Source organism: Pseudoduganella aquatica, from assembly GCF_009857595.1.
In the GTDB taxonomy this organism is placed as follows: Bacteria; Pseudomonadota; Gammaproteobacteria; order Burkholderiales; family Burkholderiaceae_D; genus Rugamonas; species Rugamonas aquatica_A.
In genome coordinates this window covers 55,924-112,600 of the sequence record NZ_WWCU01000003.1, presented here as the reverse complement: position 1 = coordinate 112,600, position 56,677 = coordinate 55,924, and the positions used below count along the sequence as shown (strand labels likewise).

At 65.4% G+C, this 56,677-nt stretch carries 53 protein-coding genes (2 of these 53 running past the window's edge); 39 read left to right on the top strand and 14 right to left on the bottom strand.

Features of this window, described 5'->3' with window-relative positions; all coding sequences use genetic code 11:
* The 25 genes from GTP77_RS04085 to GTP77_RS03965 all read left to right on the top strand — a co-directional run.
* Positions 1-23, top strand: partial view of a patatin-like phospholipase family protein gene (locus GTP77_RS04085; protein ID WP_161070900.1) — the 3' end only. It extends 1,471 nt beyond the left edge of the window; 23 of the gene's 1,494 nt are visible here — the last part of the coding sequence; the start codon falls outside the window, past its left edge; the stop codon is at positions 21-23.
* A 127-nt stretch (positions 24-150) separates the two neighbouring features.
* On the top strand, positions 151-1,260 hold the full coding sequence (gene hemH / locus GTP77_RS04080) for a ferrochelatase (RefSeq protein WP_161070899.1): 1,110 nt from the start codon (positions 151-153) through the stop codon (positions 1,258-1,260).
* A 398-nt stretch (positions 1,261-1,658) separates the two neighbouring features.
* Positions 1,659-2,204: a nucleotide exchange factor GrpE gene (gene grpE / locus GTP77_RS04075; protein WP_161070898.1), complete on the top strand. Its 546-nt coding sequence runs from the start codon at positions 1,659-1,661 to the stop codon at positions 2,202-2,204.
* Between the two features lie 85 nt (positions 2,205-2,289).
* Complete coding sequence (gene dnaK / locus GTP77_RS04070; RefSeq protein WP_161070897.1) at positions 2,290-4,233, top strand: molecular chaperone DnaK; 1,944 nt, start codon at positions 2,290-2,292, stop codon at positions 4,231-4,233.
* Between the two features lie 111 nt (positions 4,234-4,344).
* The gene (dnaJ, locus tag GTP77_RS04065; protein WP_161070896.1) at positions 4,345-5,475 is read left to right on the top strand and encodes a molecular chaperone DnaJ; all 1,131 of its coding nucleotides are present in this window, start codon (positions 4,345-4,347) and stop codon (positions 5,473-5,475) included.
* 115 nt (positions 5,476-5,590) lie between these two features.
* Complete coding sequence (can, locus tag GTP77_RS04060) at positions 5,591-6,277, top strand: carbonate dehydratase (RefSeq protein ID WP_161070895.1); 687 nt, start codon at positions 5,591-5,593, stop codon at positions 6,275-6,277.
* Positions 6,278-6,434: 157 nt separating this feature from the next.
* Entirely contained in the window at positions 6,435-7,664 is a 1,230-nt protein-coding gene (locus GTP77_RS04055; protein ID WP_161070894.1) for a putative DNA modification/repair radical SAM protein, read from the top strand.
* The gene (locus tag GTP77_RS04050) at positions 7,664-9,124 is read left to right on the top strand and encodes a UdgX family uracil-DNA binding protein (RefSeq protein ID WP_161070893.1); all 1,461 of its coding nucleotides are present in this window, start codon (positions 7,664-7,666) and stop codon (positions 9,122-9,124) included. Before GTP77_RS04055 ends, GTP77_RS04050 begins: the two co-directional genes overlap by 1 nt.
* Positions 9,125-9,311: 187 nt before the next feature.
* Entirely contained in the window at positions 9,312-10,187 is an 876-nt protein-coding gene (locus tag GTP77_RS04045) for a TauD/TfdA dioxygenase family protein (protein ID WP_161070892.1), read from the top strand.
* A gap of 18 nt (positions 10,188-10,205) precedes the next feature.
* Positions 10,206-11,210: an ABC transporter substrate-binding protein gene (locus tag GTP77_RS04040; RefSeq protein WP_161070891.1), complete on the top strand. Its 1,005-nt coding sequence runs from the start codon at positions 10,206-10,208 to the stop codon at positions 11,208-11,210.
* 7 nt (positions 11,211-11,217) lie between these two features.
* Positions 11,218-12,093 (top strand): ABC transporter ATP-binding protein, encoded by an 876-nt coding sequence (locus GTP77_RS04035; RefSeq protein ID WP_161070890.1) that lies wholly within the window; start codon positions 11,218-11,220, stop codon positions 12,091-12,093.
* Positions 12,090-12,962, top strand: coding sequence for an ABC transporter permease (locus GTP77_RS04030; protein WP_161070889.1), 873 nt, complete (start codon positions 12,090-12,092; stop codon positions 12,960-12,962). The genes GTP77_RS04035 and GTP77_RS04030 overlap by 4 nt, the downstream gene beginning before the upstream one ends.
* A gap of 168 nt (positions 12,963-13,130) precedes the next feature.
* On the top strand, positions 13,131-14,057 hold the full coding sequence (locus tag GTP77_RS04025) for a MerR family transcriptional regulator (protein ID WP_161070888.1): 927 nt from the start codon (positions 13,131-13,133) through the stop codon (positions 14,055-14,057).
* 56 nt (positions 14,058-14,113) lie between these two features.
* Positions 14,114-14,527 (top strand): BLUF domain-containing protein, encoded by a 414-nt coding sequence (locus GTP77_RS04020; protein WP_161070887.1) that lies wholly within the window; start codon positions 14,114-14,116, stop codon positions 14,525-14,527.
* A gap of 80 nt (positions 14,528-14,607) precedes the next feature.
* Complete coding sequence (locus GTP77_RS04015) at positions 14,608-16,311, top strand: methyl-accepting chemotaxis protein (RefSeq protein WP_161070886.1); 1,704 nt, start codon at positions 14,608-14,610, stop codon at positions 16,309-16,311.
* Positions 16,312-16,404: 93 nt separating this feature from the next.
* Entirely contained in the window at positions 16,405-17,655 is a 1,251-nt protein-coding gene (locus GTP77_RS04010; RefSeq protein WP_161070885.1) for a dipeptidase, read from the top strand.
* A gap of 62 nt (positions 17,656-17,717) precedes the next feature.
* Positions 17,718-18,335: an ANTAR domain-containing response regulator gene (locus GTP77_RS04005; RefSeq protein WP_161070884.1), complete on the top strand. Its 618-nt coding sequence runs from the start codon at positions 17,718-17,720 to the stop codon at positions 18,333-18,335.
* Positions 18,336-18,382: 47 nt separating this feature from the next.
* The gene (locus tag GTP77_RS04000) at positions 18,383-19,525 is read left to right on the top strand and encodes a CmpA/NrtA family ABC transporter substrate-binding protein (protein ID WP_161070883.1); all 1,143 of its coding nucleotides are present in this window, start codon (positions 18,383-18,385) and stop codon (positions 19,523-19,525) included.
* A 32-nt stretch (positions 19,526-19,557) separates the two neighbouring features.
* On the top strand, positions 19,558-20,238 hold the full coding sequence (locus tag GTP77_RS03995; protein ID WP_161070882.1) for a methyl-accepting chemotaxis protein: 681 nt from the start codon (positions 19,558-19,560) through the stop codon (positions 20,236-20,238).
* A 23-nt stretch (positions 20,239-20,261) separates the two neighbouring features.
* Positions 20,262-21,065 (top strand): uroporphyrinogen-III C-methyltransferase, encoded by an 804-nt coding sequence (gene cobA, locus GTP77_RS03990; protein WP_161070881.1) that lies wholly within the window; start codon positions 20,262-20,264, stop codon positions 21,063-21,065.
* A gap of 213 nt (positions 21,066-21,278) precedes the next feature.
* On the top strand, positions 21,279-22,577 hold the full coding sequence (locus GTP77_RS03985) for an MFS transporter (RefSeq protein ID WP_161070880.1): 1,299 nt from the start codon (positions 21,279-21,281) through the stop codon (positions 22,575-22,577).
* 18 nt (positions 22,578-22,595) lie between these two features.
* Positions 22,596-25,127 carry a nitrite reductase large subunit NirB gene (gene nirB / locus GTP77_RS03980; protein WP_161070879.1) on the top strand — a complete coding sequence of 844 codons (2,532 nt, stop codon included), beginning with the start codon at positions 22,596-22,598 and terminating at the stop codon, positions 25,125-25,127.
* A gap of 11 nt (positions 25,128-25,138) precedes the next feature.
* Entirely contained in the window at positions 25,139-25,486 is a 348-nt protein-coding gene (nirD, locus tag GTP77_RS03975; protein WP_161070878.1) for a nitrite reductase small subunit NirD, read from the top strand.
* A complete protein-coding gene (locus GTP77_RS03970) occupies positions 25,486-26,694 on the top strand; it encodes an NAD(P)/FAD-dependent oxidoreductase (RefSeq protein WP_161070877.1) in 1,209 nt (402 codons plus the stop codon). The genes nirD and GTP77_RS03970 overlap by 1 nt, the downstream gene beginning before the upstream one ends.
* 19 nt (positions 26,695-26,713) lie before the next feature.
* Positions 26,714-29,446 carry a nitrate reductase gene (locus tag GTP77_RS03965; protein ID WP_161070876.1) on the top strand — a complete coding sequence of 911 codons (2,733 nt, stop codon included), beginning with the start codon at positions 26,714-26,716 and terminating at the stop codon, positions 29,444-29,446.
* Positions 29,447-29,622: 176 nt separating this feature from the next.
* On the opposite strand, the gene GTP77_RS03960 is transcribed toward GTP77_RS03965, so the two are convergent.
* Positions 29,623-30,756 (bottom strand): MFS transporter, encoded by a 1,134-nt coding sequence (locus tag GTP77_RS03960; protein WP_161070875.1) that lies wholly within the window; start codon positions 30,754-30,756, stop codon positions 29,623-29,625.
* Positions 30,757-30,858: 102 nt separating this feature from the next.
* On the opposite strand from GTP77_RS03960, the gene GTP77_RS03955 reads away from it, so the two are divergent.
* From GTP77_RS03955 to GTP77_RS03925, 7 genes are all read left to right on the top strand, one after another.
* Positions 30,859-31,614, top strand: a complete 756-nt coding sequence (locus tag GTP77_RS03955) for a gamma-glutamyl-gamma-aminobutyrate hydrolase family protein (protein ID WP_161070874.1) — start codon at positions 30,859-30,861, stop codon at positions 31,612-31,614.
* A gap of 76 nt (positions 31,615-31,690) precedes the next feature.
* Positions 31,691-33,061: a glutamine synthetase family protein gene (locus GTP77_RS03950; RefSeq protein WP_161070873.1), complete on the top strand. Its 1,371-nt coding sequence runs from the start codon at positions 31,691-31,693 to the stop codon at positions 33,059-33,061.
* A gap of 13 nt (positions 33,062-33,074) precedes the next feature.
* A complete protein-coding gene (locus GTP77_RS03945; protein ID WP_223149300.1) occupies positions 33,075-34,451 on the top strand; it encodes an aspartate aminotransferase family protein in 1,377 nt (458 codons plus the stop codon).
* A 201-nt stretch (positions 34,452-34,652) separates the two neighbouring features.
* Complete coding sequence (locus GTP77_RS03940) at positions 34,653-35,789, top strand: ABC transporter ATP-binding protein (RefSeq protein ID WP_161070871.1); 1,137 nt, start codon at positions 34,653-34,655, stop codon at positions 35,787-35,789.
* 27 nt (positions 35,790-35,816) lie between these two features.
* Positions 35,817-36,734, top strand: a complete 918-nt coding sequence (locus GTP77_RS03935; RefSeq protein ID WP_161070870.1) for an ABC transporter permease subunit — start codon at positions 35,817-35,819, stop codon at positions 36,732-36,734.
* On the top strand, positions 36,731-37,582 hold the full coding sequence (locus tag GTP77_RS03930; RefSeq protein WP_371869322.1) for an ABC transporter permease: 852 nt from the start codon (positions 36,731-36,733) through the stop codon (positions 37,580-37,582). The genes GTP77_RS03935 and GTP77_RS03930 overlap by 4 nt, the downstream gene beginning before the upstream one ends.
* Positions 37,583-37,688: 106 nt before the next feature.
* Positions 37,689-39,176: an aldehyde dehydrogenase gene (locus GTP77_RS03925; protein WP_161070869.1), complete on the top strand. Its 1,488-nt coding sequence runs from the start codon at positions 37,689-37,691 to the stop codon at positions 39,174-39,176.
* 147 nt (positions 39,177-39,323) lie between these two features.
* Here the strand turns inward: GTP77_RS03925 and panB are convergent, their stop codons facing one another.
* The 9 genes from panB to GTP77_RS03880 all read right to left on the bottom strand — a co-directional run bounded on the left by panB (position 39,324) and on the right by GTP77_RS03880 (position 46,270).
* Positions 39,324-40,226, bottom strand: a complete 903-nt coding sequence (gene panB / locus GTP77_RS03920; RefSeq protein ID WP_161070868.1) for a 3-methyl-2-oxobutanoate hydroxymethyltransferase — start codon at positions 40,224-40,226, stop codon at positions 39,324-39,326.
* Between the two features lie 120 nt (positions 40,227-40,346).
* The gene (locus tag GTP77_RS03915) at positions 40,347-40,682 is read right to left on the bottom strand and encodes a DMT family protein (RefSeq protein WP_161070867.1); all 336 of its coding nucleotides are present in this window, start codon (positions 40,680-40,682) and stop codon (positions 40,347-40,349) included.
* A gap of 12 nt (positions 40,683-40,694) precedes the next feature.
* On the bottom strand, positions 40,695-41,135 hold the full coding sequence (locus tag GTP77_RS03910) for a DNA-binding protein (protein WP_161070866.1): 441 nt from the start codon (positions 41,133-41,135) through the stop codon (positions 40,695-40,697).
* The gene (locus tag GTP77_RS03905) at positions 41,074-41,697 is read right to left on the bottom strand and encodes a nucleotidyltransferase domain-containing protein (RefSeq protein ID WP_161070865.1); all 624 of its coding nucleotides are present in this window, start codon (positions 41,695-41,697) and stop codon (positions 41,074-41,076) included. Before GTP77_RS03905 ends, GTP77_RS03910 begins: the two co-directional genes overlap by 62 nt.
* A gap of 53 nt (positions 41,698-41,750) precedes the next feature.
* Positions 41,751-42,248, bottom strand: a complete 498-nt coding sequence (gene folK / locus GTP77_RS03900) for a 2-amino-4-hydroxy-6-hydroxymethyldihydropteridine diphosphokinase (RefSeq protein ID WP_161070864.1) — start codon at positions 42,246-42,248, stop codon at positions 41,751-41,753.
* Positions 42,245-43,819 (bottom strand): polynucleotide adenylyltransferase PcnB, encoded by a 1,575-nt coding sequence (gene pcnB / locus GTP77_RS03895; RefSeq protein ID WP_161070863.1) that lies wholly within the window; start codon positions 43,817-43,819, stop codon positions 42,245-42,247. Before pcnB ends, folK begins: the two co-directional genes overlap by 4 nt.
* Positions 43,812-44,483, bottom strand: a complete 672-nt coding sequence (locus tag GTP77_RS03890; protein ID WP_161070862.1) for a histidinol-phosphatase — start codon at positions 44,481-44,483, stop codon at positions 43,812-43,814. The genes pcnB and GTP77_RS03890 overlap by 8 nt, the downstream gene beginning before the upstream one ends.
* On the bottom strand, positions 44,483-45,151 hold the full coding sequence (gene hda / locus GTP77_RS03885; protein ID WP_161070861.1) for a DnaA regulatory inactivator Hda: 669 nt from the start codon (positions 45,149-45,151) through the stop codon (positions 44,483-44,485). Before hda ends, GTP77_RS03890 begins: the two co-directional genes overlap by 1 nt.
* 36 nt (positions 45,152-45,187) lie before the next feature.
* Positions 45,188-46,270 carry an AI-2E family transporter gene (locus GTP77_RS03880; RefSeq protein ID WP_161070860.1) on the bottom strand — a complete coding sequence of 361 codons (1,083 nt, stop codon included), beginning with the start codon at positions 46,268-46,270 and terminating at the stop codon, positions 45,188-45,190.
* Positions 46,271-46,409: 139 nt separating this feature from the next.
* On the opposite strand from GTP77_RS03880, the gene purM reads away from it, so the two are divergent.
* From purM to GTP77_RS03865, 3 genes are all read left to right on the top strand, one after another.
* A complete protein-coding gene (gene purM, locus GTP77_RS03875; RefSeq protein ID WP_161070859.1) occupies positions 46,410-47,453 on the top strand; it encodes a phosphoribosylformylglycinamidine cyclo-ligase in 1,044 nt (347 codons plus the stop codon).
* A 209-nt stretch (positions 47,454-47,662) separates the two neighbouring features.
* Positions 47,663-48,217 (top strand): flavodoxin family protein, encoded by a 555-nt coding sequence (locus GTP77_RS03870; protein ID WP_161070858.1) that lies wholly within the window; start codon positions 47,663-47,665, stop codon positions 48,215-48,217.
* A gap of 11 nt (positions 48,218-48,228) precedes the next feature.
* Positions 48,229-49,185, top strand: coding sequence for an enoyl-CoA hydratase/isomerase family protein (locus GTP77_RS03865; protein WP_228893915.1), 957 nt, complete (start codon positions 48,229-48,231; stop codon positions 49,183-49,185).
* Positions 49,186-49,588: 403 nt separating this feature from the next.
* Here GTP77_RS03865 and GTP77_RS03860 read toward each other — a convergent pair whose 3' ends face one another.
* The gene (locus tag GTP77_RS03860) at positions 49,589-50,506 is read right to left on the bottom strand and encodes a LysR family transcriptional regulator (RefSeq protein ID WP_161070857.1); all 918 of its coding nucleotides are present in this window, start codon (positions 50,504-50,506) and stop codon (positions 49,589-49,591) included.
* Between the two features lie 126 nt (positions 50,507-50,632).
* Here GTP77_RS03860 and GTP77_RS03855 point away from each other — a divergent pair, with 126 nt between their 5' ends.
* From GTP77_RS03855 to GTP77_RS03840, 4 genes are read left to right on the top strand one after another with little or no spacing between them, the layout of a single operon-like run.
* A complete protein-coding gene (locus GTP77_RS03855) occupies positions 50,633-51,373 on the top strand; it encodes an SDR family NAD(P)-dependent oxidoreductase (protein ID WP_161070856.1) in 741 nt (246 codons plus the stop codon).
* A gap of 33 nt (positions 51,374-51,406) precedes the next feature.
* Positions 51,407-51,646, top strand: a complete 240-nt coding sequence (locus tag GTP77_RS03850; protein WP_161070855.1) for a tautomerase family protein — start codon at positions 51,407-51,409, stop codon at positions 51,644-51,646.
* The gene (locus tag GTP77_RS03845; protein ID WP_161070854.1) at positions 51,643-52,293 is read left to right on the top strand and encodes a DsbA family protein; all 651 of its coding nucleotides are present in this window, start codon (positions 51,643-51,645) and stop codon (positions 52,291-52,293) included. Before GTP77_RS03850 ends, GTP77_RS03845 begins: the two co-directional genes overlap by 4 nt.
* Positions 52,294-52,351: 58 nt before the next feature.
* The gene (locus GTP77_RS03840; protein ID WP_161070853.1) at positions 52,352-52,744 is read left to right on the top strand and encodes a nuclear transport factor 2 family protein; all 393 of its coding nucleotides are present in this window, start codon (positions 52,352-52,354) and stop codon (positions 52,742-52,744) included.
* On the opposite strand, the gene GTP77_RS03835 is transcribed toward GTP77_RS03840, so the two are convergent.
* The 3 genes in view from GTP77_RS03835 to GTP77_RS03825 are tightly spaced (at most 42 nt apart) and all read right to left on the bottom strand, a layout consistent with a single transcriptional unit that may run on beyond the window.
* On the bottom strand, positions 52,734-53,948 hold the full coding sequence (locus GTP77_RS03835; RefSeq protein ID WP_161070852.1) for a 6-phosphofructokinase: 1,215 nt from the start codon (positions 53,946-53,948) through the stop codon (positions 52,734-52,736). The two genes, GTP77_RS03840 and GTP77_RS03835, sit on opposite strands and share 11 nt — an antisense overlap.
* Positions 53,949-53,990: 42 nt before the next feature.
* Positions 53,991-55,985: an alpha/beta hydrolase family protein gene (locus GTP77_RS03830; protein ID WP_161070851.1), complete on the bottom strand. Its 1,995-nt coding sequence runs from the start codon at positions 55,983-55,985 to the stop codon at positions 53,991-53,993.
* A protein-coding gene (locus GTP77_RS03825) for a S9 family peptidase (RefSeq protein ID WP_161070850.1) crosses the window boundary here: on the bottom strand, positions 55,985-56,677 show its 3' end. Its footprint extends 1,344 nt past the window's final position; the window shows 693 of its 2,037 coding nt (coding positions 1,345-2,037); its start codon lies off the right edge, out of view; it ends in the stop codon at positions 55,985-55,987. Before GTP77_RS03825 ends, GTP77_RS03830 begins: the two co-directional genes overlap by 1 nt.

Sequence of the window (56,677 nt, the reverse complement as noted above, 5' to 3'; positions counted from 1 at the left end):
TTGCCGTGCACCACTTGCATTGACAGGCCGCGCGTTCCGGCCTACCTTAGTCACATACACGCAGCGGAGTACACACCATGAAAATCATTCTGAAAGTTTGAGGATGCCAACTAATCTATAATGGCGCTTCGATTCCGTCATTGCAGATTCATGGCCTTCCTTAAAGAACCCCCTTACACCCACGGCAGCACCGGCGGCAGCGCCGTGGTGCTGGTGAATCTTGGCACGCCGGACGCGCCCACGCGCTCGGCTGTGCGGCGCTATCTGAAGCAATTCCTGTCCGATCCGCGCGTGGTCGAGATTCCGCGCCTGGTGTGGTGGTTTATTCTCAACCTCATCATCCTGCCATTCCGCTCCGGCAAATCGGCCAGGAAGTACGCGTCGATCTGGACCCGCGAAGGCTCCCCCCTCAAGGTCAACACCCAGCAGCAGGCCCTGCTGCTGCGCGCCGCGCTGGGCGAGCGCGGCCACGGCAACGTCACCGTGGCCATGGCCATGCGCTACGGTTCGCCGTCCCTGCCGGATGTGCTGGCGCGCCTGAAGGCGGACGGCTGCGAACGCGTGGCCATCCTGCCCGCCTATCCGCAATATTCCGGCACCACCACCGGCTCCATCTACGACGCGGTGTTCGCCCATTACAAGCAGATCCGCAACGTGCCCGAGCTGCGCTTTGTGCGCAACTACCACGACCACGAAGGCTATATCGAGGCGCTGCAGGCGTCCATCCTGGCGCACTGGGACGCGCACGGCCGCCCGGACAAGCTGGTGCTGAGCTTCCACGGCGTGCCCAAGCGCACCCTGCTGCTGGGCGACCCCTACCACTGCGAATGCCTGAAAACCGCGCGCCTGCTGGCCGCCAAGCTGAAGCTGGCGCCGGAGCAGTATGTGGTCACCTTCCAGTCCCGTTTCGGCAAGGCCGAGTGGCTGCAGCCCTACACCGCGCCCACCGTGCAGCAACTGGCGCGCGACGGCGCGCGCCGCGTGGACGTGATCTGCCCCGGTTTCACCAGCGACTGCCTGGAAACCCTGGAAGAAATCGCAATGGAGGTGCGGCATGACTTCATGGCGGCGGGCGGCAAGGAATTCCACTATATTCCTTGCCTGAACGACACGCCTGCATGGATAGCCGCGATGGCCGAGATCGCCGAGCAGCACATGATAGGCTGGCCGACCATGATGGCGCAGCCGCAGCGCGATGCGCTCAAAAAAGCCGGCGAAACCGCCCGCGCGGCGGCCCTCAAGCTTGGTGCGGAAAACTGACAGTCGGTGGGCGAGGGCTGTCCACGTGACAATCAGCACTTGCCGGTGGTGAGTGCCAGCCTGTTACAATACCCGGTCTTCGGGCGGCAAAACTATCGTAATAACTCGGAATAGCAGATCCAGGCGACGGCCAGAAGGATGTAGGCCACGACGGAGGCTGCGATGAGTGGCAACTTCATGATGCGCTCCAGTACGCTGAGCGACGGCGGCGCCGTCTTCATTACATAGTAGCTGTTGCGGTGCAAAAAAATATATCTCTTGTGAGGCAGTTTGTAACGGCGCAGTTACATATCGAACAACGCCGCGCCTATACCCCTTGAAAAGATAGGTTATAGCCCCACTTGCTGCCCGTGCCGTACCGAGTCACGTCTAACATACGATTTGTAGGAGTCTTTCAGATGCAAGATCAGGAAAATCAAGCAGTCCCTAATCCCGAGGCGGAAGCAGCGCCAGCGCAGCCATCGACTCCCGCCGACGCCGGCGCGCCTTCGCTCGAAGAGCAGCTGGCCAGCACCGAGGCCCGCCTGGCCGAGATGCACGACGCCTTTATGCGCGCCAAAGCCGACGGCGAGAACATCCGCCGCCGCGCCCAGGAAGACGTTGCAAAAGCGCACAAGTTTGCGGTCGAGAGCTTCGCCGAGGCCATGGTGCCGGTGAAGGACAGCCTGGAAATGGCGCTGAAAGTGGAATCGCCGTCGCTGGACTCGCTGAAGGAAGGCGTGGAAATGACGCTGAAACAGCTCAATTCCGCCTTCGAGAAGAACCGCCTGCTGGAAATCATGCCGGTGCAGGGCGAGAAGCTGGACCCGAACAAGCATCAGGCCGTGGCCGTGGTGCCCGCCGAGCAGGAAGCCAACACCGTGGTGTCCGTGCTGCAAAAGGGTTACATGATCGCCGACCGCCTGCTGCGTCCGGCCATCGTGACGGCCGCGCAAGCGAAGTAAAGCGTTTCGCGCAAGCACTTGAAATCACACAGCATTTCCCACATATAAGCAGCATCTGAAACTTAGAACACAAGGAAAATAAATCATGGGCAAAATCATCGGTATCGACCTGGGAACCACCAACTCCTGCGTTTCGGTCATGGAAAACGGTCAACCCAAGGTCATTGAAAACGCGGAAGGCGCGCGCACCACGCCTTCGATCATCGCTTATCAGGAAGACGGCGAGATCCTGGTTGGCGCGACTGCGAAGCGCCAGGCGGTCACCAATCCTAAAAACACCCTGTACGCGGTGAAGCGCCTGATCGGCCGCAAGTTCGAAGAAAAAGAAGTGCAGAAGGACATCGCGCTGATGCCTTACCAGATCACCAAAGCCGACAACGGCGATGCGTGGATCGGCGTGCGCGACAAGAAACTGGCTCCGCCGCAGATCTCGGCTGAAGTGCTGCGCAAAATGAAGAAAACGGCGGAAGACTACCTCGGTGAAGAAGTCACCGAAGCCGTGATCACCGTGCCAGCGTACTTCAACGACTCGCAGCGCCAGGCGACCAAGGACGCCGGCCGCATCGCCGGTCTGGACGTCAAGCGCATCATCAACGAACCAACCGCAGCCGCACTGGCTTTCGGCCTGGACAAGACCGACAAGGGCGACCGCAAGATCGCCGTGTACGACTTGGGCGGCGGTACCTTCGACGTGTCCATCATTGAAATCGCGGACGTGGACGGCGAGAAGCAGTTCGAAGTGCTGTCGACCAACGGCGACACCTTCCTGGGCGGCGAAGACTTCGACCAGCGCGTGATCGACTACATCATCGACGAGTTCAAGAAGATCAACGGCCTGGACCTGAAAAAAGATCCGATCGCCCTGCAGCGCATCAAGGCTTCGGCCGAGCGCGCGAAGATCGAACTGTCGTCCTCGCAGCAGACCGAGATCAACGAGCCCTACATCGCCATGGCGAACGGCGCGCCGGTCCACCTGACCCTGAAGATGACCCGCGCCAAGCTGGAATCGCTGGTGGAAGAGCTGATCAACGCCACCATCGAGCCATGCCGCACCGCCATCAAGGATGCAGGCGTGAAAGTGTCGGACATCGACGACATCATCCTGGTCGGCGGCATGACCCGTATGCCTAAAGTGCAGGAAAAGGTCAAGGAGTTCTTCGGCAAGGATCCACGCAAGGACGTGAACCCGGACGAAGCCGTGGCCGTCGGTGCCGCGATCCAGGGTTCCGTGCTGTCGGGCGACCGCAAGGACCTGCTGCTGCTGGACGTGACCCCGCTGTCGCTGGGTATCGAAACCCTGGGCGGCGTGATGACCAAGATGATCCACAAGAACACCACGATTCCGACCAAGTTCTCGCAAGTGTTCTCGACCGCCGACGACAACCAGCCTGCCGTGACCATCAAGGTCTACCAGGGCGAGCGTGAAATCGCGGCCGGCAACAAGGGCCTGGGCGAATTCAACCTGGAAGGCATCCCGCCGGCATCGCGCGGCACGCCGCAGATTGAAGTGACCTTCGACATCGACGCCAACGGCATTCTGCACGTGGGCGCCAAGGACAAGGCCACCGGCAAAGAAAACAAGATCACCATCAAGGCGAACTCGGGCCTGACCGAGGACGAGATCCAGAAGATGGTGAAGGACGCCGAGCTGAACGCGGAAGAAGACAAGAAGGTCAAGGAACTGGCCGAGTCGCGCAACCAGGCCGACGCGCTGGTGCACTCCACCCGCAAGTCGCTGACCGAATACGGCGACAAGCTGGAAGCGGGCGAGAAAGAGAAGATCGAAGCGGCCATCACCGATCTGGAAGGCTCGATCAAGGCCGGCGACAAGGCCGACATCGACGCCAAAGTGGCGGCGCTGTCGACCGCTTCGCAGAAGCTGGGCGAGAAGATGTACGCTGACATGCAGGCCCAGCAAGGCGCTGCCGGCGCCGAAGGCGGCCAGCAGGCAGGCGGCCAGCAGGAAGCCAAGCCGCAGCAGGACGACGTGGTGGACGCCGACTTCAAGGAAGTCAAAGACAGCAAGTAAGAGTCCACCGGCTGCGGCCGCAAGACTGACGCCGAGCCGTGCATCCCTGCAAAGGGGCCGGCTCGGCTTTTTCGCATAATCAGTACCAGTAAAGAGCAAGGTGCCTAGAACATGGCAAAGCGTGATTTTTACGAGATCCTCGGGGTCGCCAAGAATGCGTCCGAAGACGAGATCAAGAAGTCCTATCGCAAGCTGGCGATGAAATACCATCCGGACCGCAATCCGGACAGCAAGGAATCGGAAGAGAAATTCAAGGAGGTCAAAGAGGCCTACGAGATGCTCACCAATCCGGAAAAACGCGAAGCGTATGACCGCTACGGCCATGCGGGCGTGGACCCGAACATGGGCGGCGGAGGCGGCGGCGGTTTCGGCGCGGGCGGCTTCGGCGATGCCTTCGGCGACATCTTCGGCGACATTTTCGGCGGCGGCGGCCGTGGCCGCAGCGCCGGTCCGCAGGTCTACCGCGGCGCCGACTTGCGCTACAACCTGGAAATCACGCTGGAGCAGGCCGCGCACGGCTTCGACACCACCATCCGCGTGCCGTCCTGGGACAAGTGCGACACCTGCCACGGTTCCGGCGCCAAGCCGGGCACGTCGCCGGTGACGTGCTCGACCTGCGGCGGCCACGGCCAGGTGCGCATGCAGCAGGGCTTCTTCAGCATCCAGCAGACCTGCCCGAAATGCCACGGCACCGGCAAGATCATCACCGATCCATGCTCGCCTTGCGGCGGCGCGGGCCGCATCAAGCGCAACAAGACGCTGGAAGTGAAGATCCCGGTCGGCATCGACAACGGCATGCGCATCCGCTCGTCGGGCAACGGCGAGCCGGGCACCAACGGCGGGCCGCCGGGCGACCTGTATGTGGAAATCCACATCAAGCAGCACGCGGTGTTCCAGCGCGAGGGCGACGACCTGCATTGCGAAATGCCGATCTCGTTTGCGCGCGCGGCCCTGGGCGGCGAAATCGAAGTGCCTACACTGTCGGGCAAGGTGTCGTTCACCATTCCGGAAGGCACCCAGTCGGGCAAGACCTTCCGCCTGAAGGGCAAGGGCATCAAGGGCGTGCGTTCCGGCTATCCGGGCGACCTGTTCTGCCACGTGGCGGTGGAAACGCCGGTCAAGCTGACCGACAAGCAGAAGGAACTGCTGCGCGAATTCGACCGTGCCACGGTCGAGGGCGGCTCCAAGCACAGCCCGCAAAGCAAGACCTGGCGCGACAAGGTGAAGGACTTCTTCGAATAAGCGTCATAGCGCGTTGGAGATGATGCGCCGCAGCAAATCAGGTAAGATAGCAACATCCCGGACCGCCCCTTGCCAACCCGGCAAACGGGCGGTCTTCGCACGTATGAGAGGACATATGAGTGAACTAACCGTAAGCGACAACGTCAGCGTTTCCCCATTGGCGGACCTGCTGGTCAACAACCGTGCCTGGGCCGATTCCATGGTTCAGCGCGACCCCGAATTCTTCAAGCGCCTGGAGCAGCAGGCCTCGCCGGAATACCTGTGGATAGGCTGCTCCGACAGCCGCGTGCCCGCCAATGAGCTGCTGGGCCTGGCGCCGGGCGACGTCTTCGTCCACCGCAACATCGCCAACGTGGTGGTGCACTCGGACCTGAACTGCCTGTCGGTGCTGCAGTTCGCCATTGAAGTGCTGAAGGTCAAGCACGTGATCGTCGTCGGCCACTATGGCTGCAAGGGCGTGCACGCGGCCATGACCGGCACCCGCGTCGGCCTGGTCGACAACTGGCTGCGCCATGTGCAGGACGTGCACCAGAAGCACGAGCGCTACCTGGGCGACGTGCTGCCGCAGGGCCAGCGCGCCGAGCGCATGTGCGAACTGAACGTGGTGGAGCAGGTGGTCAACGTCTGCCAGACCACCATCGTGCAGGACGCCTGGGACCGCGGCCAGCCGCTGACCGTGCATGGCTGGGTCTACGGCCTGAAGGACGGCCACCTGCATGACCTGGAGATGACCGTCAGCGCCGGCCACGAACTGGCCGCCTGCATCAAGAACCGCCTGGAAAAGTACGCCGCGATCGCGTAAGCACTGCGCCGGCGCGTCCGCCAGGCCAGGCCCCGCTCCCATCTACAGGGGCGGCGCCTGGCCATTTTTACGCCTGTCCCGGTCTTGACCCGCTGTTCTACCGAGCGCACCGCCGGAGTGCGATATACTGTTTATTTATACAGTATCGAGGCCGGCAATGGAGCTCACCGACAAGCTTGAAATCCTGGCGGACGCGGCGAAATACGACGCGTCCTGCGCCAGCAGCGGCGCGCCCAAGCGCAACTCCATCGGCAAGGACGGCCTCGGCGCCAGCACCGGCATGGGCATATGCCACAGCTATACGCCGGACGGGCGCTGCGTCTCGCTGCTGAAAATCCTGCTCACCAATTTCTGCGTCTACGACTGCCAGTACTGCGTCAACCGCCGCACTTCCAATGTGCCGCGCGCCCGCTTCACGGTGCAGGAAGTGGTCAAGCTCACGGTCGACTTCTACCTGCGCAACTACATCGACGGCCTGTTCCTCAGCAGCGGCATTATCCAGTCGGCCGACTACACCATGGAGCAGCTGGTCGCCATCGCCCGCGAGCTGCGCGAAACGCACCAGTTCCGTGGCTACATCCACCTGAAAACCATCCCCGACGCCGATCCCGCCCTGATCGCCGCCGCCGGCCTGTATGCGGACCGGCTCAGCGTGAATATCGAGCTGCCCTCGCAGGCCAGCATCGCGCGTTTGGCGCCGGAGAAGAACGTCCACACCATCAAGCTCGCCATGGGCGCCATCCGGCTGCGGCTGGACGAAAAGGCCGAAGAACCGAAAGCCCCCGCCTTCGCTCCGGCCGGGCAGAGCACGCAAATGATAGTCGGCGCCGACGCCAGCGACGACAAGCACATCCTCGGCACCGCCGAAACCCTGTACAGCAGCTACAAGCTCAAGCGCGTGTACTATTCCGCTTTCAGCCCGATACCGGACAGCCCGAAAAGCGTGCCGCTGGCGCCTCCGCCCATGCAGCGCGAACACCGGCTGTACCAGGCCGACTTCCTGCTGCGCAGCTACGGCTTCCAGGTCAGCGAACTGCTGCCCGGCGACGGCAACCTGGCCCTGGACATCGACCCCAAGCTGGCCTGGGCGCTGGCCAACCGCGAGCATTTCCCCATGGACCTGAACCGCGCCGACGCCGGCATGATCGCGCGCGTGCCGGGCATAGGCCTGCGCAACGCGCAGCGCATAGTCGAGCTGCGGCGCATGCGGCGGGTGCGCTACGCCGACCTGTCGCGCCTGCGCTGCAGCATGAAGAAGGTCGCCCCCTTCATCATCGTGGCGGACTACGCGCCCGCGCGCGACACCACCCCGTCCGAGACACTGCGCCGCGCCATGTCCGACGCCCCGCAACAGATGAATCTGTGGCCCGAACTGCAGGCGGGCTGATGGACGAGCCGTGCGAGCTGGTCGCCGTCGCGGACTTCGACGGCTGGCGCGCGGCGGCGCGGGATCTGATCGTGCGCCGCGTGCCGCCCGGCTCCGTACAATGGATGGCGCCGGGCGGCGGCGGCGACCTGTTCGCCAGCGCATCGCCTGAGTTCCCGCCATCTGTGCCCGGCCCGGCCGCCGCACCGCTTCCCGCCCTGCGCGTGCCGCGCGAGTTGATGGCGCTATTGCAAACCGCATCCTGCTACCGCGCCGGGGACCGCTGGGCTTTCCTGTACAAAGTCCTGTGGCGCTGGCAGCAGGGGCAGCAGGAGGTCATGTCGATGGCGGACGAAGACGGCAACCGCTTGCAAACCATGGCTCGCGCTGTGCGCCGCGAAGAGCACGACATGCACGCCTACCTGCGCTTCCGCGAACGCCCGGCGGGCGAGGGCGCGCCGCGCTTCGTGGCCTGGTTCGAGCCCGCGCACGACGTGCTGCCGCAAGTGGCGCAGCACTTCGCGGACCGCATGGGCCGCGCCACCTGGCTGATCGCCACGCCGGACGCCACCGTGGTGTGGGACGGCGCCGCGCTGCACGCCACCGGCGCGCTCGCCCGTAGCGCCGCCGATATCGAGGATGCGGGCGAAGCGCTATGGCTCACCTACTACCGCAGCATCTTCAATCCCGCCCGCCTGAATCCGGACGTCATGCACAGCCACGTCCGCGCGCGCTTCTGGAAGAACATGCCCGAAGCCGCGCTGGTGCCGGAGATGGTGTCGCAAGCTGCCGCCGGCGCGCGCCGCGTGGGCCAGGCCAGCGCCGTGGGCCGCCGCAGCGGCACGACGATTCCGATCGCGCCCGAGAAAGCCCAGCCGGAGCGCCAGCAGCCGCACACGCTGGATGAGTGCCGCCGCTGCGAGCTGTGGGAGCACGCCACGCAAGCGGTGCCGGGCGAGGGCGACAGGAAAGCGCGCATCATGCTGGTCGGCGAACAGCCGGGCGACCAGGAAGATCTGCAAGGCCATCCCTTCGTCGGCCCCGCTGGAGCGCTGCTCGATAGCGCGCTGGCGCAGGCCGGTGTAAAGCGAGACAGCGTCTACATCACCAACGCGGTCAAGCACTTCAAATGGGAGCCGCGCGGCAAGCGCCGCCTGCACAAGACCCCGGCGCAGAAAGAGATACTGGCCTGCCGCTATTGGCTGGAGGGAGAGCTGGAGCAGGTGGCGCCGCAAGTGGTGGTGGCGCTCGGCAGCACCGCGCTGAAAGCCGTGCTGGAAGACAGCTACGCCGCGCTGAAAGACTACATGGACGCGCCGATGCAGCACGCTGGGCGCTGGATCATCGCCACCTACCATCCCGCGTACATCCTGCGCGTCCCCGGCGCAGCAGAAAAAGCCCGCGCCCTCGCCGCCATGGTGGAGGCGCTGCGCACCGCGCAGGCGCTGGCGGAGCATGGCGGGTTACGCGCTCCGCGCTAACCCGCCCTACGGCGTATCTGAGGTATCGACGGTATTCTTTGCATCCGTAGGGCGGGTTAGCAGCGCAGCTGCGTAACCCGCCAACCGCAGGCGCGCGAAAACCGCATATGAATAGCCGATAAGCTTCGTTTTCTTCATGAAGGGAGCGGCATAGACTGGGCGCATATTCAATGCAAGGACCAGCCCCATGTCTGCCGTTCTCAGTCCCGCCCGGACTTTCGATATCAAGGTGTTCGACGCCCCGCTGGGCGCGGAGGTGACGGATTTCGACCTGTCCCAGCCCTTAAGCAACCGCGATTTCCAGCGCCTGCACCGCGCGCACCTGGACCACCACGTGCTGGTGTTCCGCGACCAGCGCATCACGCCCCAGCAGCAGGTGGCGTTCAGCCGCCGCTTCGGCCCCCTGCAAATCCACGTGCTGCGCAATTTCCAGCTGGCCGAGGCGCCCGAGGTACTGATCATCTCCAACATCATCGAGAACGGCCAGCCCACCGGCCTGGGCGACGCCGGCCATTTTTGGCATTCCGACCTGTCGTACAAGGACAAGCCCAGCCTGGGCTCCATGCTGCACGCGCAGGAGCTGCCGGAGGAGGGCGGCGACACGCTGTTCGCCAATATGCACCTGGCCTATGAAACCCTGCCGGTGGCGCTGCGCCGCGCGGTGCAGGGGCTGCGCGCGGAGCACAGCTACTTGGCGCAGTACGAGGAGCTGCGCCGCCGCAATCCCTTCCGCCCGCCACTGACGCAGGCGCAAATCGACGAAGTGAAGCCGGTGCTGCAGCCTGTGGTGCGCGTGCACCCGGAAACCGGCCGCCGCGCGCTCTTCGTCAGCGAGCATTTCACCACGCGCATCGCCGGCCTGCCGGAGGACGAGAGCAAGGCGCTGCTGGCGGAACTTTTTGCGCACAGCGTCAAGCCCGAACACATCTACCGCCACCAATGGCGCCCCCACGACATGGTGTTCTGGGACAACCGCTCGCTGATGCACCTGGCGGCCGGCTGTCCGCCGCAGATGCGCCGCAAGCTTTATCGCACCACCATCGAAGGCGACGTCCCTTTCTGAACCCATTCCGGAGCAAGCATGAGCAAACTGAAATTCATCGCCGCAGCCATTGCTGCCGCCACGCTGGGCCTGAGCGCGCAGGCGCAGGCCGAAGGACGCATCCGCATCGCCGAGCAGTTCGGCGTCACCTATCTGCTGCTGAACATTGCGCAGGACCAGAAGCTGATCGAAAAACACGGCAAGCAGCAGGGCATCGACATCGTGGTCGAGCGCACCCAGCTCTCCGGCGGCCCCGCCATCAATGACGCGCTGCTGTCCGGGAACATCGATATCGCCAGCGCGGGAGTCGGCCCGCTGCTGACGATATGGGACCGCACCAGCGGCAAGCAGAACGTGAAGGGCGTGGCCTCGCTGGGCAACTTCCCCTACTACCTGGTCAGCAACAACCCCAAGGTGAAGACGATAGCCGACTTCACCGAGAAGGACCGCATCGGCTTGCCGGCGGCGGGCGTGTCGGTGCAGTCGCGCATTCTGCAGATGGCGGTGGCCAAGCAGTGGGGCGACAAGGAATTCAGCCGCCTGGACAAGCTCACGCAAACGCTGCCGCATCCGGACGCCGCCGCAGCGGTGATCGCGGGCGGCACGGAGATCAACGCGCACTTCGGCAATTCGCCTTACCAGGAGCAGGAGCTGGCGCAAAATCCGAACGCGCGCATCGTGCTCAATTCCTATGATGTGCTGGGCGGCCCAAGCTCGTCGACGGTGCTGTACGCCACCGAGAAGTACCGCAACGAGAATCCCAAGACCTACCGCGCCTTCACCGCCGCGCTGGCGGAGGCGGCGCAGTTCGCAACGGCCAATCCCGAGGGCGCGGCGGACGCGTATCTGCGCGTGAGCAAGAGCAAAGTGGATCGCGCTTTGCTGCTCAAGATTATCAAGAACCCGCAGGTGCAGTTCAAGGTGGCGCCGCAGAACACCTACGGGCTGGCGCAGTTCCTGCACCGCGTGGGCGTGCTGAAGAACCAGCCTGCGAGCTGGCGCGTTTACTTCTTTGACGACCCGGCCATCGGCCAGGGCGGATAGGACAGCCATGAGCCAGCAGCCGCAATTGCATGCCGTGCCGAAGTGGCACACCCAGTCCATCGCCGCGCCGCGACCGGCCGTGCAGCCGCTGCTGCGCGCGGAAGGCATCAGCCTCGAATACCGCAGCCGGGCGCATACGGTGCGCGCCACGCACGACGTGAGCTTCGACGTGTATCGCGGCGACCGTTTCGTGCTGCTCGGGCCATCGGGCTGCGGCAAGTCTTCGCTGCTGAAGGCGGCGGGTGGATTCATTGCGCCCAGCGCGGGCCGCATCAGCATCAATGGGCAGGCGGTGAACGGGCCGGGACCGGACCGCGTGGCCGTGTTCCAGGAATTCGACCAGCTGCCGCCTTGGAAAACCGTGAAGCAGAACGTCATGTTCCCGCTGCTGGCTTCCAAAAAGCTGAAGCGCAACGAGGCCGAGGAAAGGGCCATGCACTGGATAGGCAAAGTCGGCCTGGCCGGGTTTGCGGACGCGTATCCGCACACGCTGTCCGGCGGCATGAAGCAGCGCGTGGCCATTGCGCGCGCGCTCGCCATGCAGCCGGAGGTGCTGCTGATGGACGAACCGTTCGCCGCGCTGGATGCGCTCACGCGCCGCAAGATGCAGGAGGAGCTGGGCCGCCTGTGGGAGGAGGCGCGCTTTACGCTGCTCTTCGTCACCCACTCGATAGAGGAAGCGCTGGTGGTGGGCAACCGCATCTTGCTGCTGTCGCCGCACCCGGGCCGCGTACGCGCGGAACTGAACAGCCACCAGTTCGGACTGCACAGCACCGGCAGCCCGGAATTCCAGTCCGCCGCCAATCGCATCCACCGCTTGCTGTTCGACGAGGACACCGCCGCTGCGCCGGAAAGCGCCGTCGGCAGGAGGCTGGCGTTATGAGTCTGCTGCTTGAACCGCCGATCCGGCAGGAATTCGAATACGCCGCCGCGCCGGCCGCCCCCGCGAGCGTCACCCGCCCCCTGCCGCTTGCGCAGCGCGCCTGGCAGCAGGACTGGCTGCGCAAAGGGCTGATACTGCTGGCGCTGGCCGCCGGCTGGGAGATCATCGCGCGCTGGCAGAACAATGACCTGCTGCTGCCCACCTTCCTGCAGACCGCGCGCGCCTTCGTGGACGGCATCGCCAGCGGCGAACTGCTGGAGCGCGTGCGCATCTCGCTGGCGGTGCTGCTGCAGGGCTATGTGCTGGGCGTGATCGCCGCCTTCGCGCTGACGGCGCTGGCCGTCACCACGCGCCTGGGCCGCGACCTGCTGGAAGCGCTGGTCGCCATGTTCAATCCCTTGCCCGCCATCGCGCTGCTGCCGCTCGCCTTGCTGTGGTTCGGCCTGGGCAACGGCAGCCTGCTGTTTGTGATCGTGCACGCGGTGCTATGGCCGCTGGCGCTGGGCGCCTACGCCGGCTTCCAGGGCGTGCCTGAAACGCTGCGCATGGCGGGCCGCAACTACGGCCTGCGCGGGCTGCCGCTGGTGGTGCAGATCCTGGTGCCGGCCGCGTTGCCCGCCATCGTCTCCGGCCTGAAGATAGGCTGGGCCTTCGCCTGGCGCACGCTGATCGCAGCCGAGCTGGTCTTCGGCGTCTCGTCCGGCAAGGGCGGGCTGGGCTGGTACATCTTCCAGAACCGCAACGAGCTCTACACCGACAAAGTGTTCGCCGGCCTCGCTGCCGTCATCCTGATCGGCCTGCTGGTGGACAGCCTGGTCTTCCGCACGCTGGAGCGCCTCACCATCCGCCGCTGGGGCATGCAGCGCTGACTGTGTAGTTTGCGCGGCCGCATGGCGGCAGCCGGCGCCACCGGTTAATTAGCCGCCAACTATATTGCCGATAGGAATTTTAAATGGCCATTCAGTAATAAACCGTTGCGCTCAGTCCATCGTTAAACGATAATTTGTCTAGGACATTTCGACATTTTATGGTTTTTCATGGCAAATATGCTCACAATTGCAAGTATTTCACTGGAGACCGGCGTCTCCAAGGAAGTGCTGCGCAAATGGGAGGAGCGCTACGGTTTTCCGGTACCCGAGCGTGACGCCAGTAGCCACCGGACTTATGCCCAACACCAGGTGCTGCGTCTGAAGCTCATCAAGCGTCTGATCGACCGCGGCATGCGTCCCTCCCAAGTGGTGCCGCTGGATGAAGAAGGTCTGCAATCGCTGCTCCTCGCACACGAAGAAGCGCCGGTTTCCGCCCAGGTGGACACAGGCGTGATGGCGGAATTGATGGCCCTGCTGCGCTGCCGCGACCGCAGCGCTTTGACGCAACGGTTGAAGCAGGAAGTCGGTCTGCTCGGGCTGGAAAAATTCGTGCTCGAAGTGATGTGCGCGCTGAACGTCGCAGTGGGGCAGGCCTGGGAACGCGGCGAGATCGGCATTCGCGATGAGCATGTGTACACGGAAGTCATACAGAACCTGCTACGGGAAGAGTTATCGGCGGTCAGCAAGCCCGATGGGCTGCCGCGCATCCTGGTCACCACGCCATCCGGGGAACTGCATACGATGGGCCTGCTCATGGCGGAGGCGCTGACATCGCTGCACGGGGCCTGCTGCATCTCGCTGGGCGCACAGACGCCGCTGGAAGAAATTCCGCATGCGATACGCGACTACCGGGCCGATATCGTCTGCCTTTCCTTTAGCGCCGCCTTTCCGAGGCGACGCATCCCGCCATATTTGAAATCGCTGCGCGCCGCTGTGCCGCAAGCGGTGGAGATCTGGGTCGGCGGCGCCGGTGTGGCCGGGCTGGACCGTTCGCCGCGCGGCATCAAGCTAATGGCAACGCTCGATCAACTTGGCGCCACCCTGCACAAGTACCGACTGGCACATCAGGTGGCGCTGTCACGGGTCGCGGTGTAAGCAAGCGCCTGCGGTTGGAATACCAATTTCGAAGCATCACCATCAAAGGAAAACACATGTCCATCAATCAGTTGGTCTACATCAGCCAGGCGACGCGAAAAATGTCGAGCGAGGCCTTGCTCGAGATCCTCAAAACCGCCAAGGAAAACAATCAAACCATGGACGTGACCGGTAGCCTGTTCTACAACGGTGGCTGGTTTCTGCAGGTGCTGGAGGGGCCGCTGGAGACGCTCAATGCGCTCTACAGGAAGATTGAAAAGGACCCGCGCCACAAGCATTCCCGCATTCTCTACAACGAGCCGGCCAAGTTCCGCACCTTTACGCGCTGGAGCATGAACATGACCAACCTGGACGACCGCCAGGCGGACAAATACGACCAGCTGGTGGAAGTGATAGACGCGGCCAAAACGGACCGCAAGATCGGCGCGGCGTCGCCGGCGGTCACGCTGCTGAGAATCTTCAAGGATTAATTCCCGCCAGCAAAGCTGGCAACCGGCGTCGCAAGTCCGGCGCCTGCGTTTTTATCAACGCCTACATTCGAGATAGACCTATGACACTCTCCAACTTAAAAATCGGTGCGCGGCTGTACCTGGCATTTGGTGTCATCGTTGTCCTGCTGGTTGGACTGGTGACGCTGGCCGAGAACAATTTTGGCCGGCTCAGTGCCGCCAACAAGCTGAACGTGCACACCTATGAAGTGCTGGGCGAAGCAGCCGCCGTGCTTGAAAGCCTGATCAATATCGAGACCGGGCAGCGCGGCTATGCGCTGACCGGCAAAGACGCCTCGCTCGAGCCCTACCAGGAGGGCAAGAAGGACTTCAGCCTGCATCTGGACAAGCTGCGCGAGCTGACAGCGGACAACCCCGCCCAGCAGCAACGCCTGAAGGATCTGGCGGAGGCGCAGCGGAAATGGCTGGCCGACGCCATTGACCCGGCCATTGCGCGACGGCGCAGCGCTGGCGACGCCCCCGAGGCCATGGCTGCGGTTGCCGCGCTGGAGCAGTCGAACAGGGGCAAGGCCGGCATGGACGGCATGCGCGCCGTGCTGCGTCTGGTCAAGCAGGAAGAGCAGGGTCTGCTGAAACATCGCTCCGAGAGCGCCGAGCAGCAGCGCCAGCGCACCGACATCGTGATGATAGGTGGCGGGCTGGTGGCGGCGCTGCTGGCGGCAGTGCTTGCTGTGCTGCTGGCCAGGAATATCACGCGCCCGCTGCACCAGGCGGTGGCGGTGGCGCAGCGGGTGGCGCAGGGCGACCTGGGCGGCCAGATCGACGTCCGCAGCAAAGATGAAACCGGCGCGCTGATGCTGGCCCTGAGCCAGATGACCACGGCGCTGGTGGGCATCGTGCAAAACGTCCGCAACGGCACGGACACGATCGCGACGGCATCGGCAGAAATCTCGGCCGGGAATATGGACTTGTCCTCGCGCACGGAACAGCAGGCCAGTTCGCTGGAGGAAACCGCCTCGTCGATGGAGGAGCTGACCTCGACCGTGAAGCAGAATGCCGATAGCGCGCGGGAAGCCCGTGACCTGGCGGATTCCGCCTCCAGCGTGGCGGTGCGCGGCGGCGCCATGGTGGCGGAAGTTGTGGACACCATGGCCTCGATCAACGAATCGGCGCGCAAGATTGTCGACATCATCGGTGTCATCGACGGGATCGCCTTCCAGACCAATATCCTGGCGCTCAACGCGGCCGTCGAGGCGGCGCGCGCCGGCGAGCAGGGGCGCGGCTTTGCCGTGGTCGCCACCGAAGTGCGCAACCTGGCCCAGCGTTCGGCCGGCGCCGCGAAAGAGATCAAGACCCTGATTGACGACTCCGTCGCCAAGGTCGACCAGGGCAGCAAGCTGGTCGACCGGGCCGGCGCCACCATGGAGGAAGTGGTGCAAAGCGTGCAGCGCGTCAACAGCATCATCAGCGACATCGCGGCCGCCAGCGAGGAGCAGCGAACCGGCATTGAACAGGTCAACGAGGCCATTGCACAGATGGACCAGGTGACCCAGCAAAATGCGGCGCTGGTGGAACAGGCTGCCGCTGCCTCCAGCGCCATGCAGGACCAGGCGATGACCTTGTCGGGCGCCGTCAGCGTGTTCCGGCTGGGCGAGCGCGACCCTGCGCCGGCATCGGCCGTTTGGACGGCAAGCCAGCCTGGCCAGGCCGGGGCACGCCAGGCGCAGCGCCCAGCCCCGCTGAAACAGCTGGCGCCGGCCAAGGCCGCCGCGCCCGCCAAGAGCGAGGAATGGGCCGAGTTTTAAGCCGTCCCGGTTCGGCCGGGGATGCCGCCGCAGGTGATGCTGGCCCAAAAAATGGTTAAGATGGCTGTCCTGCCATCCAATGAAAGCCATCTTATGCGTCACGCTTGCGCCCTGCTGCTCGCCCTCGGATTCACCGCCGCCGCCCACGCCGCCGAAGCCGTACCGGCCGATGCGGCGCTCAAGCACGCCAAGGCGCTGCTGGACAAGGTGCCGCTGGTCGATGGCCATAATGACTTGCCGTGGACCATACGCGAGGACGAGGCCCACCCCATGGACGTGGACGCCTACGACCTGCGCAAGCCCAACGTCCAGCAGACCGACTTGCCGCGCCTGAAGGAAGGCCGCGTGGCGGTGCAGTTCTGGAGCGTCTACGTGCCGGGCGAATTGAAGCAGGGCTGGGCGCGCACCCAACTGGAGCAGATCGACCTGACCAAGCGCATGATCGCGCGCTACCCCGAGCGCCTGGTGCTGGCCACCCGCAGCAGCGACATCGCCAAGGCCCGCAAGGCCGGCAAGGTGGCCAGCTTCCTCGGCATGGAGGGCGGCCACGTGCTGGAGAACAGCCTGGGCGCGCTGCGCGCCTATTACGACCTGGGCGCCCGCTACATGACGCTGACCCACAACGTGACCCTGGACTGGGCCGACGCCGCCCTGGACCAGCCGCGCAACGGCGGCCTCACCGCGTTCGGCAAGGAAGTGGTGCGCGAGATGAACCGCCTGGGCATGCTGGTGGACCTGAGCCACACCAGCCCGGACGTGATGCGCCAGGCGATCGACACCAGCGAGGCGCCCGTCATCTTCTCCCATTCCAGCGCCCGCGCCCTGGTGGACCACCCGCGCAACGTGCCGGACGACGTGCTGGCCCGCGTGGCGGCCAACGGCGGCGTGGTGATGGTGACTTTCGTGCCGGCCTTCGTCTCCAACGACTACAAGCGCTGGAAAGACGGCCTGGCGGCCCGCACCAAGACCGTGGACCGCGGCAGCGCGGCCTATAAAGTGGTGGAGGCGGCCTACATCAAGGAGGCCGGCGCCGCGCCCAAGGCCACCCTGAAGCAGGTGGCCGACCATATCGACCATGTGGCCAAGGTGGCCGGCGTGGACCATGTGGGCCTGGCCGCCGACTTCGACGGCGGCGCCACCACCGAGGGCCTGCAGGACGTGTCCACCTACCCGGCCCTGTTCGCCGAACTGATCCAGCGCGGCTGGAAGGACGCCGACCTCGCCAAGTTGGCCGGTGGCAATCTTATCCGCGCCTTCGCCAAGGCCGAACAGGTCGCCGCCCGCCTGCAGAAAGAGCGCGCCCCTTCCCTCGCGGCGTTGCCGTCGAAACTCCCGCCAAAATAGTGATCGTTCGGAGGTGGTTTGATTCTTGCTAGTTACCCTGCATGGAATCAGAGCACCCCAAGATGGCATCCAAGCGACAATCAGCGCCCCCGGCGCGCCCCCTCCGTATCGTGGTGGTCCAGGCGGCCGACGCGGCGCTGCGCGCGCAGGCGCTGAACGTGGGCCTGCAGGAAGCGGGCTACGAGATCGTGGCCTCGCTCCCGGCCGACATGCATCTGCCCGAGCAGATCGCCCTGCTGCAGCCCGACATGATCATCATCGACGCCGAATCGGACGCGCGCGACGTGCTCGAGCACATCGTCATCGCCACCCGCGACGAGCGCCGCCCCATCGTCATGTTTACCGAGGACGACGCCACTTCCAGCATGGAAGCCGCCATGGCGGCCGGCGTGTCCGCCTATATCGTGGCGGGACTGCAGGCCGAGCGCATCAAGCCGGTGCTCAACGTGGCGCTGGCGCGCTTCAAGCAGGAGCAGAAGCTGCTCGCCGAACTGGACGACACCCGCCACAAACTGGCCGAGCGCAAGGTCATCGACCGCGCCAAGGGCCTGCTCATGACCCGCCACGGCATGACCGAGGACGCGGCCTACCAGAAGCTGCGCACCATGGCCATGAACAAGAATTTGAAGCTCGCCGAGATCGCCCAGCGCATTCTCGACGTAGAGGATTTGCTAGGCTGATTTGGTGCATCGCACCAAGACAGTGCATTTTTTAGAGGAAAAGAGCGATGACGAAGCATGCGGCACCGGAAAAGCAAATGGTCAGGATAGGGTTCAACCCGCTGACCGACTGCGCCTCCGTCGTCATGGCTGCGGTGCTGGGCTTTGATGAAAAATACGGCATCAAGATCGTGCCGAGCAAGGAATCGTCCTGGGCCGGCGTGCGCGACAAGCTGCTCAGCGGCGAGCTGGACGCGGCCCACTCGCTGTACGGCATGGTGTACGGCACCCAGCTGGGCGTGGGCTGGCAAAAGCGCGACATGGCCATCCTGATGAATCTGAACCGCAACGGCCAGGCCATCACCCTGTCGCGCCGCCTGGCCGAGCAGGGCGCGGTGGACGGCGCCACGCTGGCCGCGCTGATGCAAAGCGCGCCGCGCACCTACACCTTCGCCCAGACCTTCCCCACCGGCACCCATGCCATGTGGCTGTACTACTGGATGGCGGCGCACGGCATCGACCCCATGCGCCATGCGCGCGTGATCACGGTGCCGCCGGCACAAATGGTGTCCAACCTCGGCGCCGGCCATATGGACGGCTTCTGCGCAGGCGAACCCTGGGGCCACCGCGCGGTCATGGACGGCATCGGCATCACCGCCGCCACCAGCCAGCAGATCTGGCCCGAGCACCCGGAAAAAGTGCTGGCCACCTCGGCCGAGTTCGCGCGCGCCCACCCCAACACCTGCCGCGCGGTGATCGCCGCCGTGCTGGAGGCCAGCCGCTGGATAGACGCCAGCGCCGCCAACCGCATGGCCATGGCCGAGATTATTTCGGCCGTGCCCTATGTGAACACCAGCAAGGACGTGATCAGCGCGCGCATCCTCGGCCACTACCAGGACGGCCTGGGCAAGAGCTGGGAGGACCCGCATCCGCTGCGCTTCCACCACGAGGGCGCGGTGAATTTCCCCTTCCTGTCGGACGGCATGTGGTTCATGACCCAGCAACGGCGCTGGGGCCTGCTCAAGGCCGATCCCGACTACCTGGCCGTGGCCAGCGCAGTCCACCAGATAAAGCTATACCGCGAAGCAGCGGACATGACGGAGACACCCGTGCCGCAAGGCGTTCTGCGCAGCTCCACACTGATGGATGGCAAGCAGTGGGATGGCAGCAACCCGGAACGCTATGCGGCGTCCTTCAGCATCAGGCAGTAGCGAGGCTGTAAACCAATACCAAGAGGGTGCAGATGGCAAATTACGGATCGGCCGCACTGGCCATGAAAAACGAGGCGCCCGCGCTGTCCGGGGAAGTATTCGGCGCACTGATCAACCTGTCCGGCCGGCGCCGCTTCACGTCGCAGCGCCTGGTGCTGTACGCGGTGCTGGCGGGGCAGGGGCAGGAAAACGCCGCCGCCACTGCGCGCGAGGCGCTGGCGCTGTTCCGCGGCGCGCACCACGCGCTGGTGAACGGCAGCGACACGGTGCCCGGCATCTTCTGCCCGGAGCTGGAGGAAGTCTATTTCGGCCGCACCGGCGGCGACCGCCAGATCCAGGACTTCATGGGCCTGGCCGAGCGCACCCTGGAGGCGGCCGAGAGCGCGCCCGGTTCGCCCCGCGCTGCCGCCCAGCTGGCGCAGCTGGTGGAAATGACCACGCCGGTGCTGGCGCTGCTCAACCAGATCACCGCCATCTATGAAGAACAGTCCAAAAAGCACGCGCTGCTGATGAAAAAGCAGCTGCGCGGCGTGATCACGGAAATCGAGACCATCGCCAAGCAGGCCAAGATGGTGTCCTTCAACGCCCGCATCGTGGCGGCGCGGGCCGGCTTCGCGGGGCGCGAGTTCGCCGTGGTGGCGGGCGTGCTGTCCAACATCACCGGCGAAATCGACGACATGGTGAAAGCGGCGCTGACCGCCGCCAACGCATAGGGCATAGGGGATAGGAGAACGGTATGAACAAGCAAGGCAAAGTCACCCTGGTGGGCGCCGGTCCCGGCGACCCGGACCTGCTCACCATCAAGGCCGCCAAGGCCATCGCCGCCGCCGACGTGCTGCTGGTGGACGACCTGGTGAATCCGGACATCCTGGCCTGCGCCTCGCCGCAGGCGCGCGTGATCCAGGTGGGCAAGCGCGGCGGCTGCCAGTCCACGCCGCAGGAATTCATCGAGCGCCTGATGATCGCCGAGGCGCGCGCCGGCCACAGCGTGGTGCGCCTGAAAGGCGGCGACCCCTATCTGTTCGGGCGCGGCGGCGAGGAGCGCGCGCAGCTGCTGGCGCACGGCATCGAAGTGGACGTGGTGCCCGGCATCAGCAGTGGCCTGGCCGCGCCGTCCAGCATCGGCATTCCGCTCACGCACCGCTCCTGGAGCCAGGGCGCGGTCTTCGTCACCGGCCACGGCAAGGACGCCGGGGCCGAGCCGAACTGGCCGGCGCTGGCGCAAAGCGGCCTGACGCTGGTGATCTATATGGGCGTGGCGCGCTGCGCCGCCATCCAGGCCGGCCTGCTGGCGGGCGGCGCGCGCGCGGACACGCCGGTGGCGGTGGTGCAGTCGGCCACGCGCGAGGCGCAGCGCCAGCTGGTCACCACGCTGGGCGAGCTGCCGCAGGCGCTGGCCGCCAGCGGACTGGGCAGCCCCAGCATCATCGTGGTGGGCGACGTGGTGCGCTGCGCCGACGCCTGGCCGGACGATGCACGCAATGGTGCACCATCGCTGTGCGCTTTTGCACCGCAATATGCCACCGGCACCCTGAATTAATTTCATTGAAGAAATAATATCGGTCCCTAGCCCCGCAAACCGCCTGCTTCCTGTCTGGCACGCCTCTTGCAAAGGATAAGGACAGGATCAATGGCGATCCCCCAAACAAATGCGCTGGTCTAACGACGGACTGGCAGGACAACGGCGTCCGCCCAGCTTGAGTTAGATCAAGGCTGCGCGGACGCTTTTTTGTTTTCTAGACGGGATAAAAAAATGGCCAGCAAAGCTAACAGCATCAAGCTCTTCACGATCTCCACGCCGCCGATGCGTGCCTTCCACCTGACCTGGATGGCCTTCTTCATCTGCTTCTTCGCCTGGTTCGCCTGCGCGCCGCTGATGCCGGTCATTAAAGGCGAATTCGGCCTGACGATGGCGCAGGTCGCCAACATCAACATCGCGGCGGTGGCCATCACCATCATCGTGCGCCTGATCATCGGCCCGCTGTGCGACCATTTCGGCCCGCGCAAAGCCTACACCGGCCTGCTGCTGCTGGGCGCCATTCCCGTGCTGGGCGTGGCCGCGTCGCAGAGCTACGAAAGCTTTTTATTTTTCCGTTTGCTGATCGGCGCGGTGGGCGCCAGCTTCGTCATCACCCAGTACCACACCTCGGTGATGTTCGCCTCCAACGTGGTGGGCACCGCCAACGCGGCCGCCGCAGGCTGGGGTAACGCCGGCGGCGGCGCCGCGCAAGCGCTGATGCCGCTGCTGATGGCCGCCATGGTCATGCTGGGCGTGAACGAAACGCTGGGCTGGCGCGCCGCCCTGGTGGTGCCGGGCGTGCTGATGCTCATCATGGCCGTGGTCTACTACAAATTCACCCAGGACTGCCCGCAAGGCAATTACAGCGAGCTGCGCGCCGCCGGCATCGCCATCGAGGGAGGGAAAAAAGGCGGCTGGGACAGCTTCAAGCTGGCCGCCACCAACTACCGCGTGTGGCTGCTGTTCGTCACCTACGGCGCCTGCTTCGGCGTGGAGATCTTCATCCACAACATCGCCGCCGTCTACTACACCGACCACTTCAAACTGTCGCTGGGCCAGGCCGGCATGGCCGCCGGCAGCTTCGGCCTGCTGGCGCTGTTCGCCCGTGCCCTGGGCGGCTGGATCTCGGACAAGGCCGCGCTGCGCGGCAACCTGAACAGCCGCGTCACGCTGCTGTTCATCATGATGATAGGCGAAGGCCTGGGCCTGCTGTGGTTCTCCCGCGCCGAAAGCGTCGCCTTCGCGGTGATCGCCATGCTGGTGTTCGGCCTGTTCACCCACATGGCCTGCGGCGCCACCTACGCGCTGGTGCCCTTCGTCGACAAGCGCGCCCTGGGCGGCGTGGCCGGCATCATCGGCGCGGGCGGCAACGTCGGCGCGGTGGCGGCGGGCTTCCTCATGAAGGGCATGGGCGGCGACGTGCAGCAAACCCTGAGCATCCTCGGCGTGCTGGTCGGCGCCTCGGCGCTGTGCGCCATCGCCGCGCGCTTCGGCAGCGCAGCGCAAGAAGAATCGGCCCTGGCCGCAGCTTAAGAATCTAGGAGCAAAGCAATGAACATCATCGTCATCGGCCACGGCATGGTAGGCCACAAATTCCTTGAAAGCCTGGCCACGCACGGCGCCGGTACTGCGCTGAACGTCACCATCCTGTGCGAGGAACCGCGTCCCGCCTACGACCGCGTGCACCTGTCCGAATTCTTCGCCGGCAAAAGCGCGGAAGACCTGTCCCTGGTCAAGCCGGGCTTCTTCGATCGCGACGACATGGTGCTGCGCCTGAACGCCCGCGCCACGGCGATCGACGCGGCCGCCAAGACCGTCACCACCAGCGACGGCGATGTGCTCAGCTACGACAAGCTGGTGATGGCCACCGGCTCCTTCCCCTTCGTGCCGCCGCTGCCGGGCAAGGACCGCAAGGACTGCTTCGTCTACCGCACCATAGAAGACCTGGAAGCCATGCTCGAATGCGGCAAGCGCTCCAAGACCGGCGTGGTGATCGGCGGCGGCCTGCTCGGCCTGGAATGCGCCAAGGCCCTGCGCGACATGAAGCTGGACACCCACGTGGTGGAATTCTCGCCGCGCCTGATGGCGGTGCAGGTGGACGACGGCGGCGCGCGCGTGCTGCGCTCCAAGATCGAAGCGCTGGGCGTGACCGTGCACACGGCGAAGAACACCACCGCCATCGTGGACGGCGTGGACGGCACCCACCGCATGCAATTCGCCGACGGCTCCCACCTGGACGCCGACATGATCGTGTTCTCGGCCGGCATCCGCCCGCGCGACATGCTGGCCAAGGAAAGCGGCCTGGAAGTCGGCCCGCGCGGCGGCATCGTCATCGACAACAACTGCATGACCTCGGACCGCGACATCTACGCCATCGGCGAGTGCGCGCTGTGGGGCGGCATGGTCTACGGCCTGGTGGCCCCCGGCTATGAAATGGCGCGCGTGGCGGCCAAGCACCTGCTGGGCGAAGCGGCCGAATTCAACGGCGCCGACATGAGCACCAAGCTGAAACTGATGGGCGTGGACGTGGCCTCCATCGGCGACCCGCACGGCAAGGAAGAAGGCAGCCGCGTGTACCAGTTCATGGACGAGCGCAAGCAGATCTACAAGAAGATCGTGGTGTCGAGCTGCGGCCGCTACCTGCTGGGCGGCGTGATGGTGGGCGACGCCAGCGAATACGGCACCCTGCTGCAAATGATGCTCAACAAGATAGAGCTGCCGGACTCGCCCGAGTTCCTCATCCTGCCGCAGTCGGACGGCAAAGCCAAGCCCGGCCTGGGCGTGGACGCGCTGCCCGACAGCGCCCAGATCTGCTCCTGCAACGACATCTCGAAGGGCGCCATCTGCGCCGCCGTGGCCGACGGCGCCACCAGCATCGGCGCGGTCAAATCCTGCACCAAGGCCGGCACCGCCTGCGGCGGCTGCGTGCCGCTGGTCACGCAGGTGATGAAAGCCGAAATGAAGAAGCAGGGCATGGACGTGAACAACCACGTCTGCGAACACTTCGCCTACTCGCGCCAGGAGCTGTACCACCTGATCCGCGTCGGCCAGATCCGCACCTTCGACGCGCTGCTGGCGCAGCACGGCAAGGGCCTGGGCTGCGACGTCTGCAAGCCGCTGGCCGCCAGCATCCTGGCCTCCTGCTGGAACGACTTCGTGCTGAAGAAGGAACACGCCAGCCTGCAGGACACCAACGACTACTTCCTGGGCAATATCCAGAAGGACGGCACCTACTCCGTGGTGCCGCGCATGCCGGGCGGCGAAGTCACGGCCGACGGCCTGATCGCCGTCGGCACCGTGGCCAAGAAATACGGCCTGTACACCAAGATCACCGGCGGCCAGCGGGTCGACCTGTTCGGCGCGCGCGTCGAGCAGCTGCCGCTGATCTGGGAAGAGCTGATCGCGGCCGGCTTCGAAACCGGCCACGCCTACGGCAAATCGCTGCGCACCGTGAAATCCTGCGTCGGCTCCACCTGGTGCCGCTACGGCGTGGACGACAGCGTGGGCCTGGCCATCGAACTGGAAAACCGCTACAAGGGCCTGCGCACGCCGCACAAGATCAAGTTCGGCGTCTCCGGCTGCACCCGCGAATGCGCCGAAGCGCAAGGCAAGGACGTCGGCATCATCGCCACCGAAAAGGGCTGGAACCTCTACGTGTGCGGCAACGGCGGCATGAAGCCGCGCCACGCCGAGCTGATCGCCTCCGACCTGGACAAGGCCACGCTGGTGCAGTACATCGACCGCTTCCTGATGTTCTACACCCGCACCGCCGACCGCCTGCAGCGCACCAGCACCTGGCGCGACAACCTGGAAGGCGGCCTGGATTACCTGAAGGACGTGGTCATCAAGGACAAGCTGAACATCGCCGCCGAGCTGGAAGCCGAAATGCAAAGCGTGGTCGACACCTACGAGTGCGAATGGAAAGCCGCCGTCAACGACCCGGAAACGCGCAAGCGCTTCCGCCACTTCGTCAACAGCGAGCAGGCCGACCCGAACGTCATCTTCATGGAAGAGCGCGGCCAGATCCGCCCGGCCACGCTGGAAGAGCGCAAAGCCGTCGTCATCCCGATCAAAGTAGCTTGAGGAGAACCACCATGCACCGCGACATCCAAAACGACCGCTGGACCGCAGTTTGCGCGCTGGACGACATCGTCCCCAACACCGGCGTGTGCGCGCTGCTGCAAGGCGAGCACGTGGCCGTGTTCCACGTGAACGACGGCGAGCAGCGCGTGTTCGCCATCCACAACTACGACCCCAACTCGCAGGCCTCCGTGCTCTCGCGCGGCCTGGTCGGCAGCCTGGGCGAACGCATCGTGGTCGCCTCGCCGATCTACAAGCACCACTTCGACCTGCAGACCGGCGAGTGCCTGGAAGCCCCCGAGCACTCGGTGGCCACCTACCCGGCGCGCATCGACGGCGGCAAAGTCTGGGTGGGTGCGTAATGAAACCCGCACTGGTCGTCATCGGCAACGGCATGGCGGGCATGCGCACCGTCGAAGAGCTGCACAAGCTCGCGCCGGACCTGTACGACATCACCGTGTTCGGCGCCGAACCATACGGCAACTACAACCGCATCCTGCTCTCGCCGGTGCTGGCGGGCGAAAAGACGGTTGAAGACATCATGCTGCACACGCGCGAATGGTACGAGAAGCACCACATCACGCTGCACGCCGGCGACCCGGTGGTGCACATCGACCGCCGCAAGCGCATCGTGCGCGCGCAGTCCGGCAAGGAAGTGCGCTACGACCGCCTGCTGCTGGCGACCGGTTCCAAGCCCTTCATCATCCCCGTGCCCGGCCACCAGCTGCCCGGCGTGATCGCCTTCCGCGACATCCAGGACGTGGAAACGATGGTCGAAGCGGCGCGCAACCACAAGCACGCCGTCGTCATCGGCGGCGGCCTGCTTGGGCTGGAGGCCGCCAACGGCCTGCTGCGCCAGGGCATGCAGGTCACGGTGGTGCACGTTACCGACACCCTGATGAACCAGCAGCTCGACAAACCGGCCGCGCAACTGCTGCAGAAGGCGCTGGAAAACAAAGGCCTGAACTTCCTGCTCAACGCGCAGACCGCCGAAATCGCCGGTCCGGACCGCGTAACGGCGGTGCGCTTCAAGGACGGCAGCGAAATCCCTGCCGACCTGGTGGTGATGACGGCCGGCGTGCGTCCCAATATCGCGCTGGCGAAGGAAGCCGGCCTGCACTGCGACCGCGCCATTGTGGTGGACGACACGCTGCAAACCTACGACCCGCGCGTCTACGCCGTGGGCGAATGCGTGCAGCACCGCAGCGCCACGTTTGGCCTGGTGGCGCCGATCTGGGAGCAGGCGCGCGTATGCGGCGCCCACCTGGCCGGCGCCGGGCACCGCCGCTACGTGCAGCAAAGCTCCCCTACGCGCCTGAAAGTGACGGGCGTGGACCTGTACTCGGTGGGCGACTTCATCGGCGGCGAAGGCAGCGAAGACCTGGTGCTGCGCGACGCCAGGCGCGGCGTCTACAAGCGCCTGGTGCTGAAGGACGGCTGCGTCACCGGCGCCGTGCTGTACGGCGACGTGCAGGACGGCCCCTGGTACTACGACCTGATCCAGAACCGCACCGACATCACCCCGATACGCCAGCACCTGCTGTTCGGCCAAGCCCTATGCGCCGCGTAAAAATTGAGTGAGAAACATCGTGAACCTGTCTCAAGATAATCTGTCGGTACAAACCACCTGCGCGTATTGCGGCGTGGGCTGCGGCGTGAAGGCGACGCCCAAGGGCGATGGCACGGTGGCCGTGGCCGGCGACAAGGACCATCCGGCCAACCTGGGCAAGCTGTGCGTCAAGGGTTCGGCGCTGGGCGAGACGGTGGGCCTGGAGGGCCGCCTGCTGTATCCGCAAGTGCGCGATGCGCGCGGCTCCGGGTCGCTGCGCCGCGTGACCTGGGACGAGGCCCTGGGCCAGGTGGCCGACAAATGGAAGGCCGTCATCGCCGAACATGGCCCGGACGCGGTGGCGCTGTACGTGTCCGGCCAGCTGCTGACCGAGGACTACTACGCCGCCAACAAGCTGATGAAGGGCTACGTCGGCAGCGCCAACATCGACACCAACTCGCGCCTGTGCATGTCGTCCGCCGTGGCCGGCCACAAGCGCGCCTTCGGCGAGGACCTGGTGCCGGTCTGCTATGAGGACCTGGAGCTGGCGGACATGATCGTGCTGGTGGGCTCGAACATGGCGTGGTGCCATCCCATCCTGTTCCAGCGCATCGCCCGCGAGCGCGAGAAGCGGCCCAACCTGAAACTGGTGGTAGTCGATCCGCGCCGCACCGCCACCTGCGAACTGGCCGACCTGCACCTGCCCGTCAAGCCGGGCACGGACGTGTGGCTGTTCAACGGCCTGCTGAGCTATCTGTCGCGCATCGGCGCGGTGGATCCGGAATACTTGGCGGCGCATACCAGCGGCTTCGAGGCCGCGCTGGCCGCCGCCGAAGTCGATTGCGCCGACCCGGCCGCCGTCGCCAAGGCCTGCAAGATCAGCCTGGCCGCGCTGATGGAATTCTACGAGTCCTTCGCCGGCACGGCCAAGGTCATCACCGCCTTCTCCATGGGCGTGAACCAGTCGTCGGCCGGCACCGACAAGGCCAACAGCATCATCAACTGCCACCTGATCGGAGGCCGCATCGGCAAGCCGGGCATGGGGCCGTTCTCCATTACCGGCCAGCCCAACGCCATGGGCGGCCGCGAAGTGGGCGGCCTGGCCAATATGCTGGCCGCCCACCTGGATCTGGACAACTGCGCCCACCGCGACGCGGTGCAGACCTTCTGGGACTCGCCGCGCATGGCGGACAAGCCGGGCCTGAAAGCGGTGGACCTGTTCGAGGCGATCGAAGCAGGCCGCGTGAAGGCAGTGTGGATCATGGCCACCAATCCGGTGGTGAGCCTGCCGAACGCGGATCAGGTCAAGCGCGCGCTGGCCAAGTGCGAGCTGGTGGTGGCCTCGGACATCATCCAGGACACCGACACCAATGCCTACGCGGACGTGCTGCTGCCCGCGCTGGGCTGGGGCGAGAAGGACGGCACCGTCACCAATTCCGAGCGCCGCATTTCGCGCCAGCGTCCCTTCCTGCCTGCGCCGGGCGAGGCGCGCGGCGACTGGTGGATTATTTCGCAGTTCGCGCAGCGCATGGGCTACGCCGGTTTCGATTTCGCCGGCGTGCACGAGGTGTTCGACGAGCACGCGCAGTTGAGCGCGTGGCGCAACAGCGCGGATGATTTGCCGCGCGTGTTCAATATCGGCGGCCTGTCGCGCATGGACCGCAGCGCCTTCGACACTTTGGCGCCGGTGCAGTGGCCGGTTCTGCAGCATGTGGGTGTGGACGGCGGCACCGCGCGCCTGTTCGAGGACGGCCGCTACTCCCATCCGGACGGCAAGGCGCGTTTTATCGCCACCGTGCCGCGCCTGCCGGTGCACCCGGTTGACGAGGATTTCCCGCTGTCGCTGAACACCGGCCGCGTGCGCGACCAGTGGCACACCATGACGCGCACCGGCCGCTCGGCCAAGCTGGCCGACCACGTGCCGGAGTCGTTCATCGACATGCACCCGCAGGATGCGCTGATCCATGGCGTGCGCGAGGGCGAGCTGGCGCGCGTGACCAGCCAGTGGGGTTCGATGGTGGCGCGCGTGCAGCACGGCGGCGGCATCGCGCGCGGCGGCGTGTTCATTCCCATCCACTGGAGCGGCCAGACTTCGTCGGACGCGCGCGTGGGCGGCGTGGTCAATCCGGTGGTGGACCCGGTGTCGGGCGAGCCGGAGTTCAAGCACACGCCGGTGCGCATCGAGCAGTTCCGCGTGAGCTGGCATGCCTTTATCCTGAGCCGCAGCGAGCTGGATCTGGACAGTGTGGCGCACTGGACCCGCATCCAGGGCAAGGACTTCGCGCGCTACGAACTGGCCGGGCGCAACACCATCAGCGATTTCAGCGAGTGGGCGCGCGAGCTGCTGGGCGTGCAGGACCCGGATGCGGACTGGCTTGAATATGCCGACCGTACCGAGGGCATGTACCGCGCCGTGCACGTGGTGGACGACCGCATCGAGCAGTGCATTTTCCTGTCGCCGCGCCTGGACCTGCCGGCGCGCGGCTGGCTGGCGGGCCTGTTCGCCGAGCCGCAGCTGGCCGACGCGGACCGCGCCAGCCTGCTGATCGGGCGCCCGCTGAAGAAGGGTGTGGATGTGGGACCGACCGTGTGCTCGTGCTTCGGCGTTGGCCGCAATACGATCTGCTCGGCGATACGGGACCAGGATCTGAAGTCGGTGCCGGAGGTGACGGCCTGCCTGAAAGCCGGCGGCAATTGCGGTTCCTGCGTGCCGGAGCTGAAGAAGCTGCTGGCCGAGACGCGGCTGGAGATCGCAGCGCACGCGCCGGCGTGACGCCTTGGCGGGTTACGCGCGTCCCGCGCTAGCCCGCCCTACGCACGCACCCACGGCCCCACGCACCCGCAGACCCACGAACCCACGGACCCACGAACCCACGGATCCACGAAATGGCGAGCCGCGTAGGGCGGGTTAGGCGGTACGCCGTAACCCGCCAAAGCGCCGCCTGCGGCCTAGGCGCGCCGCTCCCACCACGCGCTGGCGAGAAACAGCGCGCAGCCCGCAAACAGCACGGCGGGCAGCGCCTGTATCCCTGCGCTCTGCATCAGCACCCCCGTCACCAGCGGCCCGCCCGCGCTGGCCACGCCCCAGGAGGCGTTGACCACCGCGCTGGCCGTGGTCAGCGACGGCCCGCTGAACTTCTCTCCGCAGGCCACCAGCGACAGCATATAGATCGCCCCCGCCGCCGCGCCCAGCGCCACCAGCAAAGTCCACCACAGCCAAGGCGTGCCGGCTGCAAAAGGCAGCAGCGGCAGCAGCAGGCACACCGCCACGCCGCAAGCAATGTGCACGCGCCGGCGGCCGTAGCGGTCCGCCAGCCATCCCATGGCGAACTGCAGCGCCGTATCGCCCACCAGCACCACCGTGGCCGACAGCAGCGCCAGCTCCGTCATGATGCCCTGGCGGATCGCATACACGGGCAGGAAGCTCAGTATCAGCGTATCGAACAGGGCGAAGAAGGCTGCGCCCATCACGATCATCGGCATCCTGGGCAGCACGCTCTGCCAGGGCGGATGCGGCTCATCGCTGCCGGCGGCGCGCGCCGCGCTGATCAGCCCCAGCCCCGGCAAAGCCAGCAGGAACAGGCCGCCGCAGGCCGCGAAACTCCACGCCACCTTGCCGTTCAGCGCCGCCACCAGAGCAGGCCCGGCCAGTTGAAACAGCGTGAAGCTGGTGGTGTAGATGGCCACCACGCGGCCGCGCGAGTTGTCCGGCGCGAGCCGGTTCACCCACGCCTCGCCCACCGTGAACAGCACGCCCATGGTGGCGCCGAACACGAAGCGCAGCGCGCCCCACAGCCACAGGTTGTCCATGATCTGCATCAGGACGGTGGACAGCGCGGCCACCCACACCGCGCCTATCATGGTGCCGCGCGGCCCGAAGCGCGCCACCCAGCCGGTGACGAAAGGCGCCGAGCCGAGGATGCCGAGCGCGCTGGCCGCCGTCACCAGGCCGATGACGTGCGCGCCCGCGCCGCGCTGGTCCAGCGTGAGGGCGGTGAGGGGAATGGTGGCGCCGAGGCCGAGTCCGACCACGCCTATGCTGAGGATGAGCGCGAAGAAGTCGCGCCAGGGCAGATGTTTCAATGTATTTTCGCAATGCTGTGTTAGCCGTGATGATAGCAAATCCCGAAATGTGATAAATTGGCTTATCGCTTAAACGGAGGCCTCTGCATAGAGACTGAAGCCATGCGCCAGCCATTAGTCATCGTCCCCGCCTGCTCGCGGCATATCGGAGCGCATCCCGACCACGCCGTGCATTCCAAGTACATCGACGCCGTTGTACAGGGGGCGGGCTGCATGCCGCTGATCCTGCCCGCACTGGGCGCGAAAACCGACTTTGAAACCGTGCTGGCCGCCGCCGGCGGCGTGATGCTGACCGGCTCGGCCTCCAATGTGCAAGCCATTCTTTATGGCCAGGAGGTGCTCAACCTGGAGCTCCCGCAGGACGCCGCGCGCGACGCCACCACGCTGCCGCTGATACGCGCTGCCATCAAGCGCGGCATACCGCTGCTGGCGATCTGCCGGGGCTTCCAGGAACTCAATGTGGCGCTGGGCGGCACGCTGCACCAGGCCGTGCAGGAAGTGCCGGGCATGATGGACCACCGCGACAGTCCGCTCGATCCGCTGGAAAAGCAGTACGGCCCGGCGCATCGCGTGCAGATCGCGCCGGGCTGCACGCTGGCGCGCATACTCGGCGGCGCCGGCGAGATCATGGTCAACTCCCTGCATGGGCAGGGCGTGGACCGTCTTGCGCCAGGGCTGGTGGCGGAAGCCACCGCCGACGACGGGCTGGTGGAAGCCTGTTCCGTCTCCACAGCGCCGGGTTTTACGCTGGCGGTGCAATGGCATCCGGAATGGCAGTTCGCCGCCAATCCGGACTCCATGAAAATATTCAAGGCCTTCGGGCAGGCTTGCCGCACTTACCAGGAACGCATTCCTTAGCTGCGCTCTCATTGCAGTCGCATGGCGCACGGCCCGCAACTGGCCGTGCCAGATCAAGACTTTTAGAGAGCTCATTATGGCTATCCGCGAAAACTTCACCTACACCGATATGGATTTGTGGCTCAATGAAAAACGGGTCACAGAGATTGAATGCCTGGTCCCCGACTTGACCGGCGTTGCGCGCGGCAAGATCCTGCCGCGCGGGAAATTCACGCAGGAGCGCGGCATGCGCATCCCCGAGGCGGTGCTGGGCATGACCGTCACCGGCAATTACCCGACCGACGACGCTGCCTACGACCGCGCCATCTCCTCCACCGACCGCGACATGATCTTGCGCGCCGATCCCACCACCATCACCATGGTGCCGTGGGCCACGGACCCCACCGCGCAAGTGATACACGACTGCTACTTCGCCGACGGCGCGCTGGTGGATTTTGCGCCGCGCACCGTGCTGCGGCGCGTGCTCAAGCTGTACGCGGAGCGCGGCTGGAGGCCTGTTGTGGCGCCCGAGCTGGAGTTCTACCTGACCGCCAAGAATATCGATCCGGACCTGCCGCTGAAGGCGCCCATAGGCCGCAGCGGCCGCGCCGAGACCAGCCGCCAGATCTACAGCATCGACGCGGTGAACGAGTTCGATCCGCTGTTCGAGGACATCTACGACTACTGCGACCTGATGGGCCTGGACGTGGACACGCTGATCCACGAAATCGGCGCGGGGCAGATGGAGATCAATTTCCTGCACGGCGACCCGCTGGGCCTGGCCGACAAGGTGTTCTTCTTCAAGCGCACCTTGCGCGAGGCGGCCCTGAAGCACGACATGTACGCCACCTTCATGGCCAAGCCCATGGCGGGGGAGCCCGGATCGGCCATGCATGTGCACCAGAGCGTGGTCGACGAGAAGACCGGCCGCAATATCTTCAGCAACGAGGACGGCTCGCCGGCCGCCGTGTTCAAGCACTACATCGGCGGCCTGCAGCGCTACATGCCTTCGGCGATGGCCATCGTGGCGCCGTATGTGAATTCCTACCGCCGTCTGGTGCGGCACACCGCCGCGCCTATCAATATCCAGTGGGGCGTGGACAACCGCACCGTGGGCTTCCGCGTGCCGGAGTCCGGCGTGCAGGACCGGCGCGTGGAAAACCGCATCATCGGCGCGGACGCCAATCCCTACCTGGCGCTGGCCGTCACGCTGGCCTGCGGCTACCTCGGCATGACCGAGCAGCTCGAACCCACGCCGGCCACCACGGGCAGCGCCTACGACATGCGCTACGAACTGCCGCAAGGCCTGCCCGAAGCGCTGGCCGCGCTGCGCCGCGAGGACAAGCTGCGCGCCGTGCTGGGCGACCGCTTTATCGACGTGTACGCGGCAATCAAGGACCTGGAGCACCAGGAATTCATGACCGTGATCAGCCCCTGGGAACGCGAACACCTGCTGCTGCATGTCTGACCGGGAGACCATCATGACAGACACCAAGACCATCCAGCAGCAGGACCACGCGCACTATCTGCATCCCTTCACCGACCACCAGGCGCTGGGCCGGAAGGGCGCGCGCGTGATGGTCCGCGGCGAGGGCATCTACCTGTGGGACTCGGAAGGCAACAAGATCCTGGACGGCATGTCCGGGCTGTGGTGCGTGGCGGTGGGCTACGGCCGCACCAGCATCTCCAAAGCCGTGTACGAGCAGATGGAGACGCTGCCCTTCTACAACAGCTTTTTCAACACCACCAACGTGCCGGCGGTGCGGCTGGCGGCGCGTTTGTCGCAGCTGGCGCCGGAAGGCTTCAACCATGTGTTCTTCACCGGCTCCGGCTCGGAGGCGAACGACACCAATGTGCGCATGGTGCGCCGCTACTGGGACCTGATGGGTTTCAAGGAGCGCCACGTCATCATCAGCCGCCACAACTCCTACCACGGCAGCACCATGGCGGGCGCCTCGCTGGGCGGCATGAGCGGCATGCACGAGCAGGGCGGCTTGCCCATACCCGGCATCGTCCACATCGGCCAGCCCAATTACTACGACGACGGCGTGGGCCTCACGCCGGACGAATTCGGCCTGCGCGCCGCCTCCTGGCTGGAGGCGAAGATACTGGAAGTGGGGCCGGACAAGGTGGCCGCCTTCATCGGCGAACCTGTGCAGGGCGCGGGCGGCGTGATTATTCCGCCGGACAGCTACTGGCCCGAAATCCGCCGCATCTGCGACAAGTACGGCATCCTGCTCATCGCCGACGAGGTGATCACCGGCTTCGGGCGGCTGGGGCGCTGGTTTGCCTCAGAGCCCTACAAGCCGGACCTGATCACCTTCGCCAAGGGTGTCACTTCAGGTTATGTGCCGCTGGGCGGGGTGCTGGTGGGCAGCCGCGTGGCGGACGTGCTGATAGGGCAGGGCGGCGACTTCAATCACGGCTTCACGTATTCCGGCCACCCGGTGGCCTGCGCGGCGGCGCTGGAGAACCTGCGCATTATCGAGGACGAGGGCCTGGTCGAACGCGTGGCGAACGACACCGGGCCGTATCTGAAGCATGCCTTCGGCGCGCTGGCGGACCATGCGCTGGTGGGCACGGCCGAAACCTGCGGCTTCGTGGCGGGACTGAACCTCGTCAAGCGCAAGGCGGAGAATGTGCATTACCAGGTGCGTTTCGACCCCGCGCTGGGCGTGGGCATGCTGTGCCGCGCGCATATGTTCAACACCGGCATCATCATGCGCGCCGTGGGTGACCGCATGATCATCGCCCCGCCGCTCGTCATGACGCACGCGCAGATCGACGAGATGGTGGCCCTGATCCGCCGCGCGCTGGATCTCACCCTTGAGGAAGTGCGCGGGCGCGGCTGGCTGTGAATGGCGGGTTACGGCGTCCCGCCTAACCCGCCCTACGCTTTTGGTCACAAGCTGCACATTTCGTAGGGCGGGTTAGCACGGAGTGCGTAACCCGCCAGCATTTAGGTAGTCTTCCTGGATATGCTGCATTTATAATCACGTCTTTTGCCGTGCGGCTTCGCCGTGCGCGTGCATTTTAATAAAGTTTGTTTACTAGCCAATATGACGACAGCCCAACCCGCCGACGCTGGCCAGCCTTTCCTGTTAATCCGCAACCTGGTCAAGGATTTTGACGGCGTGCGCGCCGTGAACGATGTTACGGTGTCGATCAACAAGGGCGAGATTTTCGCCCTGCTGGGCAGTTCGGGCTGCGGCAAGTCGACCCTGCTGCGCATGCTGGCCGGCTTTGAAACGCCGACTTCGGGCGGCATCACGCTGGACGGCAAGGACATCGTCAGCACGCCGCCATACGAGCGTCCTATCAATATGATGTTCCAGTCCTACGCGCTGTTCCCGCACCTCTCGGTCTGGGACAACATCGCCTTCGGCCTGCGCCGCGACGGCCTGCCGGCGCACGAAGTGGCCGCGCGCGTGGACCACATGCTGTCCCTGGTCCAGCTCACCGCCTATGGCAAGCGCAAGCCGCACCAGTTGTCCGGCGGCCAGCAGCAGCGCGTGGCGCTGGCGCGCAGCCTGGCCAAGCGCCCGCAGCTGCTGCTGCTTGACGAGCCGCTGGGCGCGCTGGACAAGAAGCTGCGCGAGCACACCCAGGTCGAACTGGTGAACATCATCGAGCAGGTTGGCGTGACGTGCGTGATGGTCACGCATGACCAGGACGAAGCCATGAGCATGGCCACCCGCATCGCCATCATGAGCGAAGGCCGCATCCTGCAGGTGGGCGCGCCGGGCGAAATCTACGAAACCCCGAACTGCCGCTTCGTGGCCGACTTCATCGGCTCGGTCAACCTGTTCGAAGGCCGCGTCACCGAAGACCAGCCGGGCTACGTTGTCATAGAATCGGACGAGACCAGCCACTACGTCAGCCACGGAATCACCGGCACCGACAATATGGAAGTGACGGTGGCCGTGCGCCCCGAGAAGATCGTGCTGCAGCCGAACGCGCCCACCATGTCGCAGCGCGCCAAGGTGGAGGAGCACGGCCACAACTGCGTGCAGGGCGTGATCAAGGCGATCTCCTACTTCGGCAACGAGACCCACTACCTGGTGAAGCTGGACAGCGGCATGCAGATCAAGGTGGCGCGCACCAACTCGGCCCGCCACGCCGAGGCCAGCCTGCAGCGCGACCAGCGCGTGCACGCATGGTGGGACGGCAGCGACGTCGTCGTGCTGACCCGCTAAGCGGCCGAACCTGAGAGACCGCACCCCATGTCCAAGTTCCTCAAAGACCTGCTGACGCTGCGCTGGCTGAACGGCCGCACCGCCGTCATCTCCGTGCCCTATGTGTGGCTGATCGGCGCCTTCCTGATCCCCTTCCTGATCGTGGCGCGCATCAGCTTCACCGAAGTGGATGCCGGCAACCCCTTCGGCACGCTGGCCACCTATGCCGACGGTATCGTCGACATCAAGATCAAGGTATCGAACTACCTGTTCATCGCGGCCGACGAACTGTATGTGCTGACCTATCTCAGTTCGCTCAAGTACGCCGCCATCACCACCGCCTGCTGCCTGCTGATCGGCTACCCCTTCGCCTACTTCATGGCGCGCGCCCGGCCGTCGCTGCGTCCGGTGCTGCTGATGATGGTGATGCTGCCGTTCTGGACCTCCTTCCTGCTGCGCATCTACGCCTGGAAGGGCATCCTGGCCAACCAGGGCATCCTGAACCACTTCCTCATGTCCATGGGTTTTATCGCCGAGCCGCTGCACATGATGAACACCTCGTTCTCGCTGGTGATCGGCATGGTGTACGCCTACCTACCGTTCATGATACTGCCGCTTTACACCAACCTGGCCAAGATGGACCTGCGCTTCCTGGAAGCTGCGGCCGACCTGGGCGCCACGCCGTGGCAAGCCTTCTGGCGCATCACGGTGCCGCTGTCGAAATCCGGCATCATCGCCGGTTCCATGCTGGTGTTCATTCCCGCCGTGGGCGAGTATGTCATCCCCGAGCTGCTGGGCGGTCCGGAAACGCTGATGATAGGCCGCGTGCTGTGGGACGAGTTCTTTACCAATAACGACTGGCCGATGGCGTCCTCCGTCACCGTAGTGGTCATCCTGCTGATCCTGGTGCCCATGGCCATCCTGAATAAATACCAGGCCGAACAAAGCGAAGGAGGCCGTAAATGAGCAACACCATGAAAGGCACCCTGATCCCGCGCTGGTTCGGCCGCGGCTGGCTTTCGCTCGGCTACCTGTTCCTCTACCTGCCCATCATCGTGCTGGTGGTGTTCTCGTTCAACAGCTCGCGCCAGGACATGGTGTGGAGCGGCTTCTCCACCCAGTGGTACGGCGAATTGATGAACGATGCCGAGATCATTTCCGGCTTCGGACTGTCGCTGCGCATCGCCTTCCTGACGGCCTGCTCCTCGGTGGTGCTGGGCACCTTCGCCGCCTTTGTGCTGAACCGCTACCGCCGCTTCGCCGGCCGCACGCTGTTCTCGGCCATGGCCAGCGCGCCGCTGGTGATGCCGGAAGTGATCATCGGCCTGTCGCTGCTGCTCATGCTGGTGTCGGTGCAGAAGATGTTCGGCTTCCCCGAGCGCGGCCTGGGCACGATCTGGATCGGCCACACGCTGCTGGGCATGGCCTACGCCACCGTAGTGGTGCAGTCACGCCTGCAGGAGATGAGCAAGTCGCTGGAAGAAGCGGCGATGGACCTGGGCTGCCGTCCGCACCAGGTGTTCTTCCTGGTCACCCTGCCCAACATCAAGCAGGCGCTGGCCTCGGCCTGGCTGCTCACGTTCACGCTGTCGCTGGACGACGTGGTGCTGTCGGCCTTCCTGTCCGGCCCCGGCTCGTCCACCATGCCGCTCGTGATCTTCTCCCGCGCCCGCCTGGGCCTGGACCCGCGCGTGAACGCCGTTGCGGCCATCACCATCCTGGTGGTGACAGTGGCGGTGGTCGTCTCCAGCATCATCATGGCGCGCTCCCAGCGCGCACGAATCAGGCAAGTCTCCGGCGCAGGTAAAGCGTAGAATCGGGGAACACCCGGCCGCGCCCTGCGCAGATGCGTAGGGCGGGTTAGGCGCGCCGCGCCGTAACCCGCCAAGCGCCGAGCCGGCCCACGACAAGGAGCACAGCATGGCAGACGCACTTTGGCACGAGCGCGCACTGGCGCTGAACATCGACGGCCGCGCCTTCATCAACGGCGAGCGGGCCTGGTCCCGCACCGGACAGCAGTTCGACAAACACTCCCCCATAGATGGCCGCAAGCTGGCCGCCGTCGCCCGCTGCGGCGCGCCCGACGTGGACGCGGCGGTACAGGGCGCGCGCGCCGCGTTCGAGGACGGCCGCTGGTCCGGCATGGCGCCCGCCAAGCGCAAGCGCGTGCTGATACGCTTTGCGGACCTGATCCAGCAGAACGCCGCCGAGCTGGCGCTGCTGGAGACGCTGGACATGGGCAAGCCCATCAAATACAGCCAGAGCGTGGACGTGGGCGCCGCCGCCAACTGCATCCGCTGGTACGGCGAAGCGGTGGACAAGGTGTACGACGAAATCGCCCCCACCGCCAGCAACAGCCTGGCGCTGATCACGCGCGAGCCGGTGGGCGTGGTGGGCGCGGTCATCCCGTGGAACTACCCCATGATCATGGCCGCGTGGAAGATCGCCCCTGCGCTCGCGGCGGGCAACAGCGTGGTGCTCAAGCCGTCGGAGAAGGCGCCGCTGACCTCCTTGCGGCTGGCCGAGCTGGCGCTGGCGGCGGGCATACCGCCCGGCGTGTTCAGCGTGCTGCCGGGCTTTGGCAACGAGGCAGGCAGCGCGCTGGCGCTGCACATGGACGTGGACTGCATCGCCTTCACCGGCTCCACGCGCGTGGGCAAGCAGATCATGCAGATGGCGGGACAGTCGAACCTGAAGCGGGCCTGGACTGAGCTGGGCGGCAAGTCCGCCAACATCGTCTGCGCCGACTGCCCGGACCTGGACGCGGCGGTGGAAGCGGCGGTCGGCTCCATCTATTTCAACCAGGGCGAGAGCTGCAACGCGCCGTCGCGCCTGTTTGTGGAGGAGTCCATCCGCGAGCGCTTCATCGAGAAAGCGCTGGCCATGATGCCGCGCTACCAGCCGGGCGATCCGCTGGACGAAGCCACGGTGATGGGCGCCATCGTGGACGAGGTGCAGATGAAAACGGTGCTGGGCTATATCGAAGCGGGCCTGCAGGGCGGGGCGCGCCTGTTGGCGGGCGGCGGGCGCGAGCGCGCGCAAAGCGGCGGCTACTATGTCGCGCCGGCCTTGTTCGACCAGGTCGACAGCAGCATGAAGATAGCGCAGGAGGAGATATTCGGGCCGGTGCTGTCGGTGCTCGGTTTCACCGACGTGCAGGACGCCGTGAAGCAGGCCAACGCCACGCCGTATGGCTTGCAGGCGGCGGTATGGAGCGCCAATATGAGCAAGGCGATCCAGGTGGCGCGGGCGCTAAGGGCGGGCACGGTGCACGTCAACCAATACGACGGCGACGACATTACAGTGCCCTTTGGCGGCTACAAACAGTCCGGCAACGGCCGCGACAAATCGCTGCACGCGTTCGACAAGTACACCGAGCTGAAAACCACCTGGATACAGATAGGCTGAAGCTTGGCGGGTTACGCGCCGGCGGCGCTAACCCGCCCTACGAATCCACGATCTGTCCGTGGGCACGGAGGGCGCGGAGGGCGCGGAGGGCGCGGAGGTTGCGTAGGGCGGGTTGGCACGCAGTGCGTAACCCGCCATTGCCCGCAATCAGAAGCAGTGTTCCTGCGCCGGGAAAGAGCCGTCCTTGACTGCCGCCACGTAAGCGCTGACTGCCGCATCAATGCTGGTCTGTCCGTCCATGAAGTTCTTCACGAAGCGTGCTTTGCGGCCCGGGAACACGCCCAGCAGGTCGTGCATCACCAGCACCTGGCCCGAGCAGTCCGGACCGGCGCCGATGCCGATGGTCGGCATGGTCAGCAGCTCGGTCACTTCCTTGCCTAGCTGCGTAGGAATCGCCTCCAGCACCACCATGGCGGCGCCTGCGGCCTGCAGCTTCAGCGCATCGGCCTTCAGCAGATCCGCGCTCTCGGTGGTCTTGCCCTGCACCTTGTAGCCGCCCAGCTGGTGCACCGACTGCGGCGTCAGGCCCAGGTGGGCGCAGACAGGAACCGAGCGCTCGGTGAGGAACTTCACGGTATCGGCCAGCCACGCGCCGCCCTCGATCTTCACCATGTGCGCGCCGGCCTGCATCAGCTTGACCGCGTTGTCGAACGCCTGCTGCGGGTTGGCGTAGGTGCCAAACGGCATATCGGCCAGCACCAGTGCCGACTTGTTGCCGCGCGCGACAGCCTTGGTGTGGTAAGCCACTTCGTCCAGCGTCACCGGCAGCGTCGAATCCAGGCCGTTGCACACCATGCCCAGCGAATCGCCGATCAGCAGAACTTCCACGCCGCAGCGGTCCATCAGCGAAGCGAAGCTGGCGTCATAGCAGGTCAGCATGGTGATCTTGTCGCCGGCGGCTTTACGCGCGTTCAGCGCGGGGATGGTGACCGCCTTTTGCGCCACGGGTTTTGCCGGCGCCGCAGCCGGAGCTGCAGCCGCAGTGTTCGCACCAGCGGCCGGCACAGGAGCGCTGCCCGCCATTTCGTTACCTTGCAAATAACCAGACATGGATGTTCCTCAAGTAGTGTAATCCCGGTGGCGCCAGTGTAATCCCTGCCGCCAAACCGCGTATTCTACCCGCGAACGAACTTTCTTTTCATCGTGGGAAACCGAAATAGACGGCGGCCACTATTTGCCGACAAACAGGAAGGCCACGGCCGCCATGATGCAGCCGAACGCCGCCAGGTGCCGCCAGCTCACCGGCTCGCCCAGCACGGTCACCATGAACACGCCGAACACGATCAGCGCGATGGCTTCCTGCGTCACCTTCAGCTGTCCGGCGCTCCAGCCGCTGGCAAAGCCGATCCGGTTGGCCGGCACCGCCAGGCAGTACTCCACGAACGCAATCGTCCAGCTGATCATGATGACCATGAACAGCGGCTTGTTCATCCCGCCCTTCAAGTGCCAGTACCAAGCGACAGTCATGAAAATGTTGGAGGCGGCGAGGAGCAGGAGTGTTTGCATAGGATTGTGTCGTTATTTCAGATCAGGGTATGCCGCAGTGAGCCAGGCTTCTACGCGCACCAGCATCGCCCCGGCTTCGGCGATGCATGCTTCGAGAAGCGAAGGGCTGATTGGATCGCCATTGTAATCCGAGATGTTGCGTTGTTTGCGGAAGGTGTCCAGCAGGACCATCGTTTTGCTGTCGAGGCCTATGGTCAGAGGCAGGGCCTGGATTGCCGTCTGATGGTGGCCAGGCTGGTTCGTGGATGTGCGATATCCGCTTGCTCGCAGCGTGGCCATGGCGCACTGCATGATGCATTTGTAGGCGGAGTCGAATCGGCTCTCTTCGCTTACTGCATCCACTTTGGCGTCCGCGAGATTGCGCTTGGCTGCTTCAAGCAGGCGCTGGATGTCATCGCGGCTTGGGGCCAATAGTGACAGGCGGCCTATCTTCAATAAGTTTTCCAAAGTCATCGGCGTTGCCTATCACGAATAGTTTGGGGTTGTTTGCTACTTCGCTCGCCCAGGTATTGCCGCTGGCGAGCTTTTGCTGGAAATCCTCGGTGCGATACGTGACCGGATTGATTTCGCGGCGTAAAGTAGTTTGCAGTGGATGCAAGGTTGCCACAATTTGGTTGAAGCCGATATCGCCTAGCACAAGGATATCGATATCTGAGAAGGCTTGCTCTTTTCCCCGCGCGACGGAGCCGAAAATGAAGGCGCATTCGATTTGCGGCGAAAGAGGCTGGAGAGCGGAGCTAATCTGGTCTGCCAGGCCGGAGGTTTTGCGCAGCAGGCTGGTGATCTCGTCAAGGATCGGGCACGCGGGATTGGCGCGGTAGTGGATTTGGTTGCCGATTTGCTGGCGGACCAGAATGCCAGCCTCGGTGAGTTTGATCAGTTCGCGGTTCACGCTGCCAGGCAGGGCGTCCAGTTGGCGCGCCAGTTCGCGCACGTGCCATGAGTCTTCTGGGCGCAGCAATAGCGCCGACAGAATGCGGGCACGGAACGGGCCTAAAAGGAAATCGGCGAGCATGCCTGCAAGTGTATCCCAATCGGAGACGGTTGTCTCCGATTGGGATACGGCGTCTAGAGCCGGGTGATGCCTTGGCCGGCGACGGCGGATTCAAAGCAGGCGGCGCGCAGGCGGCCGGGGATGTTGATGCTGCGGTCGATTTCCAGCAGGGGGATGATGACGAAGGCGCGCTCGCACATGCGCGGGTGCGGCACTTGCAGCGCGGGGGTTTTGATTTCCTGCTGGCCGTAGAGCAGCACGTCGAGGTCCAGCGTGCGCGGGGCGTTGCGGTAGGGACGTTCGCGGCCGTGCGCCAGTTCGATGCCTTGCAGCGCTTGCAGCAGCTCTTCCGGTCCCAGCTCCGTTTCCAGGCAGGCCACGGCGTTGATGTAGTCGTCGCCACTGGAGTCGATCGGGGCGGTGCGGTACAGCGAGGAGACGGCGCTCACGGTGCTGCCGGGCAGGGCGCGCAGGCGCGCGATGGCGTCCTGCACGTTGGCCTGCGCATCACCCAGGTTGGCGCCGATGCCTATGTAGGCTGTGGTGCTCATGGTGCTCAATACCGCGTTCATTCGCCGCTATTACCACCATTGCCGCCGCCATTGCCCGAGTCCGAGCCGGCAGGGGCGCGGTTGCGGGGAGGGCGCGGCGCGCGCGCGCGTGGCGGACGCGGTTCGCGTGGCGCCGGTGCACCTTCGGTGCCGCTTGCATGGCCGCCCGCGTGGCCGGCTTCCGCGTAGCCGCTGTCTGCCTGGCCGCCGTAGCCTGCGTCGCCGCTGCCGCCTTCATCGCCGCCGGCTTCGCCCTTGTTGCGGCCGCCGCGGCGCGGTGGACGCTTGCGCTTGGCGCCGCCCGCTGCGCCGCCGCTCTGGCTCAGGCCGGCAACCAGCTGTTCGCGTTCGGTTTCGTCGCCGTCGTAGAAGGCGGTCCACCATTCGCCCAGCTCGGCGTCGATCTCGCCCGAGGCGCAGCGCAGCAGCAGGAAGTCGTAGCCGGCGCGGAAGCGCAGGTGCTCCAGCAGCTTGTACGGGTTCTTGCCGGTGCGGCGCTCGAAGCGCGGCTGCATCGACCAGATGTCGCGCATGTCGGAGCCGATCTTGCGCTGCAAGGCCAGCTTCTCGGTCTGCGAGTCGAGCACTTCGTCCGCCGCCAGGTGCAGCGCGGGAATCGGGAATTCGCCGGATGCCTTGTACGCGTTCCACTTCTCCAGCACCTGGTGCCACAGCAGCGACGCGAACAGGAAGCCTGGCGAGACGGTCTTGCCGGCGTGGATGCGGCGGTCGGTCGAATCCAGCGCCAGCGTGACGAACTTCACGCCCAGCGGCTGTTCCAGCACCACGTCCAGCAGCGGCAGCAGGCCGTGGTGCAGGCCTTCCTTGCGCAGCTGCTGCAAGCAGGCCAGCGCGTGGCCGGACATGAGCAGCTTGAGCATCTCGTCGAACACGCGCGCAGGCGGCACGTTGTCGATCAGCGGCGCCATCACGGTGATGGGTTCGCGCGTGCCGGGCTCGATCTGGAAGCCCAGCTTGGCGGCGAAGCGCGTCACGCGCAGCATGCGCACCGGGTCTTCACGGTAGCGCGCTTCCGGCACGCCGATGATGCGCAGCGTCTTGGCGCGGATGTCCTCGATGCCGCCGTGGTAGTCCCACACTTCCTCGCTGGCCGGGTTGTAGTACATGGCGTTGATGGTGAAGTCGCGCCGTTCGGCGTCCTCCGCCATGGTGCCGAAGGTGTTGTCGCGCAGGACGCGGCCGTGTTCATCCTTGGGCGCGTTCTCGATCGACGGGCCGCGGAAGGTGGTCACCTCCAGCAGGTCCTGGCCGAACATCACGTGCACGATCTGGAAGCGCTTGCCGATGATGAAGGCGCGCCGGAACAGGCGCTTCACCTGCTCGGGCGTGGCGTCGGTGGCGATGTCGAAGTCTTTCGGCTTCACGCCCAGCAGCAGGTCGCGCACGGCGCCGCCGACCACGAAGGCCTGGTAGCCCGCGTCCTGCAGGGTGCTGGTCACGCGCACGGCGTTGGAGGACAGCAGGCGCGGCTCGATGCCGTGCTGCTGGGCGCCCAGGATGACCGGCACGCTGGTGTCGCGTACCGGAGCTTCTTTGACGCCGAGGATTTTGCGGATCAATTTCTTAATCATTGAATATATTTATCGTGGGCCAGCCTTTTTCGGCGGCGTGGCTGGTCAGTGCGGCGTTCGGATTGGTGGCCACCGGGTGGGTGACGACCGACATCAGCGGAATGTCGTTGTGCGAGTCGCTGTAGAAGTGGACCGTCTCGAAGTCTTCCAGGCGCTTGCCCAGTTTTTCGAGCCAGGCCTTGGTGTGCACCACTTTGCCGGCGCCCTGGGTGGGGGTGCCCACCAGTTTGCCGGTGATGCTGCCGTCGGCCGCCACTTCCGGCATGGCCGCGATCAGGTGCTCGATGCCCAGCGCGGCGGCGATGGGCGCGGTGACGAAGTGGTTGGTGGCCGTGACGATGGCCACCAGGTCGCCCTGGCCCAGGTGCTTTTGCAGCAGCGCGCGCGCCGACGGGCGGATGGCCGGGGCGATCACTTCGCGCATGAACTGGGCGTGCATCTCGTCCAGCTTGGCGCGCGGGAAGCCGGCCAGCGTGCCGAGCGAGAACTCCAGGTATTCGACCGGGTCCAGCGTGCCGGCCTGGTACTGGGCGAAGAAGGCCTGGTTGCGGGCCGCGAAGGCTTGCGCGTCGACGGCGCCGATGCGGCACAGGAATTGGCCCCATTCGTAATCCGAATCGATGGGCAGCAGGGTATGGTCGAGGTCAAACAGGGCCAGGTTCATTATTCTTTCGCTTCCGCCTGCAGCCATTCACGCAGCAGCGGCAGGGTAATAGGACGTTGGGTTTCAAGGGAATACTGGTCCAGCGCGTCCAGCATTTCCGACAGCGAGCGCATGTCGCGCCGGTAGTGGGACAGCAAATAGGGTAACACGCCGGGCGACAGCGTCAACCCGCGGGCCGCCGCCGCCGTGGTCAAAGCGGCAATCTTCTCATCGTCGGTCAGGCCGTGCAGGCGGTAGATCAGGCCCCAGCCCATGCGCGTGCGCAGGTCCTCGCGCACCGGCAGCACGGCCGGCGCCACGGCGCCGCTGCACACCATGAAGGCGTTGTTGGCGCGGATCTCGTTGAACAGGGCGAAGGCGTCGATCTGCGCCAGCGGCGACAGCTTTTCGCAGTCGTCCAGCAGGTACAGGTCCACTTCCGGCGAGTACACGAATTCCGATTCGATCGAGAACGGCGAGATGTAGCGCGCGCGCTCGCACGCGCCCAGCGCCTTCAGGATATGGCTCTTGCCCGCGCCGCCGTCGCCCCACAGGTAGGCGAAGTGTTCGCGCGAAGTGCGGCCGGCGAACTCGCGCATCAGCGCGGCCACCTCGGCGTTTTGACCCACTTCGAAGGAATCGAGGGTGAGCACAGGCTCGGCGCCTAAATCCAGCACCAGTTGCTTCATGGCTCGCGCCCCACAGTTTGCAAATTCGTCTTCACACTACGCATTATAAAAGCTGCTGCGCAAGTAGTGGCCGCGAAGATGCTTGAAGGCCACCATCAGGATGGCCGAAGCGGGCAGGGCCAGCAGCACGCCGACAAAGCCGAACAGCTGGCCGAAGGCCAGCAGCGCGAAGATCACCGCCAGCGGATTGAGGCCGATGCGCTCGCCCACCAGGCGCGGCGTGAGGAAAAAGCCCTCGATCACCTGGCCGGCGCCGTAGATCACGGCCACCGCCACCACGCCGCTCCAGTCGGTGAACTGCAGCACGGCGGCGATCAGGGCCAGCGCCAGGCCCAGGCCGAAGCCCAGGTAGGGAATGAACACCAGCAGGCCGGTCAGGATGCCGACCGGCAGCGCCACGTCGAAGCCGGCGATGGCCAGGCAGGTCGAGTAGTACACCGCCAGCACCACCATCACCAGCAGCTGGCCGCGCAGGTACTGCGCCAGCAGGGTGTCGACCTCCTCGGCCATGGCCACGGTGGCGCCGATATAGCGGCGCGGCACGGCGCCGGCGATGCGCGCCAGCATGGGATGCCAGTCCAGCAGCAGGTAGAACAGCAGCACCGGCACCAGCACCACGGTGGCGATCCAGCCCAGCACGGCGGTGCCGCCCACCTTCGCCGAGGCCAGCACGGCGGCCCAGATCTCGTCGCCGCTGCTGACCATCTGCTGCGACACCAGCTTCTTGATGCCGGCGCTGTCGAGCTGCACCTTGATGCCCATTTCGCGCAGGCGCGGTCCCAGCAGGTCGTTGGCCTTGGCCAGGAAGGCGGGAATCTGCGCCTGCAGCAGCGGGATCTCGGTCTGCAGCACCGGCACCACGATCAGCACCAGCGACAGGATGGCGCACAGGAACAGCAGCACCACGATGACCACCGCCAGCGGGCGCGGCACGTCGAAGCGGCCCAGGCGCAGATGGTCGATGCGGTCCACGCCCGGATTGAGCGCGTAGGCGATGATGGCCGCCGCCAGGAAAGGCGTGAGGATGGGGCCCAGCGCCACCAGCAGCACACCCAATGCCAGCCACAATGCTACCCAGAATGCCGTTTGTTTTTGTTCGACCGAGAGGGGAAATGGCATGTGGGGAAGATGTTTTTCTTAAAAACGGCAGGTTGACGGGGCATTTTGATAAAATAGCGGACTTGCCGGGTTTTGCGTCAGATTTGCACGAATTCCGGCCACCGCCTTCTATTTTACCGCCTCCGCTGCGAAATACACCATGAGCCAAACTTCTAATGTTTCCCTGTCCTACCGTGACGCCGGCGTCGATATCGACGCGGGTGATGCTTTAGTCGATGCGATCAAGCCGTTCGCCAAGCGCACCATGCGCGAAGGCGTGATGGCCGGCATCGGCGGCTTCGGCGCGCTGTTCGAGATCAGCAAGAAGTACAAAGAGCCGGTGCTGGTGTCCGGCACGGACGGCGTGGGCACCAAGCTCAAGCTGGCTTTCGAGCTGAACCGCCATGACACCGTGGGCATCGACCTGGTGGCCATGAGCGTGAACGACATCCTGGTGCAGGGCGCCGAGCCGCTGTTCTTCCTGGACTACTTCGCCTGCGGCAAGCTGGACGTGGCGCAGGCCACCGACGTCATCAAGGGCATCGCCCTGGGCTGCGAGCAGTCCGGCGCGGCGCTGATCGGCGGCGAAACCGCCGAGATGCCGAGCATGTACCCAGCCGGCGAATACGACCTGGCCGGTTTCGCGGTGGGCGTGGTGGAGAAAGCCAATATCATCGACGGCAAGAAGATCGCCCCGGGCGATGTGGTGCTGGGCCTGGCCTCGTCGGGCGTGCACTCGAACGGCTATTCGCTGGTGCGCAAGATCATCGAAGTGGCCAAGCCGGACCTGGAAGGCGACTTCCACGGCCGCAAGCTGGCCGACGTGCTGATGGAGCCGACCCGCATCTACGTCAAGCCGCTGCTGGCGCTGATGGCCGCGATGGAAGTCAAAGGCCTGGTGCACATCACCGGCGGCGGCTTGGTGGAAAACATCCCGCGCGTGCTGCAGCCCGGCCTGACCTGCGAGCTGGACGGCAAATCGTGGACCCTGCCGCCGCTGTTCCAGTGGCTGCAGCAGCACGGCGGCGTGGCCGACGCTGAAATGCACCGCGTGTTCAACTGCGGCATCGGCATGACGGTGATCGTCTCGGCCGAGAACGCGGACGCCGCGATGGCCCAGCTGCAAGCGGCCGGCGAGACCGTCTACCGCATCGGCGCCATCCGCGCCTCGGCGGAAGGCGAACACCAGTGCGTGGTGGTGTAATGCCCAAGGCGCGGACCTGATCCGCGCCGCTGCAACGTCAAAGGCATGCCCCGGCATGCCTTTTTTACGTCCTTATTGATTACATGGTGTATTAAATGAATTGCTGATTGTGTGGTTTATGTTCTCGTTGAGAATAATTATAGTAGTTCCATGCCGAACGGAAACGACGGCAGCAGCGCCATCCCAACATCACAATCCGGAGAAAAATCATGAATTCGAATATCGTCATCGTGTACCACAGCGGCTACGGCCACACCGCCAAGATCGCCGAGGCCGTCGCCGCCGGCAGTGAGGGAACCTTGCTGGCTATCGACGCCGAAGGCCAGCTGCCCGAAGCGGGCTGGGACTTGCTGGCCAAGGCGCAAACCATCATCTTCGGCTCGCCCACCTACATGGGCAACGTGAGCTGGCAGTTCAAGCGCTTTGCCGACACCGCCTCGTCGGTATGGTTCAAGCAGGGCTGGAAGGACAAGCTGGCGGCCGGTTTCACCAACTCGGCCTCGGTGGCCGGCGACAAGCAGACCACGCTGTACACCCTGTTCACCCTGGCGCAGCAGCACGGCATGCTGTGGGCCGGCACCGGCATGATGCCGAGCAACGCCAAGAACGCGCACCGCGACGATGTGAACTACCTGTCCTCCTTCGCCGGCCTGGCCACCGCCACGCCGTCGGACGCGTCGGTGGACGAGATCCCCGCCGGCGACCTGAAGACCGCGCGCCTGTTCGGCGAACGCATCCGCCAAGTCACCGCGCGTCTTGCTTGAGGAGAGCCAGCATGAACTTCGCCATGAAACGCGCGACCGCCGCGCTGACCGGGGCCTTCGCCGCCGCCGCCCTTGCCGCCAGCTTCGCCGGCGCCGCCCAGGCAGCGGCACCTACAGCCGCAGCGCCCATCGGCGCTGAAGCGCCGGACGCCAAGATCCGCCTGACCCGCGTCACCCCGGCCTACTGGAAAGTCACTTTCGCCAACGCGCCGCTGAACATCGTCGGGCCGAAGGAGGTGCGCGAACTGGTCGGTATCGTGGAAGCGATCGAAGCCGACCAGCAGGTGCAGGTGGTGGTGTTCGACAGCGCCATCCCGGGCAGTTTCATCGCCCACTACGACCTGCTCACGCCGCTGGAAGAGTCGACCGGCATGGCGCCCGGCCCCACCGGCATGCACCCGGTGCCGGACCTGATGGTGCGCATCGCCCGCCTGCCGATTGTCACCATCTCGTCGATCCGGGGCCGCGCCACCGGCATCGGCAGCGAGCTGATACTGGCCACCGACATGCGCTTCGCCAGCCGCGAAAAAGCCGTGCTGTCGCAATGGGAAGTGGGCGCCGGCCTGGTGGCGGGCGGCGGCCCGATGGCGCGCCTGCCGCGCCTGGTGGGACGCGGCCGCGCGCTGGAAATCCTGGTGGCCTCGGACGACATCAACGGCGACGTGGCCGAGCGCTACGGCTACGTCAACCGTTCGCTGCCGGACGCCGAGCTGGACGGCTTCGTCGATACCATGGCGCGCCGCATCGCCTCCTTCGAGCGCGCCGCCATCGTCGACACCAAGGCGCTGGTGAACCTGGCCAGCCTGCCGCCGGACGCCGAAATGCAGCCAGGCTGGGACGCCTTTATCGCCTCGGTCAAGCGGCCGGCCACCCAGCAGCGCCTGAAAACGCTGGTGGAGCAGGGCTTGCAGCAGCCCGGCGGCATCGAGGACAACCTGGGCCGCGCCACGGCCGCCTACCGCAAATAAGCGACTCCGGCTCCGCAGCAGGAAAATGCCCTAACGTTGTCTCAGGGGGATTTGCACAATATCGACGTTCTTGACAGCGCCACTGTCAGGATCGTCGAGATCGAATTGCAACTGCCAGCCCTTCAGTATGTCCTCATCCTTTGCTCGAATACTCACAACGTTCTCCTTGCATGAGCTTGACATGCGCTATCACGCTACCTACCTTGAATTGCAGGTTGCGCAAGGTGCAACGCCAGACGGGAGATAACTGTGATTACTATGCACCCTGGAGAATATTTAAAGCTGTGCGATGTCGATGCAGACCAGTCACAGCTTGGTCAAGGCACGCAAGAAGATTGACCCCCGGTCGGTTCTCCGAATCGAACTGAACGCATCAGCCAAGGTTGAGGCGGCGGCCTAGTCGTCAGCCTCGCTTCCCCAGCCGCGCCGTCATGAAATCGACAAAGGCGCGCACCCGCAGCGACAGGTGGCGCGCGTGCGGGTACAGCAGGATGAAGGGGCGCGAGGTGCCGCCGAATTGCGGCAGCAGCTCCACCAGCGAGCCGTCCGCCAGGTCGCGCTCGACGATATAGCGGTAGGTCTGCGCCAGCCCGGCGCCGGCGCGCGCCAGCGTCACGATGCCGAGCACGTCCTCGGCGCAGGTGTAGCCGCCGCTGGTCATCACGTCGATCTGCTTGCCGTCCACCTTGAACTGCCAAGGGATCTTGCGTCCGCTGCTGGGCAGGTCGAACTGGATGCACTCGTGCTGTTTCAGCGCCTCCAGCGACTTCGGCGCGCCGGCCCGCTTCAGATACGCCGGCGCCGCCACCAGCACCAGTTCCGCATCCTCCAGCTTGCGCGCGATCAGCGATGAATCGGCCGGGTCGCGCCCGCGCACCACCATGTCGTAGCTTTCGTCGGCGAAATCGATGTTCCGGTTGCTGATGTGCACCTGCACCGTCACCTCGGGATACAGCGCGCGGAACTCGGGCAGCATGGGCAGCAGCCGGTAGTGGCCATAGGGCGTGGGCACGCTGATGCGCAGCGGCCCGGCCGGCGCCTTCTGCGCGCCGGTCACTTCGCGCTCCGCTTCCAGCAGCCGGTCCAGCGCCTCGCGGCACTGCTCGTAGTAGCGCTGGCCGCCGTCCGTCAGCCGGATCTGGCGCGTGGTGCGCACGAACAGCCGCACCCCCAGCCGCTCCTCCAGCCGCGCGATCGAGCGGCTCACCGCCGCCGGCGTCACGCCGCTCTGGTTGGCCGCCGCCGTGAAGCTGCCCAGTTCCGCCGCCTGGCAGAACAGCTCGATCGTGCCGAGCTGCATTTCGTCGAAGTTCCGCTGCATAGATTACACCGTGTATTAAGTCATGTTCCATATTAGCTATTTATTGGCTCGAATGGAATAAGTAAAGTGTGTTCCATGCCGCACACAAACCCAGCGGTCACCCACACAACTGAACTGGAGCACACCATGAACACCAACAAAACCGTCATCGTCACCGGCGCCTCGAGCGGCATCGGCTTTGCCATCGCCAAGGCCTACCTGGAACGCGGCTACAACGTGGTCGGCAACGCCCGCAGCGCCGACGGCCTGCAGACCGCCGCCGCCCAGCTGGGCAACCCGGCCAACTTCCTGCAAGTGCCCGGCGACATCGCGCTGGCCTCCACCGCAGCCGCCCTGTTCGACCAAGCCATTGCGGCCTTCGGCAAAGTGGACATCCTGATCAACAACGCCGGCATCTTCCTGCCGAAGGCCGTGGGCGACTACACCGAGGAAGAAGTCAACACCATCGTCGGCACCAACCTGATGGGCTTCTTCTACCCGTCGCAGCAGGCTGCGCGCCACATGAGCGCCAACAAGGCCGGCCACATCGTCACCATCACCGCTTCCATCGCCGAGCAGCCCAACGCCAAAGTCAACGCGCTGCTGCCCATCCTGATCAAGGGCGGCCTGAACCACGCCACGCGCGGCCTGGCGATTGAGCTGGCTGGCGCCAACGTGCAAGTCAATGCGGTGGCGCCCGGCATCATCCGCACCCCGATGCACGGCAGCGACGAAGGCACGCAGAATTTCCTGAAAGGCCTGTCGCCCAGCAACCGTATCGGCGAGACCGACGACATCGTCAACGCCGTGCTGTACCTGACCGGCTCGTCCTTCGTCAGCGGCACCGTGGCCGTGGTCGACGGCGGCGCAGCGGCCGGCACCTGGTAAGCAAACCTCAACCCTGGCTCAAGGAGAATCACCATGCCATACGTAAATATCCGCATCACCAAAGAAGGCGCCACCCCTGCGCAGAAGCTGGAACTGATCGAAGGCGCAACCGACCTGCTGCAGCGCGTGCTGAACAAGAACCCGGCCACCACCTTCGTCATCATCGACGAAGTGGAGATGGACAGCTGGGGCGTGAACCGCGAGAACGTGGTCACCATGCGCGCGCGCGAAGCGGCAGCCCGCGCGGCGGCCAAGCTGGGAGACAAGTCATGAAGCTGGTCTTCGCCGGCGACCCGATGTGCTCGTGGTGCTACGGCTTCGGCAAGGAGCTGACGGCCCTGACGCAGCGCCACCCGGAACTGGACCTGCAGATCCTGGTGGGCGGCGTGCGCGCCGGCGCCACCGATCTGCTGGACGACACCGGCAAGCAATTCCGCCTCGGCCACTGGGCCAGGGTGGAAGAAGCCAGCGGCCTGCCGTTCAACCGCGCCGCGCTCCTGGCGCGCGAGAACTTCGTCTACGACACCGAGCCGATTTGCCGCGCCGTGGTAGCGGTGCGGCGCTTGGCGCCGCAGGCCGACCAGCTGGCCGTGTTCCGCGCCCTGCAGCATGCGTTCTATGTCGATGGGTTGGACACGACCGACGGCGCGGTGCTGGCCGAAGTGGCGTCGGCGGCGCTGGCACAGGACGGCCATGCGGTGACGGCCGCCGCCCTGCATGCGGAGTGGCATAGCGCGGCGGCCATCGCCGTGACGTCGGCCGAGTTCTCGCATGTGCGTTCGCTGGGCATCCGCAGCTTCCCCGCGCTGCTGCTGAACACCGGCGACGGCCTGTACGAGATCAGCCCCGGCTACGCCCATGCCGACAAGCTGGAGCAGCAATTGCAGGCAACCTTGCAGCACGTGGCTGCCGCCGCATAGCGCTGCGGCATGGGGAGGGCGCCAGCCGGCGCCTTCCCCCTTTTGACAGGAGCACGAGATGAAGCAGCCATCCACGCGGCCCGCAGCGGCCGATATCGCCGCGATCACCGGCGTAGCCGAAGCCTACCTGCGCGGCGTGTACCAGGGCGACGCTGCCGCCCTGGCGGCGCTGTTCGCGCCCGAGGCCCAGGTCTACGGCGACATCGGCGGCCAGCCCTACTTCAAGACCATCGCCGCCTACCTGGAAGGGGTGGCCGGCCGCGCCAGCCCGCAGTCGCTGGGCGAGCCCTACCGCATGCGGGTGCTGTCGGTGGACAGCATGGGCAGCATCGCCACTGTGCGGCTGCATTCGCCCATGCTGGGCTTTAACTACCACCTGTACCTGACCTTGCGCCTGGCCGACGGCGCGTGGCGCATCGTCAACAAGACCTTCTCCCACCTCACTTCTTGAGGATCTTGGCCACCGGCGCCGGGCGCAGGCGGAACGCGTCCGGCATGCCGGAGCCGAGCAGGGGGCGCAGGTACATGCGGAAGGCGTCCGTCACGCCGGTGCCGCTGGCGGTGATGAACTCGTCCTCCATGGTGCGCGTCTTGCCGGCCACCGCATCCAGCGGCAGCAATTCGTAGTCGGCCGAGTAGTAGCCGGTGCGCTTGATGGCCACCGAGCCGCAGCGGTCGCCCCACATGGCGAACTGCACCGCCTTTTCCCCCACCTCGCGCGCCTCGCGCTGGTCCACGTCGGACACGCAGCCGATGAAGGAGCGCTGCAGATAGCCGAAGGTGTCGCCGCGCACGCGCTTGATGCCCAGCTTGGCCTTGATCTCGTCGCACAGCAGGTCGGCCAGCGCGCCGGTGCCGGACAGCTGGACATTGCCGTGCGCGTCGCGCTCCACCTCCTTCGCCAGCAGGGAGGCGATGGCCTCGCCGGAGGCGTCGTGGATGCCCTCGGACACGGCGATCACGCAGCGCCCGTGTTGCGCGTACGCGGCCTTCACGTCCGCCAGGAAGCTCTCCAGCGAGAACACGCGCTCGGGCAGGTAGATCAGGTGCGGGCCGTCGTCGGGGAACTTCTTGCCCAGCGCTGAGGCGGCGGTGAGGAAGCCGGCGTGCCGCCCCATCACCACGCCCACGTACACGCCGGGCAGGGAGGCGTTGTCCAGGTTGGCCCCGGCGAAGGCCTGCGCCACGAAGCGCGCGGCGGACGGGAAGCCGGGCGTGTGGTCGCTGCCCACCAGATCGTTGTCTATGGTCTTGGGAATATGGATGCAGCGCAGCGGATAGCCGGCCGCCTTGGCGCGATCGCTGACGATGCGCACCGTGTCGGAGGAGTCGTTGCCGCCGATATAGAAGAAGTGTTCGATCTCGTGCGCGCGCAGCACCTCGAAGATCTGCTCGCAGTAGGCCGCGTCCGGCTTGTCGCGCGTGGAGCCGAGCGCGGACGAGGGCGTGGCGGCCACCATTTCCAGGTTGTGGCTGGTCTCCTGGGTCAGGTCGACGAAGTCCTCGTTGATAATGCCGCGCACGCCGTGCAGCGCGCCGTACACCCGCGTGACCTGGCGGAAGCGGCGCGCCTCCAGCACCACGCCCACCAGCGACTGGTTGATGACGGCGGTGGGACCGCCTCCCTGTGCGACCAGAATTTTTCCCGACGGCATGCGCATCTCCTCGTGAGTGGACTGCCGCCAGCTTACTCCGATTTATTTGGCCGTGGGGCCGATGTGGCGATCCAGGAAAACTTCCACCCGGCCCCAGAAATCAACACGGTTTTTCGGCAGCGACCAGCCGTGGCCTTCATCGTCGTAGATCACCAGTTCCACGTTCGGATTCGTGGGCTTGATGGCGTTGTAGAAGTCCTTGCTGTGCTGAATGGGAACGCGCTTGTCGGCGCTGCCGTGCGCCAGCAGTATGGGCTGGTGGATGCGGGCAGCCTGCTTGAGCGGCGACGTGGCGGCGAATTGCGCGGCGTCCTTGACCGGGTCGCCCACCCGTTCCGGTATGCCGTACTGGCGGTAGGTGTCGGACTGGTCGGAGATGGCGCTGTTGCCTTCCGTGGCCATCAAGGTCAGGTCCGACACGCCGGCCCAGCTCACGCCGCAGCGGTAGAGTTCCGGCGTCTTGAGCAGGCCCATCAGTGTGGCGTAGCCGCCGTAGCTGGCGCCGGCGATGCAGATACGCTTCGGATCGGCATAGCCCTGCGCAATGGCCCACTTGGTGGCGTCTGCCACGTCGTCCTGCATGGCCAAACCCCATTGCTTCCAGCCGCGCATGGCGTGGCGCGCGCCGAAGCCGCTGCTGCCGCGGAATTCCGGTTCCAGCACGGCGTAGCCGCGCGAGGCCAGGAATTGCGCTTCCGCGTTCCAGCGCCACTCGCCGCCGCGCACGAAAGGTCCGCCGTGCACCAGCACCACCATGGGCAGTTGCTTGCCGCCGCCCTTGGGCAGCGTCAGCCACGCCGGCACCGTCAGGCCATCCCGCGCCTTGAAGCGGTGCAGGTCCAGCTGCGCCATCTGGGCGGGGTCGATGGCCGGGTTGCGGCTGCCGATCCTGCTCAGCGCTTTGGTCTCGGTGTTGTAGACCAGGTAGGTGGTGGGCTGCTTGTCCGAATAGGAGGTGACCAGCACCCAGGCCGCTTCAGGCCGCAGCGGCGGCGTGACCAGGTTGGCCGTGTCGGGCAGCAGGGCGTCCACGGCCTTTTGCACGGCCGCCATGGCCGGGTCCAGCCACACCATGGCGCGGGCGTCGGACAGCAGCTCGACGCCGGCCAGGCGGTTGTTGCGGTACACCAGCTCGCCCGAAAAATCGTAGTCGGCCAGGCCTATCATGGCGTCCTTCTCCAGCGCGCCTTTGGCCAGGTTGAAGACGTACAGGCTGCGCTTGTCGGAGCGGCCCTGGCTGCTCACATACATCTGCCCTTCGGCACCGAAGCCCAGCGGCATGAAGTTGCCCGGCGCGTTGGCGTAGGCCGGGAAGGTGACCAGGGGGCGCCAGCTGTCCTTGTCCGGATCGAGATACTGGACGGTCAGCTTGTCTTCCTCCCGTGTCAAGGCCGCGCGCGGCAGGCCGCGCTGGTCCAGCACCCAGTGCTGCACTTCGCCCGGCCGGTTCAGCGTGCCCACCGCGCCGGTCACCGTGTTCAGCTTTTGCAGGTCGAAGCTGCGCGTTTCATTGCGCACCTCGTTCCAGTTGGCGCGCACGACATAGATGGAGTCCGAGTCCTGCGCACCTTCCTGCTCCAGCATATAGGTGTTGGCCGGCAGGATGCGCGACTTGATATTGGTCTGCGACGTGTCGCGCGCGTACCAGGCGCGCTCGGCCAACTGCCGCAGGTCGCTGCCGTCGCGGTTGGCCGCGTACAGGCCGGGCGCGTAGCGGCGGTCGCCCGGCGCCACCTGGTTGTCCACGGTGTCGAAGGCCAGGCGGCGGTTGTTCACCCACTGGAAATGGCCTATGTCGGTATCCGAGAAGCGCGCCACGCCGCTGACGCTGCTGCTGGCCAGGTCCACCACGGCCAGACCGTCGCGTTCATTGTTGTTGCTGATGCGCACAGCCAGAAAGCGCCCGTTGGGCGACAGCTTGGCGGCGCTGAAGTTGGGGTTGCCAAAGAAGCTGCCTATCGCCGGCAGGGCCGCCTGGGCCAGGCCAGCCATCAGGCCGAGTGAGATTGCCGCCACGGCACGCAGGCGCAGATGCATTATTTTTCTCCTTGAGATGAGCCGATATGTTTATTGAGGAAACCTTCCACCCGGGTCCAGAAGTCGTAGCGGTTTTTCTGCAGCACCCAGCCGTGGCCTTCCTCCTCGTATTCCACCCATTCGACCTGGCGGTTGGTCTTTTGCACCGCGTCGCGGAATTTCTTGCCGTGGTAGAGCGGCATGCGCATGTCCGAGCCGCCGTAGGCCAGCAGCAGCGGCTGCCTGATGCGGGCCGCCTGCTCCAGCGGCGAGGTGGCCTTGAGCTGCTCGGCGTCCTTCTCCGGGTCGCCTATCAGGTGCGGCATGCCGTACTGTTTCCAGGCGTCCGGCAGATCGGACTGGAAGCTCCAGTGGCCGGTGTACATCAGCTTGATGTCGGTCACGCCGGCCCACTCCACGCCGCACTGGTACAGCTCGGGATTGTTGACCAGCCCCATCAGCGTGGCGTAGCCGCCGTAGCTGGCGCCGGCGATGCAGATCCGCTTGCCATCGGCGATGCCCTGCGCGATGGCCCAGCGTGTGCCGTCGGCGATGTCATCCTGCATCTTCAGGCCCCATTGCTTCCAGCCGGCCTTGAAGTGCGCTTCGCCGAAGCCGGTGCTGCCCCGGTATTCCGGCTCCAGCACGGCGTAGCCGCGCGAGGCCAGGAATTGCACATCCGGACGCCAGCCCCACTGGCCGCCGCGCACAAA

What these genes read in the sequence shown, in the direction of transcription:
- hemH (WP_161070899.1), top strand. Translation starts at nt 151, where the DNA reads ATGGCCTTCCTTAAAGAACCCCCTTACACCCACGGCAGCACCGGCGGC.
- grpE (WP_161070898.1), top strand. Translation starts at nt 1,659, where the DNA reads ATGCAAGATCAGGAAAATCAAGCAGTCCCTAATCCCGAGGCGGAAGCA.
- dnaK (WP_161070897.1), top strand. Translation starts at nt 2,290, where the DNA reads ATGGGCAAAATCATCGGTATCGACCTGGGAACCACCAACTCCTGCGTT.
- dnaJ (WP_161070896.1), top strand. Translation starts at nt 4,345, where the DNA reads ATGGCAAAGCGTGATTTTTACGAGATCCTCGGGGTCGCCAAGAATGCG.
- can (WP_161070895.1), top strand. Translation starts at nt 5,591, where the DNA reads ATGAGTGAACTAACCGTAAGCGACAACGTCAGCGTTTCCCCATTGGCG.
- GTP77_RS04055 (WP_161070894.1), top strand. Translation starts at nt 6,435, where the DNA reads ATGGAGCTCACCGACAAGCTTGAAATCCTGGCGGACGCGGCGAAATAC.
- GTP77_RS04050 (WP_161070893.1), top strand. Translation starts at nt 7,664, where the DNA reads ATGGACGAGCCGTGCGAGCTGGTCGCCGTCGCGGACTTCGACGGCTGG.
- GTP77_RS04045 (WP_161070892.1), top strand. Translation starts at nt 9,312, where the DNA reads ATGTCTGCCGTTCTCAGTCCCGCCCGGACTTTCGATATCAAGGTGTTC.
- GTP77_RS04040 (WP_161070891.1), top strand. Translation starts at nt 10,206, where the DNA reads ATGAGCAAACTGAAATTCATCGCCGCAGCCATTGCTGCCGCCACGCTG.
- GTP77_RS04035 (WP_161070890.1), top strand. Translation starts at nt 11,218, where the DNA reads ATGAGCCAGCAGCCGCAATTGCATGCCGTGCCGAAGTGGCACACCCAG.
- GTP77_RS04030 (WP_161070889.1), top strand. Translation starts at nt 12,090, where the DNA reads ATGAGTCTGCTGCTTGAACCGCCGATCCGGCAGGAATTCGAATACGCC.
- GTP77_RS04025 (WP_161070888.1), top strand. Translation starts at nt 13,131, where the DNA reads ATGGCAAATATGCTCACAATTGCAAGTATTTCACTGGAGACCGGCGTC.
- GTP77_RS04020 (WP_161070887.1), top strand. Translation starts at nt 14,114, where the DNA reads ATGTCCATCAATCAGTTGGTCTACATCAGCCAGGCGACGCGAAAAATG.
- GTP77_RS04015 (WP_161070886.1), top strand. Translation starts at nt 14,608, where the DNA reads ATGACACTCTCCAACTTAAAAATCGGTGCGCGGCTGTACCTGGCATTT.
- GTP77_RS04010 (WP_161070885.1), top strand. Translation starts at nt 16,405, where the DNA reads ATGCGTCACGCTTGCGCCCTGCTGCTCGCCCTCGGATTCACCGCCGCC.
- GTP77_RS04005 (WP_161070884.1), top strand. Translation starts at nt 17,718, where the DNA reads ATGGCATCCAAGCGACAATCAGCGCCCCCGGCGCGCCCCCTCCGTATC.
- GTP77_RS04000 (WP_161070883.1), top strand. Translation starts at nt 18,383, where the DNA reads ATGACGAAGCATGCGGCACCGGAAAAGCAAATGGTCAGGATAGGGTTC.
- GTP77_RS03995 (WP_161070882.1), top strand. Translation starts at nt 19,558, where the DNA reads ATGGCAAATTACGGATCGGCCGCACTGGCCATGAAAAACGAGGCGCCC.
- cobA (WP_161070881.1), top strand. Translation starts at nt 20,262, where the DNA reads ATGAACAAGCAAGGCAAAGTCACCCTGGTGGGCGCCGGTCCCGGCGAC.
- GTP77_RS03985 (WP_161070880.1), top strand. Translation starts at nt 21,279, where the DNA reads ATGGCCAGCAAAGCTAACAGCATCAAGCTCTTCACGATCTCCACGCCG.
- nirB (WP_161070879.1), top strand. Translation starts at nt 22,596, where the DNA reads ATGAACATCATCGTCATCGGCCACGGCATGGTAGGCCACAAATTCCTT.
- nirD (WP_161070878.1), top strand. Translation starts at nt 25,139, where the DNA reads ATGCACCGCGACATCCAAAACGACCGCTGGACCGCAGTTTGCGCGCTG.
- GTP77_RS03970 (WP_161070877.1), top strand. Translation starts at nt 25,486, where the DNA reads ATGAAACCCGCACTGGTCGTCATCGGCAACGGCATGGCGGGCATGCGC.
- GTP77_RS03955 (WP_161070874.1), top strand. Translation starts at nt 30,859, where the DNA reads ATGCGCCAGCCATTAGTCATCGTCCCCGCCTGCTCGCGGCATATCGGA.
- GTP77_RS03950 (WP_161070873.1), top strand. Translation starts at nt 31,691, where the DNA reads ATGGCTATCCGCGAAAACTTCACCTACACCGATATGGATTTGTGGCTC.
- GTP77_RS03945 (WP_223149300.1), top strand. Translation starts at nt 33,075, where the DNA reads ATGACAGACACCAAGACCATCCAGCAGCAGGACCACGCGCACTATCTG.
- GTP77_RS03940 (WP_161070871.1), top strand. Translation starts at nt 34,653, where the DNA reads ATGACGACAGCCCAACCCGCCGACGCTGGCCAGCCTTTCCTGTTAATC.
- GTP77_RS03935 (WP_161070870.1), top strand. Translation starts at nt 35,817, where the DNA reads ATGTCCAAGTTCCTCAAAGACCTGCTGACGCTGCGCTGGCTGAACGGC.
- GTP77_RS03930 (WP_371869322.1), top strand. Translation starts at nt 36,731, where the DNA reads ATGAGCAACACCATGAAAGGCACCCTGATCCCGCGCTGGTTCGGCCGC.
- GTP77_RS03925 (WP_161070869.1), top strand. Translation starts at nt 37,689, where the DNA reads ATGGCAGACGCACTTTGGCACGAGCGCGCACTGGCGCTGAACATCGAC.
- panB (WP_161070868.1), bottom strand. Translation starts at nt 40,226, where the DNA reads ATGTCTGGTTATTTGCAAGGTAACGAAATGGCGGGCAGCGCTCCTGTG.
- GTP77_RS03915 (WP_161070867.1), bottom strand. Translation starts at nt 40,682, where the DNA reads ATGCAAACACTCCTGCTCCTCGCCGCCTCCAACATTTTCATGACTGTC.
- GTP77_RS03910 (WP_161070866.1), bottom strand. Translation starts at nt 41,135, where the DNA reads ATGACTTTGGAAAACTTATTGAAGATAGGCCGCCTGTCACTATTGGCC.
- GTP77_RS03905 (WP_161070865.1), bottom strand. Translation starts at nt 41,697, where the DNA reads ATGCTCGCCGATTTCCTTTTAGGCCCGTTCCGTGCCCGCATTCTGTCG.
- folK (WP_161070864.1), bottom strand. Translation starts at nt 42,248, where the DNA reads ATGAACGCGGTATTGAGCACCATGAGCACCACAGCCTACATAGGCATC.
- pcnB (WP_161070863.1), bottom strand. Translation starts at nt 43,819, where the DNA reads ATGATTAAGAAATTGATCCGCAAAATCCTCGGCGTCAAAGAAGCTCCG.
- GTP77_RS03890 (WP_161070862.1), bottom strand. Translation starts at nt 44,483, where the DNA reads ATGAACCTGGCCCTGTTTGACCTCGACCATACCCTGCTGCCCATCGAT.
- hda (WP_161070861.1), bottom strand. Translation starts at nt 45,151, where the DNA reads ATGAAGCAACTGGTGCTGGATTTAGGCGCCGAGCCTGTGCTCACCCTC.
- GTP77_RS03880 (WP_161070860.1), bottom strand. Translation starts at nt 46,270, where the DNA reads ATGCCATTTCCCCTCTCGGTCGAACAAAAACAAACGGCATTCTGGGTA.
- purM (WP_161070859.1), top strand. Translation starts at nt 46,410, where the DNA reads ATGAGCCAAACTTCTAATGTTTCCCTGTCCTACCGTGACGCCGGCGTC.
- GTP77_RS03870 (WP_161070858.1), top strand. Translation starts at nt 47,663, where the DNA reads ATGAATTCGAATATCGTCATCGTGTACCACAGCGGCTACGGCCACACC.
- GTP77_RS03865 (WP_228893915.1), top strand. Translation starts at nt 48,229, where the DNA reads ATGAACTTCGCCATGAAACGCGCGACCGCCGCGCTGACCGGGGCCTTC.
- GTP77_RS03860 (WP_161070857.1), bottom strand. Translation starts at nt 50,506, where the DNA reads ATGCAGCGGAACTTCGACGAAATGCAGCTCGGCACGATCGAGCTGTTC.
- GTP77_RS03855 (WP_161070856.1), top strand. Translation starts at nt 50,633, where the DNA reads ATGAACACCAACAAAACCGTCATCGTCACCGGCGCCTCGAGCGGCATC.
- GTP77_RS03850 (WP_161070855.1), top strand. Translation starts at nt 51,407, where the DNA reads ATGCCATACGTAAATATCCGCATCACCAAAGAAGGCGCCACCCCTGCG.
- GTP77_RS03845 (WP_161070854.1), top strand. Translation starts at nt 51,643, where the DNA reads ATGAAGCTGGTCTTCGCCGGCGACCCGATGTGCTCGTGGTGCTACGGC.
- GTP77_RS03840 (WP_161070853.1), top strand. Translation starts at nt 52,352, where the DNA reads ATGAAGCAGCCATCCACGCGGCCCGCAGCGGCCGATATCGCCGCGATC.
- GTP77_RS03835 (WP_161070852.1), bottom strand. Translation starts at nt 53,948, where the DNA reads ATGCCGTCGGGAAAAATTCTGGTCGCACAGGGAGGCGGTCCCACCGCC.
- GTP77_RS03830 (WP_161070851.1), bottom strand. Translation starts at nt 55,985, where the DNA reads ATGCATCTGCGCCTGCGTGCCGTGGCGGCAATCTCACTCGGCCTGATG.